The 55,289-nt window shown below is 69.7% G+C and carries 56 protein-coding genes and 1 pseudogene (2 of these 57 running past the window's edge); 15 read left to right on the plus strand and 42 right to left on the minus strand.

Annotated features, from left to right (window positions below):
- On the plus strand, window positions 1-807 hold the 3' portion of the coding sequence (locus ACQHIV_RS22405; protein WP_427884937.1) for an RDD family protein. Its footprint begins 132 nt before the window's first position; only the last 807 of its 939 coding nucleotides appear in the window; its start codon lies off the left edge, out of view; the stop codon is at window positions 805-807.
- 42 nt (window positions 808-849) lie between these two features.
- On the opposite strand, the gene ahcY is transcribed toward ACQHIV_RS22405, so the two are convergent.
- Window positions 850-2,283 carry an adenosylhomocysteinase gene (gene ahcY, locus ACQHIV_RS22410; protein WP_427884938.1) on the minus strand — a complete coding sequence of 478 codons (1,434 nt, stop codon included), beginning with the start codon at window positions 2,281-2,283 and terminating at the stop codon, window positions 850-852.
- A gap of 109 nt (window positions 2,284-2,392) precedes the next feature.
- On the opposite strand from ahcY, the gene ACQHIV_RS22415 reads away from it, so the two are divergent.
- Window positions 2,393-2,752, plus strand: coding sequence for a MerR family transcriptional regulator (locus ACQHIV_RS22415; protein ID WP_427884939.1), 360 nt, complete (start codon window positions 2,393-2,395; stop codon window positions 2,750-2,752).
- On the opposite strand, the gene ACQHIV_RS22420 is transcribed toward ACQHIV_RS22415, so the two are convergent.
- The 9 genes from ACQHIV_RS22420 to ACQHIV_RS22460 form a co-directional block, all read right to left on the minus strand.
- Window positions 2,749-3,708, minus strand: coding sequence for a cation diffusion facilitator family transporter (locus tag ACQHIV_RS22420; RefSeq protein ID WP_427884940.1), 960 nt, complete (start codon window positions 3,706-3,708; stop codon window positions 2,749-2,751). The genes ACQHIV_RS22415 and ACQHIV_RS22420 overlap by 4 nt on opposite strands.
- 22 nt (window positions 3,709-3,730) lie before the next feature.
- Entirely contained in the window at window positions 3,731-4,879 is a 1,149-nt protein-coding gene (manA, locus tag ACQHIV_RS22425; RefSeq protein ID WP_427884941.1) for a mannose-6-phosphate isomerase, class I, read from the minus strand.
- On the minus strand, window positions 4,873-5,949 hold the full coding sequence (locus ACQHIV_RS22430) for an SIS domain-containing protein (RefSeq protein ID WP_427884942.1): 1,077 nt from the start codon (window positions 5,947-5,949) through the stop codon (window positions 4,873-4,875). Before ACQHIV_RS22430 ends, manA begins: the two co-directional genes overlap by 7 nt.
- Window positions 5,949-6,149 carry a Trm112 family protein gene (locus ACQHIV_RS22435; RefSeq protein ID WP_427884943.1) on the minus strand — a complete coding sequence of 67 codons (201 nt, stop codon included), beginning with the start codon at window positions 6,147-6,149 and terminating at the stop codon, window positions 5,949-5,951. Before ACQHIV_RS22435 ends, ACQHIV_RS22430 begins: the two co-directional genes overlap by 1 nt.
- A complete protein-coding gene (locus tag ACQHIV_RS22440) occupies window positions 6,150-7,529 on the minus strand; it encodes a phosphomannomutase/phosphoglucomutase (RefSeq protein ID WP_427884944.1) in 1,380 nt (459 codons plus the stop codon). It lies immediately after the preceding gene.
- A gap of 26 nt (window positions 7,530-7,555) precedes the next feature.
- Complete coding sequence (locus tag ACQHIV_RS22445) at window positions 7,556-7,978, minus strand: hypothetical protein (RefSeq protein WP_427884945.1); 423 nt, start codon at window positions 7,976-7,978, stop codon at window positions 7,556-7,558.
- Window positions 7,979-7,981: 3 nt separating this feature from the next.
- Complete coding sequence (locus ACQHIV_RS22450) at window positions 7,982-8,719, minus strand: ThuA domain-containing protein (protein ID WP_427884946.1); 738 nt, start codon at window positions 8,717-8,719, stop codon at window positions 7,982-7,984.
- Entirely contained in the window at window positions 8,712-9,800 is a 1,089-nt protein-coding gene (locus ACQHIV_RS22455) for a Gfo/Idh/MocA family protein (protein WP_427884947.1), read from the minus strand. The genes ACQHIV_RS22450 and ACQHIV_RS22455 overlap by 8 nt, the downstream gene beginning before the upstream one ends.
- A 107-nt stretch (window positions 9,801-9,907) precedes the next feature.
- Window positions 9,908-10,354, minus strand: coding sequence for a metallopeptidase family protein (locus ACQHIV_RS22460; protein WP_380191878.1), 447 nt, complete (start codon window positions 10,352-10,354; stop codon window positions 9,908-9,910).
- Between the two features lie 31 nt (window positions 10,355-10,385).
- Between ACQHIV_RS22460 and ACQHIV_RS22465 the strand changes: the two genes are divergently transcribed.
- Window positions 10,386-10,772, plus strand: coding sequence for a DUF3499 domain-containing protein (locus ACQHIV_RS22465; protein ID WP_209698055.1), 387 nt, complete (start codon window positions 10,386-10,388; stop codon window positions 10,770-10,772).
- Window positions 10,773-10,785: 13 nt separating this feature from the next.
- Here ACQHIV_RS22465 and ACQHIV_RS22470 read toward each other — a convergent pair whose 3' ends face one another.
- The 4 genes from ACQHIV_RS22470 to ACQHIV_RS22485 all read right to left on the minus strand — a co-directional run bounded on the left by ACQHIV_RS22470 (window position 10,786) and on the right by ACQHIV_RS22485 (window position 17,205).
- Window positions 10,786-12,270, minus strand: a complete 1,485-nt coding sequence (locus tag ACQHIV_RS22470; protein ID WP_427884948.1) for a DUF5719 family protein — start codon at window positions 12,268-12,270, stop codon at window positions 10,786-10,788.
- Window positions 12,267-15,182 carry a glycosyltransferase gene (locus ACQHIV_RS22475; RefSeq protein WP_427884949.1) on the minus strand — a complete coding sequence of 972 codons (2,916 nt, stop codon included), beginning with the start codon at window positions 15,180-15,182 and terminating at the stop codon, window positions 12,267-12,269. The genes ACQHIV_RS22470 and ACQHIV_RS22475 overlap by 4 nt, the downstream gene beginning before the upstream one ends.
- A gap of 193 nt (window positions 15,183-15,375) precedes the next feature.
- Window positions 15,376-15,627, minus strand: coding sequence for a WhiB family transcriptional regulator (locus ACQHIV_RS22480; protein WP_020389877.1), 252 nt, complete (start codon window positions 15,625-15,627; stop codon window positions 15,376-15,378).
- A 333-nt stretch (window positions 15,628-15,960) separates the two neighbouring features.
- A complete protein-coding gene (locus ACQHIV_RS22485) occupies window positions 15,961-17,205 on the minus strand; it encodes a hypothetical protein (RefSeq protein ID WP_427884950.1) in 1,245 nt (414 codons plus the stop codon).
- A gap of 115 nt (window positions 17,206-17,320) precedes the next feature.
- Between ACQHIV_RS22485 and cofD the strand changes: the two genes are divergently transcribed.
- The 3 genes from cofD (at window position 17,321) to ACQHIV_RS22500 (ending at window position 20,090) form a co-directional block, all read left to right on the plus strand.
- A complete protein-coding gene (gene cofD / locus ACQHIV_RS22490) occupies window positions 17,321-18,322 on the plus strand; it encodes a 2-phospho-L-lactate transferase (RefSeq protein WP_427884951.1) in 1,002 nt (333 codons plus the stop codon).
- On the plus strand, window positions 18,319-19,287 hold the full coding sequence (locus tag ACQHIV_RS22495; protein WP_427884952.1) for a coenzyme F420-0:L-glutamate ligase: 969 nt from the start codon (window positions 18,319-18,321) through the stop codon (window positions 19,285-19,287). Before cofD ends, ACQHIV_RS22495 begins: the two co-directional genes overlap by 4 nt.
- A gap of 125 nt (window positions 19,288-19,412) precedes the next feature.
- Window positions 19,413-20,090 (plus strand): DUF3105 domain-containing protein, encoded by a 678-nt coding sequence (locus ACQHIV_RS22500; RefSeq protein ID WP_427884953.1) that lies wholly within the window; start codon window positions 19,413-19,415, stop codon window positions 20,088-20,090.
- 285 nt (window positions 20,091-20,375) lie between these two features.
- Here ACQHIV_RS22500 and ACQHIV_RS22505 read toward each other — a convergent pair whose 3' ends face one another.
- The 7 genes from ACQHIV_RS22505 to ACQHIV_RS22535 all read right to left on the minus strand — a co-directional run bounded on the left by ACQHIV_RS22505 (window position 20,376) and on the right by ACQHIV_RS22535 (window position 29,353).
- Window positions 20,376-20,984, minus strand: a complete 609-nt coding sequence (locus tag ACQHIV_RS22505) for a hypothetical protein (RefSeq protein WP_427884954.1) — start codon at window positions 20,982-20,984, stop codon at window positions 20,376-20,378.
- A 118-nt stretch (window positions 20,985-21,102) separates the two neighbouring features.
- Window positions 21,103-22,209 (minus strand): hypothetical protein, encoded by a 1,107-nt coding sequence (locus ACQHIV_RS22510; RefSeq protein ID WP_427884955.1) that lies wholly within the window; start codon window positions 22,207-22,209, stop codon window positions 21,103-21,105.
- A gap of 1,687 nt (window positions 22,210-23,896) precedes the next feature.
- A complete protein-coding gene (locus ACQHIV_RS22515) occupies window positions 23,897-24,991 on the minus strand; it encodes a mannose-1-phosphate guanylyltransferase (protein WP_427884956.1) in 1,095 nt (364 codons plus the stop codon).
- Window positions 24,992-25,000: 9 nt separating this feature from the next.
- Complete coding sequence (locus ACQHIV_RS22520; RefSeq protein WP_427884957.1) at window positions 25,001-26,041, minus strand: NAD(+)/NADH kinase; 1,041 nt, start codon at window positions 26,039-26,041, stop codon at window positions 25,001-25,003.
- A 41-nt stretch (window positions 26,042-26,082) separates the two neighbouring features.
- Window positions 26,083-27,132: a hemolysin family protein gene (locus tag ACQHIV_RS22525; RefSeq protein WP_427884958.1), complete on the minus strand. Its 1,050-nt coding sequence runs from the start codon at window positions 27,130-27,132 to the stop codon at window positions 26,083-26,085.
- Window positions 27,129-28,466, minus strand: a complete 1,338-nt coding sequence (locus ACQHIV_RS22530; protein ID WP_427884959.1) for a hemolysin family protein — start codon at window positions 28,464-28,466, stop codon at window positions 27,129-27,131. The genes ACQHIV_RS22525 and ACQHIV_RS22530 overlap by 4 nt, the downstream gene beginning before the upstream one ends.
- A 59-nt stretch (window positions 28,467-28,525) precedes the next feature.
- Complete coding sequence (locus ACQHIV_RS22535; protein ID WP_427884960.1) at window positions 28,526-29,353, minus strand: SDR family NAD(P)-dependent oxidoreductase; 828 nt, start codon at window positions 29,351-29,353, stop codon at window positions 28,526-28,528.
- 70 nt (window positions 29,354-29,423) lie between these two features.
- Between ACQHIV_RS22535 and ACQHIV_RS22540 the strand changes: the two genes are divergently transcribed.
- Window positions 29,424-30,338 (plus strand): LysR family transcriptional regulator, encoded by a 915-nt coding sequence (locus ACQHIV_RS22540; RefSeq protein WP_427884961.1) that lies wholly within the window; start codon window positions 29,424-29,426, stop codon window positions 30,336-30,338.
- Here ACQHIV_RS22540 and tatA read toward each other — a convergent pair.
- Window positions 30,294-30,752, minus strand: coding sequence for a twin-arginine translocase TatA/TatE family subunit (gene tatA / locus ACQHIV_RS22545; protein ID WP_427884962.1), 459 nt, complete (start codon window positions 30,750-30,752; stop codon window positions 30,294-30,296). The genes ACQHIV_RS22540 and tatA overlap by 45 nt on opposite strands.
- Window positions 30,753-30,819: 67 nt before the next feature.
- On the opposite strand from tatA, the gene ACQHIV_RS22550 reads away from it, so the two are divergent.
- Together ACQHIV_RS22550 and ACQHIV_RS22555 are read left to right on the plus strand one after the other, a co-directional pair.
- Window positions 30,820-31,500: a TIGR03089 family protein gene (locus tag ACQHIV_RS22550; RefSeq protein ID WP_427884963.1), complete on the plus strand. Its 681-nt coding sequence runs from the start codon at window positions 30,820-30,822 to the stop codon at window positions 31,498-31,500.
- A complete protein-coding gene (locus ACQHIV_RS22555) occupies window positions 31,500-32,279 on the plus strand; it encodes an SDR family NAD(P)-dependent oxidoreductase (RefSeq protein WP_427884964.1) in 780 nt (259 codons plus the stop codon). Before ACQHIV_RS22550 ends, ACQHIV_RS22555 begins: the two co-directional genes overlap by 1 nt.
- Here the strand turns inward: ACQHIV_RS22555 and galE are convergent.
- From galE to ACQHIV_RS22575, 4 genes are all read right to left on the minus strand, one after another.
- A complete protein-coding gene (gene galE / locus ACQHIV_RS22560; RefSeq protein WP_427884965.1) occupies window positions 32,276-33,226 on the minus strand; it encodes a UDP-glucose 4-epimerase GalE in 951 nt (316 codons plus the stop codon). The genes ACQHIV_RS22555 and galE overlap by 4 nt on opposite strands.
- Before the next feature lie 61 nt (window positions 33,227-33,287).
- Window positions 33,288-33,917, minus strand: coding sequence for a class I SAM-dependent methyltransferase (locus ACQHIV_RS22565; RefSeq protein ID WP_427884966.1), 630 nt, complete (start codon window positions 33,915-33,917; stop codon window positions 33,288-33,290).
- Entirely contained in the window at window positions 33,910-36,000 is a 2,091-nt protein-coding gene (locus ACQHIV_RS22570) for a spermidine synthase (protein ID WP_427884967.1), read from the minus strand. The genes ACQHIV_RS22565 and ACQHIV_RS22570 overlap by 8 nt, the downstream gene beginning before the upstream one ends.
- Before the next feature lie 55 nt (window positions 36,001-36,055).
- Window positions 36,056-36,889, minus strand: coding sequence for a S1 family peptidase (locus tag ACQHIV_RS22575; protein ID WP_427884968.1), 834 nt, complete (start codon window positions 36,887-36,889; stop codon window positions 36,056-36,058).
- A 249-nt stretch (window positions 36,890-37,138) separates the two neighbouring features.
- Here ACQHIV_RS22575 and ACQHIV_RS22580 point away from each other — a divergent pair, with 249 nt between their 5' ends.
- Together ACQHIV_RS22580 and ACQHIV_RS22585 are read left to right on the plus strand one after the other, a co-directional pair.
- Window positions 37,139-38,620 carry an LCP family protein gene (locus tag ACQHIV_RS22580; RefSeq protein ID WP_427884969.1) on the plus strand — a complete coding sequence of 494 codons (1,482 nt, stop codon included), beginning with the start codon at window positions 37,139-37,141 and terminating at the stop codon, window positions 38,618-38,620.
- 6 nt (window positions 38,621-38,626) lie between these two features.
- The gene (locus tag ACQHIV_RS22585) at window positions 38,627-39,631 is read left to right on the plus strand and encodes a glycosyltransferase family 2 protein (RefSeq protein WP_427884970.1); all 1,005 of its coding nucleotides are present in this window, start codon (window positions 38,627-38,629) and stop codon (window positions 39,629-39,631) included.
- Here the strand turns inward: ACQHIV_RS22585 and ACQHIV_RS22590 are convergent.
- The 6 genes from ACQHIV_RS22590 to ACQHIV_RS22615 are packed head-to-tail and all read right to left on the minus strand — an operon-like array spanning window position 39,628 to window position 43,713.
- Window positions 39,628-40,392: an ABC transporter ATP-binding protein gene (locus tag ACQHIV_RS22590; protein ID WP_427884971.1), complete on the minus strand. Its 765-nt coding sequence runs from the start codon at window positions 40,390-40,392 to the stop codon at window positions 39,628-39,630. The two genes, ACQHIV_RS22585 and ACQHIV_RS22590, sit on opposite strands and share 4 nt — an antisense overlap.
- Complete coding sequence (locus ACQHIV_RS22595; RefSeq protein WP_427884972.1) at window positions 40,385-41,281, minus strand: ABC transporter permease; 897 nt, start codon at window positions 41,279-41,281, stop codon at window positions 40,385-40,387. Before ACQHIV_RS22595 ends, ACQHIV_RS22590 begins: the two co-directional genes overlap by 8 nt.
- A 42-nt stretch (window positions 41,282-41,323) precedes the next feature.
- The gene (locus ACQHIV_RS22600; protein WP_427884973.1) at window positions 41,324-42,025 is read right to left on the minus strand and encodes a tyrosine-protein phosphatase; all 702 of its coding nucleotides are present in this window, start codon (window positions 42,023-42,025) and stop codon (window positions 41,324-41,326) included.
- A 2-nt stretch (window positions 42,026-42,027) separates the two neighbouring features.
- Window positions 42,028-42,687, minus strand: coding sequence for a hypothetical protein (locus ACQHIV_RS22605; RefSeq protein WP_427884974.1), 660 nt, complete (start codon window positions 42,685-42,687; stop codon window positions 42,028-42,030).
- Window positions 42,688-42,706: 19 nt separating this feature from the next.
- The gene (locus ACQHIV_RS22610) at window positions 42,707-43,030 is read right to left on the minus strand and encodes an AzlD domain-containing protein (RefSeq protein ID WP_427884975.1); all 324 of its coding nucleotides are present in this window, start codon (window positions 43,028-43,030) and stop codon (window positions 42,707-42,709) included.
- Window positions 43,027-43,713 (minus strand): AzlC family ABC transporter permease, encoded by a 687-nt coding sequence (locus ACQHIV_RS22615; RefSeq protein ID WP_427884976.1) that lies wholly within the window; start codon window positions 43,711-43,713, stop codon window positions 43,027-43,029. The genes ACQHIV_RS22610 and ACQHIV_RS22615 overlap by 4 nt, the downstream gene beginning before the upstream one ends.
- Before the next feature lie 54 nt (window positions 43,714-43,767).
- On the opposite strand from ACQHIV_RS22615, the gene ACQHIV_RS22620 reads away from it, so the two are divergent.
- Window positions 43,768-44,337: a helix-turn-helix domain-containing protein gene (locus ACQHIV_RS22620; protein WP_427884977.1), complete on the plus strand. Its 570-nt coding sequence runs from the start codon at window positions 43,768-43,770 to the stop codon at window positions 44,335-44,337.
- Between the two features lie 51 nt (window positions 44,338-44,388).
- Here ACQHIV_RS22620 and ACQHIV_RS22625 read toward each other — a convergent pair whose 3' ends face one another.
- The gene (locus tag ACQHIV_RS22625; RefSeq protein ID WP_427884978.1) at window positions 44,389-45,219 is read right to left on the minus strand and encodes an SAM-dependent methyltransferase; all 831 of its coding nucleotides are present in this window, start codon (window positions 45,217-45,219) and stop codon (window positions 44,389-44,391) included.
- A gap of 164 nt (window positions 45,220-45,383) precedes the next feature.
- Here ACQHIV_RS22625 and ACQHIV_RS22630 point away from each other — a divergent pair, with 164 nt between their 5' ends.
- Window positions 45,384-46,265 (plus strand): helix-turn-helix domain-containing protein, encoded by an 882-nt coding sequence (locus tag ACQHIV_RS22630; protein WP_427884979.1) that lies wholly within the window; start codon window positions 45,384-45,386, stop codon window positions 46,263-46,265.
- A 10-nt stretch (window positions 46,266-46,275) separates the two neighbouring features.
- Here ACQHIV_RS22630 and ACQHIV_RS22635 read toward each other — a convergent pair whose 3' ends face one another.
- Window positions 46,276-46,767, minus strand: coding sequence for a winged helix-turn-helix transcriptional regulator (locus ACQHIV_RS22635; RefSeq protein WP_427884980.1), 492 nt, complete (start codon window positions 46,765-46,767; stop codon window positions 46,276-46,278).
- A gap of 214 nt (window positions 46,768-46,981) precedes the next feature.
- Between ACQHIV_RS22635 and ACQHIV_RS22640 the strand changes: the two are divergent.
- Window positions 46,982-47,218: pseudogene (locus tag ACQHIV_RS22640) on the plus strand (GNAT family N-acetyltransferase); the annotation flags it as partial.
- A gap of 78 nt (window positions 47,219-47,296) precedes the next feature.
- On the opposite strand, the gene ACQHIV_RS22645 reads toward ACQHIV_RS22640, so the two are convergent.
- Genes ACQHIV_RS22645 through ACQHIV_RS22675 form a run of 7 tightly spaced genes read right to left on the minus strand, consistent with a single transcriptional unit; the run spans window position 47,297 to window position 53,158 of the window.
- Window positions 47,297-48,412, minus strand: a complete 1,116-nt coding sequence (locus ACQHIV_RS22645) for an epoxide hydrolase family protein (protein ID WP_427884981.1) — start codon at window positions 48,410-48,412, stop codon at window positions 47,297-47,299.
- Complete coding sequence (locus ACQHIV_RS22650; protein ID WP_427884982.1) at window positions 48,402-48,749, minus strand: extradiol dioxygenase; 348 nt, start codon at window positions 48,747-48,749, stop codon at window positions 48,402-48,404. Before ACQHIV_RS22650 ends, ACQHIV_RS22645 begins: the two co-directional genes overlap by 11 nt.
- A gap of 22 nt (window positions 48,750-48,771) precedes the next feature.
- Window positions 48,772-48,966: a ferredoxin gene (locus tag ACQHIV_RS22655; RefSeq protein WP_427884983.1), complete on the minus strand. Its 195-nt coding sequence runs from the start codon at window positions 48,964-48,966 to the stop codon at window positions 48,772-48,774.
- Between the two features lie 13 nt (window positions 48,967-48,979).
- Window positions 48,980-50,179, minus strand: coding sequence for a cytochrome P450 (locus ACQHIV_RS22660; RefSeq protein WP_427884984.1), 1,200 nt, complete (start codon window positions 50,177-50,179; stop codon window positions 48,980-48,982).
- Window positions 50,176-51,315, minus strand: coding sequence for an NAD(P)/FAD-dependent oxidoreductase (locus ACQHIV_RS22665; protein WP_427884985.1), 1,140 nt, complete (start codon window positions 51,313-51,315; stop codon window positions 50,176-50,178). Before ACQHIV_RS22665 ends, ACQHIV_RS22660 begins: the two co-directional genes overlap by 4 nt.
- Window positions 51,312-51,956: a TetR/AcrR family transcriptional regulator gene (locus tag ACQHIV_RS22670; RefSeq protein ID WP_427884986.1), complete on the minus strand. Its 645-nt coding sequence runs from the start codon at window positions 51,954-51,956 to the stop codon at window positions 51,312-51,314. Before ACQHIV_RS22670 ends, ACQHIV_RS22665 begins: the two co-directional genes overlap by 4 nt.
- Complete coding sequence (locus tag ACQHIV_RS22675) at window positions 51,956-53,158, minus strand: cytochrome P450 (protein WP_427884987.1); 1,203 nt, start codon at window positions 53,156-53,158, stop codon at window positions 51,956-51,958. The genes ACQHIV_RS22670 and ACQHIV_RS22675 overlap by 1 nt, the downstream gene beginning before the upstream one ends.
- Before the next feature lie 121 nt (window positions 53,159-53,279).
- Between ACQHIV_RS22675 and ACQHIV_RS22680 the strand changes: the two genes are divergently transcribed.
- Window positions 53,280-54,731, plus strand: coding sequence for an MFS transporter (locus tag ACQHIV_RS22680; protein WP_427884988.1), 1,452 nt, complete (start codon window positions 53,280-53,282; stop codon window positions 54,729-54,731).
- On the opposite strand, the gene ACQHIV_RS22685 is transcribed toward ACQHIV_RS22680, so the two are convergent.
- A protein-coding gene (locus ACQHIV_RS22685; protein ID WP_427884989.1) for a hypothetical protein crosses the window boundary here: on the minus strand, window positions 54,696-55,289 show its 3' portion. The gene runs 198 nt beyond the window's last position; 594 of the gene's 792 nt are visible here — the last part of the coding sequence; the start codon falls outside the window, past its right edge — the gene reads right to left on this strand; the stop codon is at window positions 54,696-54,698. The genes ACQHIV_RS22680 and ACQHIV_RS22685 overlap by 36 nt on opposite strands.

Genomic DNA, 55,289 nt, shown 5'->3' on the forward strand with positions numbered 1-55,289 from the left:
GCCGGGTTCCTGTTCGGTACGCGGACCAGTGAGGCCCTGGCGGTCGCGCTGATCTTCATCACCGTGCTGCTCGTGCTGATCGGCTACCGGGTCGTGATGGAGACACTGACCCGCGGCCGGACGATCGGGAAGATGGTGCTCGGGCTGAAGGTGGTCCGCGACGACGGCAGCTCGATCCGCTTCCGGCATGCGCTGGTACGGACGCTGATGTGGCTGTTCGTGGACTTCGCGCCGTGGTTCGCGGCGAGCCCCGGGATCGTCGCGAGCCTGATGAACAAGCAGGGCAAGCGGATCGGGGACATGGTCGCCGGTACGGTCGTCATCCGCGAACGGCACCAGCCGATGGCGTCACCGCCGCTGTTCGTACCGGGACCGCTGGTGCAATGGGCGCAGTCGCTGGAGTTGTCGCGGCTGTCCGACGACCTGGCGAACACGGCCCGCGACTACCTGGCGCGGTACACCGAGCTCCTCCCGGGCCCGCAGTACGCCCTCGGCGAGGCCCTGGCTGCCCGTGTCGCCGCGGCCACCGCGCCGCAGCCCCCACACCCGATCATCGCCCCCGCGTACCTGTCCGCGGTCCTGGCCGAACGCCGCCGCCGCGAACTCCACCGCCTCTCCACCCAACGCACCGGCCCCTTCACGACGTACGCCGTCCCGCCAGGGCCGTTCGCGCCCCCGAACCCGTACGGTCTGATGCCGCCGCCGGCTCCGCCTGGGCTGTTCGCGCCGCCCGCTCCCCCCGCACACTCCCGGCCCGCCGCGGTGAACGCGCAAGGCTGGGCCGCACCGGGCAGCAACGAAAGCTGAAACACCCCCGCACCAAACAAGGCACGGGGGTGTTTCAGGATCTCAGTAGCGGTAGGCCTCCGCCTTGTACGGGCCCTCGATCGGTACGCCGAGGTAGGCGGACTGCTCCTTCGTCAGCTCGGTCAGCTTCACGCCGAGCGCGTCGAGGTGCAGCCGGGCGACCATCTCGTCGAGGTGCTTCGGCAGCACGTACACCTCGGTCGGGTAGTCGGCCGTCTTCACGAACAGCTCGATCTGCGCCAGCACCTGGTTGGTGAACGAGTTCGACATCACGAACGACGGGTGCCCGGTCGCGTTGCCCAGGTTCAGCAGCCGCCCCTCGGACAGCACGATGATCGTGTGGCCGTCGGCGAACCGGAACTCGTCGACCTGCGGCTTGATGTTGACCCGCTCGATCCCCGGCACCTTGTACAGCCCGGCCATGTCGATCTCGTTGTCGAAGTGGCCGATGTTGCCGACGATCGCCTGGTGCTTCATCGCGGCCATGTGGTCGGCGGTGATCACGTCCTTGTTGCCGGTCGTGGTGACGAAGATGTCGGCGATCCCGACCACGTCGTCCACGGTCGACACCTGGTACCCGTCCATCGCGGCCTGCAGCGCGCAGATCGGGTCGATCTCGGTGACGATCACCCGGGCGCCCTGGCCGCGGAGCGACTCGGCGCAGCCCTTGCCGACGTCGCCGTACCCGCAGACGACCGCGACCTTGCCGCCGATCAGCACGTCGGTGGCGCGGTTGATGCCGTCGATCAGCGAGTGCCGGCAGCCGTACTTGTTGTCGAACTTCGACTTGGTGACCGAGTCGTTGACGTTGATCGCCGGGAACAGCAGCGCGCCGGCCTTGTGCATCTCGTACAGCCGGTGCACGCCGGTGGTGGTCTCCTCGGTGACACCCTTGATGCCCTGGCCGATGGTGGTCCACTTGTTCGGGGACTCGGCGAGCGTGCGGGTGAGCAGCTTCAGGACGACGCCGTACTCCTCGGAGTCAGCGGTCGCCGGGTCCGGTACGGCGCCCGCCTTCTCGAACTCGGTGCCCTTGTGCACGAGCATCGTGGCGTCGCCGCCGTCGTCGAGGATCATGTTCGGGCCTTCACCGCCCGGCCAGGTCAGTGCCTGCTCGGTGCACCACCAGTACTCCTCCAGCGTCTCGCCCTTCCAGGCGAAGACCGGGACACCGGCCGGGGCGTCGGCCGAACCGCTGCCGACGACGACCGCGGCGGCCGCGTGGTCCTGGGTGGAGAAGATGTTGCACGAGACCCAGCGCACCTCGGCGCCGAGCGCGGTCAGCGTCTCGATCAGTACGGCGGTCTGGATCGTCATGTGCAGCGAGCCCATGATCCGCGCGCCGGCCAGCGGCTTGCTGTCGCCGTACTGCTTGCGCATCGCCATCAGGCCGGGCATCTCGTGCTCGGCCAGCCGGATCTCCTTGCGCCCGAACTCGGCGAGCCCGAGGTCCGCCACCTTGTAGTCGAAGGTCATGCCGCTCCCCTGAAGCTGTGGTTGATACCTGCCCGAGCCTAGAGGGCCGAGGCACGCGGTTTGATCGCTCGCAGCGCGTTTTTGACACCGAAATGTCAGGATTGATGCTATGCGCATCACCGAGGCCGCTCGCCAGCTGGGTACCACTCCGCGCATGCTGCGCTACCGGGAGGCCCTCGGGCTGCTCCCGCGCTCGCGATCCGAGCACACCGCGCAGCGCCAGTACGACGACCGCGACCTGGCCGCCGTACAACTCGCGCTCGATCTCGAACGCCGGTACGACGTGACGCCGGCGGCGCTCGCGTTCGCGCTGAGAGCGCTCGCCGAACCGTCCGTGGCCGCGGACATCCGCAACCTCGGCTACCGCACCGGCCGGCTCAGCGCCGCACCCACCCAGGCCGAGATCGACCGCGAACGCGCGCTCCGGTGGCTCGGTCGCAGTGGTGTGCTGCCGCCGAAGCCCCGCTAGTGCGAAGGTGCTTCCGGTACGGCGGGGCGGGGGTCGGTGACGTGGTTCTCGACGTACACGTCGGGTTCCAGGTAGATGTGCACCGCCATCGGCTCGGCGGCCCGGACGGCGCGTTCGGCGGCGTCGATGGTCGCCGCGACGACGGCCGCGTCGGTGGTCGGCTCGACGCCGACCTTGGCGGCGACCAGCACCTCCTCCGGGCCGAGGTGCAGCGTCTTGATGTGGATCAGCCGCTGCACGCCGGCGGTGCTCTGGATCGCGTCGACGATCCGCTGCTGGGCCTCGCGGGTCGCGGACTCGCCGAGCAGCAGCGACTTCATCTCGACCGCGAGGAAGATCGCCACGCAGACCAGCAGCGCGCCGATCGCCATCGAGCCCAGGCCGTCGAACACACCGTTGCCGGTGGCAAGCGTCAGGATGACGCCGAGCAGCGCCAGCACCAGGCCGGTGAGCGCGGCGAAGTCCTCGAGCAGGATCACCGGCAGCTCCGGCGCCCGCGCGTTCCGGATGAACCGGACCCACGGCACCTTCCCGCGCAGCTTGTTCGACTCGCTCACCGCGGTCCGGAACGACAGCCCTTCCATCACGATGCCGAGCACCAGCACGACCACCGGGACCCACTGCCAGCTGTCGATCCCGTGCGGATCGTGGACCTTGTGGTACCCCTCGTACAGCGCGAACAGGCCGCCGACGCTGAACAGCACGATCGACACCACGAACGAGTAGACGTAGCGCTCCCGGCCGAAGCCGAACTGGTGCAGCTCGTCCGCGGCCCGCTTGGCCCGCTTGCTGCCGAGCAGTAGCAGGCCCTGGTTGCCGGAGTCGGCCAGTGAGTGGATCGCTTCGGCGAGCATCGAGGCCGACTGGGTCAGCGCCCAGGCGGCGAACTTCGTCACCGCGATGCCGAGGTTGGCCGCCAGAGCCGCGACAACGGCCTTGTTCCCGCCACCAGCCATGGTTGTTCAGGTCCTCCGTGAATCAGGATGCGGACACGACGAACGCCGTGCCGGAACCACGCAGGGTACAGGGTCCTTCGGGTCCGGAAAGGAACGCGGACTGACCCGCGGACAACGTCACAGCGGATTCTTTGCCGGCAGCATCGACGGTGCCGTCCACACAGCAGACGATCCGCGGCCCGGCCCCGTCGACCGTGCGCTCGTCGCCGGTGACCTCGACGCGGCGAACCGCGAAGTACGGGCAGCCGGTCTCGTACACACCGTCGGCCGTCGCGGTCAGCACCGGGTCGGCCAGCGGCTCGAAGTCCACCACCGAGACCAGCTCCGGTACGTCGATGTGCTTGGGCGTGAGGCCGCCGCGCAGCACGTTGTCGGAGTTCGCCATCACCTCGAACCCGAGGCCGTTCAGGTACGCGTGCACGTTGCCGGCCGGCAGGTACACCGCGTCGAACCGCCGCAGCCGCACGCGGTTCAGCAACAGGGCCGCGAGTACGCCGGGGTCGTCCGGGAAGTCCGCGCACAACCTGGCGAGCGTCTCCCGCTCCAGGGCAAAGTCGCCCGGTCGTGCGACAGCCGCACCGAGCGCCGTGACCAGCGGACGGATCGCGTCCCGGTCCCGGCTCATGAAATCGGTGAACGCCTCCCGCAGCTTGCCGTTCCGCAGCAGCTCCGTGAGGTCTTCGAACCCGTCCGGCTTGAGTGTGTCCAGCAGCGCGACGGTCCGCTCCAGCGGCCGGAAACCGACCAGTGCGTCGAAGGGTTCGAGCGCGATCAGGATCTCCGGCTTCGGCCAGGCGTCCTTGTAGTTCCGGTCGGAGGCGTCCCGCGGGATCCCCGCCGCCTCGTCCCGCTGGTACCCGTCGATCGCCTGTTCCCGCGAGGGATGCGCCTGGATCGACAGCGGCCGCGCGGCCGCGAGCAGCTTCGCCAGGAACGGGAACCGGCCGTCGAACCGCTCGGCCGTCTCCTGGCCCAGGACCGCCGCCGGGTCGAACGACACCGCGTCGTACAACGTGTCTCCGGACGGCAGCACGGACGGGGCCGACTCGTGCGCGCCCATCCACAGCTCCGCCTGCGGCTGGCCGGTCGGCGCGACGCCGAGCAGCTTCGGCAGCGCGGTCGGCGAACCCCACGCGTAGTCGCGGATCGTGTTCTGCAGCAGGACTACCACGCCGGGTCCTCCGAGGGGATTCCCGGCTCGGCCGGGTCGGCGTCGGTCGCCGTACCGTAGCGGCCCAGGCCGAGACCGAGGTACGCCGCGGCGTACCGGCCGTGCTGGGTGAGTGCGGCGTACCGGGCGATGTCCGTACCGGCTGCCTGCGTCACGGTGTGCACGCGGACGTCGTGCGCTTGTGCCTTCTCCTCCAACTTGCGGCGCTGCTCTGCGACGCCGCCGTCCTCCGTGCCGTCGTCCAGCACGACCAGGGCGGGCCGTAGCTCCTCCGCCGTGTCGAACGGGTCAGCGAAGAGGTCCCGCGGCGGCTGGTTCAGTACGGGGAGCAGGTGCCCCGCGTCAGCAGCCAGGGCCGGCCTGCCGCTCGCCAGGCGCAGTGCTTCGACCACACGACGCGCAGCCCGCGCAGCCAGGACAGAACCGCCCCAGACCAGCGGCAGGGCGTCAGCCAGCACCAGGGCCAGATCCTTGGCCGGGTTGGACGCCACGTCCTTGTTGGGCGAGCACTCGATCGCCACGTCGTCCAGCATCGACGCAACGGCCTTGTGGTCGACCTCCGGACCCAGCTCCAGCTGGTGCAGCGCCTGCAGTACGGCGACCGCCGACGCCAACTGGTCGTCCGACTGCGACGGCAGCCGGATCGCGTGCCGCAGCCCCGCGGACGCGATCGCCACCGGCGAGTCCTCGGGCGCGGCGACCATCAGCCCGCAACCACGGCGTACGGCTTCACCGGCCGCCGAGATCGCGTCCGGGTCCTCGGTCGCACCGCCCAGTACGACGACCAGGTCCAGCGGACCGGCCCAACCGGGCAGCCCTGGGCCGGGCCAAGCGAGGAACGGGACCGGGCAGACCGGCTCCAGTACGGCGCGGACCAGGCGGGCGTCCCGGCCGGCCGCGACCACCGCGCGCGGACGAAAGCCGTCCGACGTCAGATTGGACAGCACGTCCTCGGACGCTTCCAGCTCGGCGCGGACCCGGGCCCCGGCCATCGCCAGCCGGCGCAGCAGATGATCCGCCGCCTCGAGTGCGGCCGGATCGTCCAGCCGTGTGTCGTCGAAAACACTCATCAGCTGCTCGCGGACTCCGTGCGGGTGTCCCGCGCCTCGTCGATCAGCAGCACCGGGATGTCGTCACGCACCGGGTACGCCAGCGCGCAGGCCGCGTTGGTGCAGATCAGCTCGTTCGCCTCGTCGTCCACCCGGAACTCCGAGCGGCACTTCGGGCAGACCAGGATGCTCAGCAGGTCCGGGTCCAGATTGACTGCCATTCAGTTCTCCCTCGAACCTGTGATCAGGGCCAGTACTTCGTCGCGGACACGTTCCATCTCGGACCGGTCCGCGGCCTCGACGTTCAGCCGCAGCAACGGCTCCGTGTTCGACGCACGGACGTTGAACCACCACTGTCCCGCCGACACCGTCAACCCGTCCAGGTGGTCGACGGTCACGCCGTCGACGCCAGAATACGTATCCTCGATCGCCGCGACCGTCTCCGCCGCGTCCGCGACCTTGTTGTTGATCTCGCCGGAGGCGACGTACCGCTCGTACTCCGCGAACAGCTCGCTGGCGGGCAGGTCCTGCTCACCGAGTGCGGCGAGGACGTGCAGGGCCGCCAGCATGCCGGTGTCGGCGCGCCAGAAGTCGCGGAAGTAGTAGTGCGCGGAGTGTTCGCCGCCGAACACCGCGTCGGTCTCGGCCATCTTCTGCTTGATGTTCGAATGCCCGACCCGGGTACGGACCGGGACGCCGCCATGCTCGGCGATCAGCTCCGGGACCGCCTTCGAGGTGATCAGGTTGTGCAGGATGGTCGCGCCGGGCTGCTTGGCGAGCTCCCGGACCGCGACCGCGGCGGTGATCGCACTCGGCGAGATCGGGTCGCCCTGCTCGTCCACCACGAAGCAGCGGTCCGCGTCGCCGTCGAACGCGAGGCCGAGGTCGGCGCCGGTCTCCCGGACCTTGGCCTGCAGGTCGACCAGGTTCTTCGGGTCCAGCGGGTTCGCCTCGTGGTTCGGGAAGTTGCCGTCGAGCTCGAAGTACATCGGGACGATCGTGACCGGGCCGTCGGCGAAGACCGCCGGGACGGTGTGGCCGCCCATGCCGTTGCCGGCGTCGACGACCACGGTCAGCGGGCGGATGCCGCTCAGATCGACCAGGTCGTGCAGGTGGTCGGCGTACGCGGTCAGCAGGTCCTTGTGCGTGACGTGCCCCGGGGTCGCGCCGGGCGCCGGGTGCTCGGTGAGGGCCTTCGCGACCAGGTCGGCGATGTCCCGCAGCCCCGAGTCGCTGCCCACCGGGGCGGCGCCTGCGCGGCACAGCTTGATGCCGTTGTACCGCGCCGGGTTGTGGCTCGCGGTGAACATCGCGCCGGGCAGGTCGAGCCGCCCGGACGCGAAGTACAGCTGGTCGGTGGACGCGAGACCGATGTCGATCACGTCCGCCCCGGTCGACGTCACCCCGTCCGCGAACGCCGCCGCCAACGCCGGGCTCGACGGCCGCATGTCGTACCCGATCACCACGGCCCCGGGCCCCGCGAGCACATCCAGCACCTCGACGAACGCCACCCCCGCAGCCCGAGCCACCGACTCGTCGAGCTGCTCGGGCACAACCCCCCGCACGTCATAAGCCTTGAAGATCCCCGCAACATCAACCATGCCCGGACCCTATCCGGTCCCCCATCTCACCCGCCCCCCAGCCGCACAGTCAGTGCCCGAACCGGGTTGTAGATGGCGACCACCTTCCGCCCACCCTCCACGCCGTACCGCCGCGCCATCCGTTCGGCCTCCGCCTGGTCCGGCAGCTGAGTGATCAGGTCGAGGTAGCACAGCCGCGAGTCCGGGTTGATCCAGGCGCCGAACTGGATCTCGTCCGTGAACAGCGCGCGGTGGTCGGCGACGAAGCCGCGGATCGCGGCCGCGAGGCCGTCCAGCGGGACGATCCTGGTGAGTCCGGGGTACCGCGGGAAGTACCAGCTGTCCCGGGGTGGGGTGATCGTCCGCCGGGTGATGTCGGCGGTGACGCCGCCGCTGGAGAGGGTGACTGCAGCCAGCCCGGAGGGGGTGACGGCGGCCGGCCTGGTGGGGGCCGGCCGCTCGTCGGGCATCGGTTACTCGAACCAGCCGGGGGTGGCGCGGTGGTGGACGGTGGGGAGTTGGCGGGGGCTGGTGGGGGCGGCCCACTGGGTGGCGTTGGCGAGGATCTGCTGGACCTCGGGCTGGTGGTACGTCGGGTACTCCTGGTCGCCGGGGCGGAAGTAGAAGACCCGGCCCTGGCCGCGGCGGTAGCAGCAGCCGGAGCGGAACACCTCGCCGCCGGAGAACGAGCTGACGAAGACCAGCTCGTCCGGCTGCGGGATGTCGAACAGCTCGCCGTACATCTCCTCGCGCTCGATCACCAGCGGGTGCGGCACACCCTTCGCGATCGGGTGCCCGGCGGCGACCGTCCAGATCAGCTCACGGTCGTTCTCCGCCCGCCAGTCCAGCGAGCACGTCGTACCCATCAGCTTGATGAAGATCTTCGAGAAGTGCGCCGAGTGCAGCGCGATCAGGCCCATCCCGGACAGCACGTGCCGCTGGACCCGGTCCACGATCGCGTCGTCGACGTCGCCGTGCGCCGCGTGACCCCACCAGGTGAGTACGTCGGTGTCGGCGAGCACCTCCTCGGTCAGACCGTGCTCCGGATCCTGCAGCGTGGCCGTGCGTACGACGACCTCGGCACCCAGCCGTTCGCGCAGCGCCGCCGCGATCGTCCCGTGCATGGTGTCCGGGTAGATCTTCCGGACGGTCTCGTCGCGGCCCTCGTGGACGTTCTCGCCCCACACCGTGACGCGGATCGGATCAGTCATGAAGCACAACCTCTCGTCCCGCCTTCGCCGAGGCGTAGCAGGCGTCGATGATCTCGGTCCGGAGCAGCGCCTCGGACCCGTTCTGGCCTTCCCACTCACCGCTGCGCACGATCCGGACGAACTCCCGCACCACCGCACGGTGCCCGAGCCCGGCCCCGGTCGCCGGCTTCACCTCGGCCGGGATGCCCGCGACGTCGGTGAAGATCCGCAGCGTGTCCTCGGTGGTGTAGTTCTTCACCTCGATCTTCGCGCCGCCCTCGGTACCGAACAGCTCGATCCCGAAGTTGTCGCCGGGCGCCCGGTACGTCGCCCAGCTGGTCTCCAGCTGCAGCGCGCCGCCGCCCTTCAGCCGCAGGTACGCCGTGGCCAGGTCCTCGACCTCGAACTTGGACCCGAGCGTGTCGACGGTCGGGCGGTCCGGCGTACTCGCGCTGCCCTTCCCACGCGGCCCGAGCTCCGCGAACGTGTCCGCGGACACCGTGGTGATCTCGGGCTCGCCGAGCAGGTGCAGCGCCATGTCGAGGATGTGGACGCCGAGGTCGATCAGCGGCCCGCCGCCGGACAGCTCCCGGTTCGTGAACCAGCCGCCCATGCCGGGGATGCCGTTGCGGCGCATCCAGTGCGCCTTCGCGTAGTAGATCCGGCCCAGCTGACCCTCGTCGATCTGGTGCTTGAGCGCCGCCACGTCACCGCGCTCGCGGTGGTTGAACACCACCTTCAGCACCCGGCCGGCCTGCTTCGAGGCCTCGACCATCGCGGTGCCTTCGGCCACCGTCCGTGCCAGCGGCTTCTCGGACAGCACGTGCAGGCCCTTGCCGAGCGCGGCCAGCGCGATCGGGGCGTGCAACTGCGTCGGCGTACCGATGCTGACCGCCTCCAGGCCCGGCGTGTCCAGCAGGTCTTCCCACTTCTCGTACAGATGCGGTACGCCGTGTTTCTCGCCGAGGCTGGTCAGCGTGTCCTTCTCCAGGCCCGCCAGCGCAATCACCTCGACGTCCGGCAACTCGGAGAACGCCTCCAGCGCGGTCCGCCCGGCGAAACCCAGTCCGACGACCCCGACCCGCAGTTTTTGATCGTTCACACCCACGATCCTCTCCCGATGACAACGAAGGACACAACTGCTTCCCACACTACGGAACAGGTTTCAACACCGGTCAACCCGCTTGTTCTAACGGACAGGTAACGGGCTCAGTCGCCGTCGGGGTCGAAGTCCGGGTCGATCTGCTCGGGGGACAGCGCCAGTACGTCGGCCAGCTCCAGCACCAGGGCCGAGCGGACCAGCCAGGACAGGCTGCTGCCGGACCGCTCGGCGCGGAGTTCGATCGGGCGCCGGAACACCACGATCCGGTACGGCTCGTGCGACGTACCGCCGGTGGCGTGGGTGAGCGGGATCTCGGTGGCGTCGAGCTCCAGGTTCGGGACGTCCTCGATCGCGAACTCGACCCGGGCGATCACCTGCGGCAGCCGCTTCTCCAGCCGGGTCACCTCGATCGCGACCACCTCGTCGAACTGCGCGGCGGCGGACCGCTGCAGCGGCAGGCCACGCGGCGCGAACTTGCTCGGCCGGCTGATCGGGCCGAGCATTCCGCGGCCGTGGCGGTCGATGTGCCTGCGATGACGGCGAGCCTCGGTCACGCGCTCAGCCTAGTGGGCGTAATGTCTGGTCGTGAGCATCGCCAGGATCTGTTCGCGCGCCGGATGTCAGAAGCCGGCCGTGTCGACGCTCACCTATGTGTACGCCGACTCGACCTGTGTCCTCGGTCCGCTGGCGACGTACGCCGAGCCGCACTGCTACGACCTCTGCGCCGACCACGCCGACCGCCTCACCGCGCCGAACGGGTGGGAGGTCATCCGGCTCGCTCCGGACCCGGCCGCCGCCGGCCCGTCGTCGGACGACCTCGAGGCTCTGGCGAACGCGGTCCGCGAGGCCGCCCGTCCGCTCCCGCCACGCGGCGAACCCCGCGCCGGCACCCCAGGCGCCCCGGTAGAAGTCGCCCGCCGCGGCCACCTCCGCATGCTCCAGGACCCCGGCGCCAACACCACCGAAGGCTGACCGCCCCGGGCGGCTAACGCAGCGCGGCGCTCACATCGGGCTGTGCGCCGAGTTGGGCGCGGAACACCAGCGACGTCGACAGCGGCCAGGCGGCCACCTGCGGTACGTCGTCCTTCGCAGGCTTCGCGGCCGGCATCAACGTCACGCCCGCGACCACGGTCCCCCGGGTCTGCTGCACCATCAGGTACGTCGGCCGCGGCTGCGCCGGGATCGGGATCGGCATGGTCGCCCCGTTCAGCACGTCGAGCGCCCGCGTGACCAGCACCCGGCCGGCCGCGTCCCGCAGCTCGAACTTCACGCTCCCGGTCTTCCCCGGCGCGGTCACCTGCAGCACGACCGGCTGCTTGTGCGCCGGCAGCACCAGGTACGCCGGACCGGTCAGCGCCTCCGCCGACCCGATCGAGGAGAACTCGGTCTGACTCGCGTCGGTGGCCCGCATCGCCGCGGTCACCGGCTGGTCGGAGGTGATCGTGATCGCGCTCGCGTCGCCGTTCAGCACCTTGTCGAGCGAGATCGACCGGACCGAACCGGCCGGCACCGAGACGGTCTCCAGACCGGCCGGCTTGAACGGGCCGTTCGGGCCGTTGATCGTCAGGCCGGCGGTCGCCTGCAGGTCGCTCGGGTTCGCGATCGAGAGGATCCGGCCGCCACCACCGGGCGCGACCGCGGGCACGAACACCATGGTCGCGGGCGCGGCCGACGTGTTCAGCCAGTCGACGCCGACCGGCGTGTTCCCCGCCGACGCGTTCGACCGGACCGCGGCGGCGACCCGGCCGCCGGTCGACTCGACGTGCAGGGCGACGTCCCGGAGGTTCGCCGCGACCTGCCGGAGGTAGAGCTGCGCCGTACCGTGCGCGGGCACCACGATGCCGCGGGCCGCGGGCAGGTCGGCGGCGCCGGCCCGGGAGTACACGCTGACGTTCACCTCGGCGTTGATGCTGTCCAGGTTCGTCAGCACCAGCACGTCGCGGCGATCGCTCGCCCCGGACGCGCCGACGAACCAGAAGTCCGAGCCGGGCAGCTGGCACGGCACGCTCGCCATACCGCGGTTGACCTCGCCGTCCGGCGCGGTCGTCGTACTCGTACCGACCGTCCCGGCGGCCAGTGGTCCGGTGCCCTTGATCGACAGCGTCAGCGGGCTGACCGTGACCGGGCTCGAGCCGATGGTGCCGCGCTTGAGCAGCGAGCCGACCGGGTTGGAGGTGGCCGGCAGCGGCGCGATCGACAGCGGCTCGGCCGCCCCCGGCGCGGTCGCCGTACCCTCGGGCAGCGTCGGGGAGACCGCGTTCACGACGCTGGTCATCTTGCCGCCGGCCGGCAGCGCCGGGCAGGCGAGCGCCGTACGGTTCACGACGGACCGCGCGGGCTCCGCCGCGGCCGCCTCCACGCGGGTGTCGGCCTTCCCCGGATGCGTGACGACTCCGAGCCCGGCCAGGACGGCCATGGCGGCGACGACGGCCGCGATCCGGAGGCGCGGGTCGGACAGCAACCGGCTCACCGGGGGTCCCTCCTCGCGTGCGTGCCTTGCGGTACGGCGACGGTCCGGCGGACCGTCGGCAAGCAGAAGATCAGCGCGATGATCCAGCCGATCAGCCCGAGGATGCGCCACAGCGAATGCGTCTGGTCGACGATCGGCGTCTTGCCCTCGATCTTCGAGCGGTCCACCAGCCAGGACGCGTCGCCGTCGTTCGCGCTGGCCCGGGTCAGACCGGGCAGCGAGTCGAGCGTCGACTGCAGGGTCGGGTCCACCGGACCGGGCAGGTACACGTAATCGACCGCGAGGCCGGCCAGCTGACGGCCTTCCTCACCGCTACCGCCGCCGCCGAGGGTCGCGAGTACGTCGGTGATCGGCTTGGTCTGCGCCGGGGTCGGCGCCGCCTCGAGCGCGCCCATCCGCGGGCCGCCGTTCTTGACCAGCGAGTACCGCATCTGGCCGCCGGGCGCCTTGCGCACCACCAGGATCGACTGGTTGTCCGGCGGCGCCTGCGAATCCGCCAGGTACGCCGGGAGGTCCTGGGCCGGGCCGCGCCACAGTGGGCCGTCCGCGCCGCGCACCATCCAGAAGCCCGCGGTGACGATCGTCGTCACCAGCGCGAGCCCGAGCACGCCCCGGACGATCAGCTCCCGCGACTTCCCGACCGAGTCCCAGGCGACCGTGACCGAGACGATCCAGCCGGCCGTCATCAGGAACATCAACGGCCCGCTGCCGCCGCCGAGCCGGCTCGCGACCAGCGTCCCGGCCAGACCGGCCAGCGCGGCGAACCAGCCGAGCAGCTCGTACCGCTGCCGGGACTCCCGCAGCAGAGCGACCAGCGCGACCACGATCAGCGGTACGGCGAACCACCAGGGCGTCGGCCCACCGATCGGCGTACCGGTCAGCAGGTGCGGCAGGCTGTCGCCCGGGCCGATCGCTGCGGTCGGCGGACCGCCAGCTTCCTGACCGAGCTTCGACGGGTGTCGCACCAGGTCGATCGTCCACGGCAGCACGAGCAGCAGCCCGAGCACGACCGAGAACACCAGTTGCCGTCCCTGCCGCCGCCAGCCGAGGCCGAACACCGCGCCGAGGACCAGCACGACCGCGATCAGCAGACCGAGCGCCGGTGTGAACGCGAACAGCACCGCCAGACAGGCGCCGGCGAACCACGCGGCCCGCCAACTGCCCTGCACGACCACACGCCGCCGCCGGGCCACGGTGTGCACAGCGGCACCGAGCAGCGGCAGCACGATCGCCGCCACACACGTCCCGAGCCGCCCCTGCGAGATCGCCCCGTTGGTGAAAACAGCCAGCCCGTACGCCGACGCGCCCCACGCGCGGGCCACGCGGTCGACGACGAAGGACCGCAGCAGCGCCCAGGCCGCGAGACCGGCGAGCGGAACCGCGCCGAGCAGCAGGATGTTCGTCGCGCCGCCCGGACCGAACAGGACCGTGGAGAACGCCCACATCTGCCCCAGCCAGGCCGGCGGCGTGATGCCGGGCGGAGCGGACGCGGCCGCGTGCCACAGCGCCGCGAGGTTGTCCTGCGCCGGGAGCAGCAGGTGCGAACGCAGCGAACCGCCACCGATCAGGCCGCGCGCCGCGACGATCGCACCGAGCGCGAGCACCACCCACGTGACCAGGAACGGCCGCCGGATCAGTTGCCGGCGCCAGCGCGGCTGGTCGACCGCGACCCGCGCGGTCGATTTCGCCCGGCGGGCGGTGGTGACGACCTGTTCCTCGGGCTCGTCCGCCCAGGCTTCGCGGATCCGCTCGGAGATCGTGCTGGTGGTCTCCTCCAGGTTGTGCCGCAGGGCGTGCACGGACCGAGAGAAGAGACCCTTGATGTCGTCGTACGGGACCTGGTTGAGATTGCGGCGGTTCTTGCGGGCGCTGGTCCAGCCGCCGGCGAGCAGCGTGCCGAGCAGCGCGGTCCATTCGTCGACCGCGCCGGACGGGGTCTTGCCGACGACGAACCAGATCGACCGCAGCACGGTGCCGAACAGGAACCGCAGGATCAGCAGCGGAAGCAGCTTGCCAGGGGCGTTCGCGAGAACGGTGTAGTACGCATGCGCGCGGTCGAGCTGGTACGCGTGCCGCCTGGTGCCGGCCAGCGCCCGCTCACCGGTGGCCGCGGCCTGGGCGTGGTAGACGACCGCGTCGGGCGCGACGCCGACCTGGAACCCGGCGCGGCTCGCGCGCCAGCCGAAGTCGATGTCGTCGCGGAACATCGGCAGCCGCGGGTCGAACCCGTGCAGCGCCTCCCAGACGTCGCGGCGGACCAGCATGCCGGCCGAGCTGACCGCGAGCACGTTCCGCGGCTGGTCGTGCTGGCCCTGGTCGAGCTCGCCGTTCTCGATGCCGGTGTCGCGGCGGCCGCCGAGCGACGTGGTGACGCCGACCTCGAGCAGCTCGCGGTCCCGCGGCCAGAGCCGCAGTTTCGGCCCCCAGACGCCGGTCTCCGGCGATATAGTGGCCTGGAGCAACAATTTCTCCAGGGCCTTCGGGGCCGGCGCGCAGTCGTCGTGCAGCAGCCACAGCCACTCCACCACCGGCACCTGGCCGTCGTCGCCGTACGGACCGACCGCGCTCGGGATCGGCGCGAAACCGTGCGTTTCCAGGCCGCGGGCGACCGCGACCCCGAAACCGGTCCGCGCGGACACGCTGACCACGGGCTCGACGCCGGGCATCGCGGCCAGCAGTTCGGCGGTCTCGTCGGTGGAGCCGGTGTCGACCGCGATCAGCCGGTCCGGGCGCGGGTTCAGCGCCCACAGCGACTCGGACAGGCGCGGCAGCCAGGCCGCGCCCTCATGCCCGACCACCACCGCGGTGACGACATGCCTGACCCGCGGGCGGCGCATGTGGCCACCAGTGTGATCGGTCGGGAAGTCGACGGAGTCGAAGAATTCCCAACCGGCCGGAGCTTCTTGTTCCATGCGGAGCTGTGACACCTCGATGGTTGCGGACGGTCACCGTGACCGCAGGTCCCGGCGAGGACTCACCATACAACCGCTCTCGGAGTGTCGGAAAAGCCGCAGCTTCCACCTGTGGAAAAGCCGCGGGCCCCGGACGACGATCGTCCGGGGCCTCGCGGAAGTCTCTGCTGTTGCTGTTGTCCTCAGCCGCCGCTCAGACGGCCTTCTTCTTCAGCTTGCGGCGCTCCCGCTCCGACAGACCGCCCCAGATCCCGAAGCGCTCGTCGTTCTGCAGCGCGTACTCGAGGCATTCGCCCCGGACGTCGCAGCCGAGGCACACCTTCTTGGCCTCGCGGGTGGAACCGCCCTTCTCCGGGAAGAAAGCCTCTGGGTCGGTCTGGGCGCACAGCGCCCGTTCCTGCCAGTTCGGCTCCTCCTCGATCGCCTCACCGTCGACAATCGCCATCAGGCCCTCTGTCACGGTACGACCTCCTCGACCCTGTTCGTTCCCCTGTACATGTGGGTTTGCGGTCCACATGCCTGACCTCGTCCGTCCTGCGCTCTGCAACGGTCCCCGATACCGAGTGTCCTAACGAACGACACGGTTGAAATTACATTCCTGCAATGCACGAAAGTCAAGCCGTGCTCTGCTATTGGGATCATCCGCAACACGGCCGCAAAACAACGAGAGGCCTGTAGATACAGGCCTCTCGCGCCGGGTACCCCGGTTCAAACCTCGTGATACCGCAATTTTCCGGGCAGCACCGGTAAGGGCTTGCTGCGCTGATCGGCCGACCGATCAGGAAGGCTGTGACCACCAGCCCTGCTGACCCTGACCAGGCTGGTTCGGGTCGTTCTTGTCACCCTCGACGCGCTGGTCGACGCGGGTCTCGTCGGCCGATTCGGCCGGCTGCGCAGGCTCTGCGGCCGCTGGCTGCTCGGCCGGCTTGTCGTCGGCCTGCCAGGACTGCTCCTGCTGCCAGGCCTGCTGGGCTTCGGGCTGTGCGTCCGTACCCTCGGCCGCCTGACCCCACTCCTGGGCGGGCTGAGCCTGCTGGCCGTAGTCCTGGCCGCTCCACTGCTGGCCGTGCTGCTGACCGGCGTCGGCGCCCCACTGCTGCTGCTCCTGCGGCCACTGCTGGCCCTGCTCCTGGCCGCTCCACTGCTGCTGGCCTTCGGAGTTCCACGCCTGCGTGGGCTCGGCAGCTGCCTGGCCCTCGGCCGGCCACGCCTGCTCCGGCTGGCCGGAGTGCTGTGCGGCGTGCTGACCGGCCTGCGCGTCAGCGTGCTGACCGTGCTGCGCCTCGGCCTCGCCGGCGGACCAGGCCTGCTGCTGCTCGCCCTGGTTCCAGCCCTGCTCCTGCGGCCACTGCTGCTGGTCGCCCTGACCGGCCGCGTAACCACCAGCGGCACCGGCCGCCGCGTAACCGCCGTACTGCTGCTGGCCCTGGTCGTACTGCTGACCGCCGTACTGACCCTGCTGGTCCTGGCCGTAGCCCTGCTGCTGCGCGTAGCCCTGCTGGCCGTACTGCGCCTGCTGGCCGCCGAACTGCGGCTGGCCGTGCTGGCCCTGCTGCTGGAACTGACCCGCCTTGGGGGCCTTCACCGGCGCCGGCAGCGCCTGGAACGTCTTCAGCGCGTACAGCCCGACACCGCCGTACAGCGCGAGACCGCCGAGCGACGCGATGAAGCCGACGATCTTCTCGCCGGCCGTGCCGCCGCCGTTGAACTGCGCGAACGTCGCGATCAGGCCGATCAGCAGGAACAGACCGGTGATGACCAGCGCCGCCAGCGTGACGATCCGGGCGTTCGGCGTGCGCTCACCCTCGTTGACCAGCCAGACCGCCGCGACCAGCGCCGGGATCAGCGCGATCGTGGTGACCGACGGCGGGACGATGATGCTGTGCACGCCCGCGGACGCGGCCACGAAGCCGATACCGCCGACGAACAGCTGGAAGAGCGCTGCCACTGCGAGCAGGCCGGTGAATGCGAGCAGGATGTACGCGACCGGCTCTCTGAGCTTCTTGGTTGCGTCGGTGACCACGAGGGGCTCCTCGGATGTTGGGGGGCCGTACAACTGAGCTGTGCGGATCTGATGACTCACCGCAGCATAGTCGTGCGGTGGGCCGACGCATTGACGACTCGGGCAGACTCTTCCCATGCAAGTTCGCACCCACATGCCCAAGCGATACACCGTGCTGGCCGGTGGCATCGGCGGTTCCGCCTTCCTGCGCGGTCTGCTCACGGCCCGTCCCGACGCCGAGATCACCGTCGTCGGGAACACCGCGGACGACATCACCCTGTTCGGTCTGCGGGTCTGTCCCGACCTCGACACCGTCATGTACACCCTCGGCGGCGGCATCTCGGAGGAGCGCAAGTGGGGTCGTGAGGACGAGACCTGGGTGATCAAGGAGGAGCTCGCGGCGTACGGCGTGGAGCCCACCTGGTTCGGCCTCGGCGACCGCGACATCGCGACCCACCTGGTGCGGACGCAGATGCTGGACGCCGGATACAGCCTGACCGCGGTCACCGAGGCGCTCTGCGCGCGCTGGAAGCTGCCGGTCCGGCTGCTGCCGATGAGCGACGACCGGATCGAGACCCACGTCGTCGTCGACGACCCGGAACAGCCCGGCCGCCGCAAGGCCATCCACTTCCAGGAGTACTGGGTCCGCTACCAGGCCGGCATCCCGGCGCACCAGATCGTTGCCGTCGGCCAGGACAAGGCGAAGCCCGCGCCCGGCGTACTCGACGCGATCGCGGACTGCGACGTACTGATCGTGCCGCCGTCCAACCCGGTGGTCTCGGTCGGCACGATCCTCGGCGTACCGGGGATCCGGGAGGCCGTGCGGGCGACCGCCGCGCCGGTCATCGGGCTGTCCCCGATCATCGGCACCGGCCCGGTCCGCGGGATGGCCGACAAGGTGCTGGCCACGGTCGGCGTCGCGTCCACCGCGTCCGCGGTGGCCCGGTACTACGGCTCCCGCGCGTCGGGCGGCGTACTCGACGGCTGGCTGATCGACAGCTCGGACGCGATCCAGGCGGATTCGATCGCCGGAGCCGGAATTCACGTCCAGGCCGTGCCGTTGTGGATGACGGACGAGACCACCACCGCCGCGATGGCTGACGCGGCACTCACCCTCGCGGAGGCCGTACGGCGATGAGGAAGCACCTGGAGATCTTCCCGGTGACCGGGCTGCCGGAGGTGGCGGCCGGGGCGGACCTGGCGGCCCTGATCGCGGACGGCACCGACCTGCGCGACGGCGACGTGGTCTCGGTGACGTCCAAGATCGTCAGCAAGGCGGAGGGCCGGCTCACGTACGGCACCCGGCGCGAGGCCGTGGACGCCGAGCTCGTCCGGGTCGTCGCACAACGCGGCGACACCCGGATCGTGCAGACCCGGCACGGCCTGGTGATGGCGGCGGCCGGCACCGACACGTCCAACACCGCTCCCGGCACGGTCCTGCTGCTGCCGGTCGACCCGGACGCGTCGGCGCGGGTGCTTCGGTCCGCCTTGAAGGAGCGGTACGACGTCAACGTCGGCATCGTCGTCACCGACACCCTCGGGCGCCCGTGGCGGAACGGGCAGACCGACGTCGCGATCGGCGCCGCCGGGGTGCGCGTGGTCGAGGACCTCCGCGGTACGACGGACAGCCACGGCAACGTCCTCGCGGTCACCGAGCCCGCCCTCGCGGACGAGATCGCCGGCGCCAGCGAACTCGTGAAGGGCAAGGCCGACGGCGTACCGGTCGCCGTACTGCGGGGACTCGAGGACGCCGTACTGCCAGTGGGCGAGGACGGGCCCGGGGCGCGGGCGCTGGTGCGGGACGCGGAACACGACATGTTCAGCCTCGGGACCCGGGAGGCGGCGCGGGCCGCCGTACTCGACCGTCGACGTCCTGCTGGGCCGCGAGATCTTGATCCTTCGCTGTTGTCGGACCTGTCTGTCGACGGTGTCCGGCTCGAGGCGGGTGACAACGCTGTCACGGTGGCCGGCGAGGACCCGGTCACGGTCGGCGTGGTCGCGGAGCGGGTCGCCGTACTGCTGCACGCCGAGGGCTACGGGGTCGCGGTGCAGGCCGGGCCGGGTGCCGCGGCGACGGTCACGTTCGGCTCACGGTCGAAGTAGTTTTCTAGGCAACTTCTTAGGGTCACCTCGTACACTGCCATCGCACGGCGGCGCGGTGGCCGCCCTTAGCCGGGAAGACCAACACTGTGGGTAAAGCGTCGTCGCAGAAACAGTCGCGCCGCCAGATGATCGAGAAGATGCAGCGCGAGCAGGCCGCCTCGGACCGCCGCCGCACCATCATCATCGTGATCTGCTCGATCGTGGTCGGACTCGCCATCATCGCCTACCCGGCGATCAAGCTCGTCCAGGACTCCCGGACCAAGAACCAGGCCCTCACCGACTTCGGCGTCGCCGCCGGCTCCGCCTCCTGCGACCCCATCACCAACGACACCGCCGGCGGCACCCAGGACCACCGCCCCGACGGCGAGAAGATCCTGTACTCCGTCTCCCCGCCGTCGTCCGGCCCGCACTACGCGGTCTGGGCGCCGTTCGACAAGAAGTTCTACTCGACGAGCGACCGCCCGCCGGTGGAGAACCTGGTCCACAACCTCGAACACGGGTACACCATCCTCTGGTACCGCGACACCCTGCCGAAGGACCAGATCGACAAGATCGAGAAGATCGCCAAGTCGAAGCTGCCGGACACCTCCCTGAACAAGTTCATCGCGGCCCCGTACAAGCAGTCCGAAGGCAAGGGCTGGCCCGACGGCAAAAACCTCGCCTTCGCCCACTGGAGCGGCCCCGGCACCGACCAAAAGTCCTTCGGCCACAGGCAATTCTGCGGCTCGGTAAGCGGCGAGGCCCTCAAACAGTTCATGGAAAAGTACCCCGCCACCGACGCCCAAGAACCCAACGGCGGCTGACCCCTGACGCGGGGGATGTGATAGTCCCCCGCGTACTACGCAACTGCTCCGGTCGCTCCGCCCCCTCCCACACCCACTACGCGCGCTCCCACCCACCCACCGGCCCTTTGCCCACTACCTCGGGCAAACTGCGAGCTACCGCTCGCGGTGACTACTTGGCGGACCTGGTCCGTGAAGCCGGTTGTGGTGAGTGGCGAGCGGGCGTGTGAGTGGATGTGACGAGCGGCCGATCGTGCTACTCGCGGTCCTGGACGCATTCAGCGCCCCTGACCTCGAGCGCGAGCTTCATCCCGTCGTGGCGTCCGGTTTCCCCGGCTGCCCGTCGGCGTTCTGCGCCGTACCCCACGAACGCGCCTTCTCCACCTCGATCCGATCCCGCTCGTCCAGCGCCGCCAGGGCCGAAGCATCGATCGCGATCGGCTCTTGCCCCAACCGGAACTCGAGACCTCCATAGCTCACACCGGCGATGGGAAGCTCGATCCCGCTCTGCCCCTGCCAGAACTCGCCGCCCCGCTCGAACACCTGCACCATCGGCTCGTACGGATCATCCAACTCGGGGAACCGCTCCCGCGGACGGTCGCCCAGGGAAACCCAGCGGAACATGTCGGTCACCACGTCACGGACCATCACTTGCAACTTGTGCCCGACCGCTGTCTCCAGGTCCGCCAACCAGACCGGATCTGTTTCCACCGACGGATCGACCAGCAGCGCGAGATCAGCGAACGGCCACCGCTCGGTCACACCCAACGCGTTCGCCCACACAGCCTTCCGCCGGAAGAACTCACTCGCCAACTGCCGACGCGACGTCTCGTGAAGCTTCTCGGCTTCGTCGTCATCCCACCGGGCAGCCTTCAACCGAGCCAGAAGCCGCTCACACGCCGCCCTGTCTGTCACAACCCCAGTCCTTTCTTGGCCAAGCGAACCACCTCGTCGAGGTTCGACAAGTCGTCTGCCACCCGCACATCACCTCTCGGTATCAACAGTTTCTCCCAGTGCGCCAGCAGGTCCTTCTTTATCGACTGCAGACTCCGTGGCGCGACGGTGTGCGCCGCCGGATACTCCTGCGCGACCTTGTGCCCGCACTCGTCCCACGCGTCCGGATCGGCGAGCAGGTAAGCAACCCGGCCTCCATCAGTTTCGCCTCCACATACTCGTGCGCGAGCAGGGACCACAGCTCCGCCCTTTCGTCGGCGGCCAGTTCCGCGCCTGACGCGACTCGTTCCCACAGCGGAGCGACCTGCCGGAGCGGCGTGAAGTGACCGTGCCTGACTACACCGGGGTCTACGGCCACGTCATGTGTACGGACGAACAAGTTGTCCTTGGCCACCTCGACCACCTCACGGGGAAACCCGCTGTTCTCCGCGACCGCGTCCACGTCGTCGGTCTCCCGGATCCGGCGGTACATCTCCATGTCGCGTGGATCGGCATCCGCTACGAACTCGTGCTTCGGCGCGTCACCGTCTTCGGCGGAACGATCCGGCTCAGACTCGATCTCTGGCGGCTCAGTGGGGCGGTCGGCTGTGTCTCCGCTGACGTCCTTGACCGCCGCTACCTCAGCCTCGACAACTCGTCGGCCGTCATCGCCTTGTTCTGTTCGCTCGTCAGGTAGTGGGCGCGATTTGTCGGCGTCCGGGTCGGTCGGAGCGTCTTGTCCGGCGTCCGTGGTCTGGTCGGTCTCGGGGTCGCCGATGCGATCACGACGGCTCGACGGCGCGTTGGCGTCATCCACCAACTCCAGCTTCGCGGGCGGTTCGTCGACGGGATCGACGAACCGGCTCGCCGGGTCCGGGCCGGAGTCAGCCGGCGGCGGTTGGTACTCCGGTTCCTCGTCCGATGCGCTGGCGTCTTCGCGGCCCCAGCCGGCGCGCGAGAAGACCGGATCGTCGAGCATCTTCTGGCGGAGTTCGGCCGGAATGTGTGGAAGCTCCTCGGACGTCGGGTCTGCGGCAGCGTCGACGGCATCGGGATCGGCGCGGCGCGTCTCGTCGTGTCCGGCCGTCTCGGGCTTCGCGTCCCGGTGACCTGATGTGTTCAGCCGGCCTGGTTCCGGGTCGCTGGGTGAGGTGTACGGCAGCCTGGCGATGGTGTCGTCGGCTGCGAGTTGGCGGCGTACTTCCATGGGATATCGGTCCGCCCAGTCCGGCAACGGCTCGTCCGACGAGGACTCGGCTACCTGAGGGTCAGGTCGATCCACTCTGCGATCCGCAGCAGAACTCGGGCGCTGGTCCGACGACGGGTTGGGATCCGAGCGAGAGTCGGCGGGAGTGGTGGCATCGTTGCGAGGGTCCGCCTGCCCGTCGCGATCCAACCGGGAGTCCGCGGAGCGCACCCGATCCGGATGGGAGTCCGCGAATCGGCCGGACTCCGCGCTGGAGTCCAACGGCTGGGCCGGATCGGCGTCCGAGTATCGGGCCGTGTCTGGGCGGTTCGGTTCGCGATTGGGTTCGCGGCCTCGCAGTTCGCCCACGATCCGTCCTCCCCGAAGCGACCGGCACCAGGCAGCACGGTACTGCACACCGTGATGGATCAGGCACAGTTCGTCGCGGACAGGGGGGAGATGATCCGGGTCGCGCATTTTGCTCAAGGTCGTGGGCACCCAGGGCCGAACGGCGTGCCCTCGTACCCCAGACACCGGTCGTACGGCCTCACAGGTGGTCCGGGCACGTGACTGTGAACACCCTGTGGTGACTGGAGACAGGCTATGGCTTGTTCCCAGTCCCCACAGCTTGTGCCCAGTCCCCAGGAGGTGTCGCCAGTTCGCGGAACGACCAACCTCCCGCGCAGACGTTGCAGTTCGCGATCGACGCGGACCGCCCACCACCTCCGACTGCCGCCGGGCGGACGCTCCTACCCGACACCCGCGCCGCCCACCACACCGGGATTACGAGCCACGCCCGCTCAGCAGTCACCGGCGAGCGCCGGCTCACAAACCGCCTGCGGCAGCGGGCAACATGCCGGCGTTAAGCCGGTGGGATGGGTGGAAGCGCGCGTAGCAGGTGGGAGGGAGCGCAGCAGCTGCGGAGCACGCGGAGGGCGAACCATCTCCCCCTCACTCACCGCTTACCCGTCGCCCCGCCCACACCCACCACACCCGCCCGCCGGGCGAACCACATCCCCCACCCACCACGACCAGCCTCACCGCGACACACCCGCCAAGCAGTCACCCGCGAGCGGCAGCTCGCAAACGCCCGCGGCAGCGGGCAAAAGCGGGCGGGTGGGAGGGCGCGTAGCGGGTGGGAGCGCGCGTAGCGGGTGCGGGAGGGAGCGCAGCGACCGGAGCGCCGGCGGAGCACGCGTGGGCGGACCACCGTCCGCTCACTCACCACACCCGCCGGGTAGGAGCACCACCTCCACCACCCACCACACCGGGATGACGAACCACGTCCGCTGAGTAGTCACCCGCGAGCGGCAGCTCGCAAAATGCCCGCGGCAGCGGGCAAAGGCCGGCGCTAAGCCGGTGGGAGCGCGCGTAGCGGGTGCCGGAGGGAGCGGAGCGACCGGAGCGCCGGCGGAGCACGCGTGGGCGGACCACCGTCCGCTCACTCACCACACCCGCCGGGTAGGAGCACCACCTCCACCACCCACCACACCGGGATGACGAACCACGTCCGCTGAGTAGTCACCCGCGAGCGGCAGCTCGCAAAATGCCCGCGGCAGCGGGCAAAGGCCGGCGCTAAGCCGGTGGGAGCGCGCGTAGCGGGTGCCGGAGGGAGCGGAGCGACCGGAGCAGCTGCGGAGCACGCGTGGGGCGAGCCGCATTCCTTGTCAGCTCTTCAACCCCACGAACCACATCCCCTGTCAGCTCTTCAGATGTAGTTGGCGTGGTCGGATTGGACTTGGGCGACCAGGTCTTTGACGCGTTCGCCGTCGGACAGTGGGCAGACCATGGTGACGTCCTGGGTGTGGACGATGATGTGGCTGCGGAGGCCGACGGTCGCGACCAGGTGGTCGGGGTCGTCGGTGACGATGATGTTGTCGTGGGAGTCGAGGAGGCAGCTGAGGGTGGTGCTGTCGGTGCGGTTGCCGTTGGGGTCGGCGTCGTACGTGTCGGCCAGCGCCGCCCACGAGCCGACGTCGAGCCAGTGCACGGGCATCGGTACGACGACCACGTCCGCGTCGACCTTGCCTTGGGAAGCGGGCTCCATGACCGCGTAGTCGACGCTGATCTTGCGCAGGTTCGGGTAGATCTCGGCGAGGGTGGACTCGCGCGACGGGGTGTCCCAGACGGCCGCGACCTCGCGGAGGCGGGCAGCTGATTCCGGGAGCAGGGTGTCGAGCACGTTGAGCACCGTCGACGCCCGCCAGACGAACATGCCCGAGTTCCACCAGAACCGCCCGGTGGCGAGGTACTGCTCGGCGGTCTCGCGGTCCGGCTTCTCGCGGAAGCGGTCGACGACGTACGCCGCGGTGCCGTCGATCGGCTCGCCGCGTTCGATGTAGCCGAGGCCGGTGTGCGGGTGGGTGGGCTCGATGCCGAAGGTGACGAGCGACTTGGCCCGCGCCTCGACCACCTCGAAGCCCTGCTCGATCGCGGTCCGGAACTCGTCCTCGGGGCTGATCAGGTGGTCGGACCCGACGAACGCGACGATCGCGTCGGGGTCGTTCCGGGCGACGACGGCGGAGGCGAGGCCGATGGCGTTCGCGGTGTCGCGGCGGGCGGGTTCGCCGATGATGTTGTACGGGCCGAGCTCGGGGAGTTCCTGGCGTACGACGTCCGTGATCGCGCCGACCGTACACACGTAGATGTTCTCCGGCGCGACCAACCCGAGCAGGCGGTTGTACGCCACCCGCAGCAGCGACTGCCCGGCCGCCAGCGGCAGCACCTGCTTCGGCCTGTCGTCTCTGGACATCGGCCAGAGCCGCGTTCCGGAACCACCCGCCAGGATCACCACGTTTCGCATGCAGAGACCCTACCGGTCGTCACCAGGCGGCAGTCGCAAGTGCTTCAGGTCCGGCGGTACGGGCATATCCGACGGCTGCCAGAACAGCTCGGACTCGCCGTCGATCCCGGTCGCGGGCGCGTCGGTGAGGCGGAAGCGGTCGCGCAACCGCCCGTAGAAGTCGGTCGGGCGCAGCCGCACCAGCCGCAGCCGCTGCGGTGATCCGTACACCCCGATCCAGTCCCCCGGGTCGAGTACGCCGCGCAACTGCCCGTCGATGCTGACCGCCGCCTGCCCGGAGTGCGGCAGCACCCGCAGCGCGATCGGCTCGTCCGGTGCGGCGACGACCGTACGGTTGAACGTCATGTGCGGCGCGACCGGGGTGAACACGATCGCCTCGGTGGTCGGCGACAGGATCGGCCCGCCGGCCGCGAAGCTGTACGCCGTGGACCCGGTCGGGGTCGCCACGATCACCGCGTCCGCGGAGTACGACGCGAGCAGCCGGCCGGACAGGTACACGCCGAGCGCGACCTGGTGATCCCGCGCGAGCTTCTCCACCACGACGTCGTTCAGCGCGGTGACGTCGAGCGCCATCCCCCAGCCGTCGCCCTCGGCGACCTCGTGCCGGACCGGGGGCGGCGGCAGCGCCGGGCCGTGGCCGTACCGGAGCAGCGACTCGATGCCGTGCGGGATCTCCAGCGGCCGCGACGCCCGCATGGTCAGCGTCATCCGTTCCTCGTACGTCGCTCCGCCGTGGTGCACCGCTTCGAGCGCGGCCTCGACGTCCTTGCAGGCGACCTCGGTCAGGAACCCGACCTTGCCGAGGTCGACGCCGAGTACGGCGGCGTTGTTCTTCGCCGCGATCCGCGCGCCGCGCAGGAACGTGCCGTCGCCGCCGAGCGTGACGACCAGGTCCGGGTCACCGGCGTGATGCAGTTCCGCGGTCCCCGAGCGGCGTTCCTCGTGGTCCTTCCAGACGTCGATGTCGGTACAGCCGATGCCGTGCGCGGTCGCCCAGCGCCGTACCGTCTCCGCGGTCTGCACCGCGACCGGCCGACCCTGGTGAACCACCAACCCAAGCCGCGAAATCGCCACACCACACGGTAACCCGGCTATTCGGCCGCACGGATGATCGGATCGGTCTCGTCGTCGAACTCGCCGATCACCTCTTCGAGCAGGTCCTCCAGCGCGACCACGCCGATCGCCTGCTCGCCGCCGCAGACCACCGCGAGCTGCGAACGCTCGTCGCGCATGGTCCGGATCGCCTTCGCCACCGGGGTGTTGTCGCCGAGCTCGAGCGCCGCCATCATCAGGTCCGACGCCCGGCTCCCGGTGTCGCCGGCGGTGGTCGCGCGGGCCGCGTCGCGGACGTGCACGATGCCGCAGATGGACGTACCGGAAACGACAGCCAGGCGGGAGTGGCCTTCGCGGCGGCTGGTCAGTTCGATCTCGCGGGCGGACGCGGTCGCCGGGACCGTGGACAGCTCCGCGATCGGCGTCATCACCTGGCCGACCGTCGTGTTCTGCAGCGCGAGCATCGCGGTCAGCAGTTCGTGCTCGGGTTCTTCGAGTGTGCCGTGTTCGCGGGAGGACTCGATCAGCAGCCGCAGCTCGTCCGGCCCGTGGGCGTTGGCGATCTCGTTCTGCGGGGTCACGCCGACCAGCCGGACGCACAGGTTCGCGATCCAGTTCAGCACGCTGAGCAGCGGCCGGAAGACGTACGTGAACCCGCGGAACGGCAGCGCGAGGATCAGCGCGGACCGCTCCGGGTCGCTGATCGCCCACGACTTCGGCGCCATCTCGCCGAGCAGGACGTGCAGCAGGCCGATGCCGCCGACCGCGATGATCAGCGCGACCACATGCCCGACGCCCTCCGGAACGTGGGCCAGCTCGAACAGCGGATGCAGCAGGTGCGCGACCGCCGGCTCGCTCAGCGAACCGAGCCCCAGCGTGCACAACGTGATCCCGAGCTGCGCCCCCGCGAGCATCAACGACAACTCGCTGACGCCGGCGATCGCGGCCCGGGCGGACCGGCTGCCCGACGCCGCCGCTTCCTCGAGCCGGTGCCGCTTCGACGCCACCAACGCGAACTCGGCCGCGACGAAGAACCCGTTCAGCGCCAGCAGTACGGCGGAAATGACGAGCGCCCACGTCGTACTCATGCCGCACGCTCCATCAGCACGATGCCCGGCACCCGGCGCTCGATCGTCTGCACGGTGAGCCGTACGGACTCGATCGGCAGCGGCTTCCCGTCGTGGTCGATCCGTGGTGGCAGCTCGACCACCAGCGAGTCACCGATGTCCGGGATCCGGCCGAGCCGCGCCATCACCAGCCCGGACACGGTCTCGTAGTCGTCGCTCTCCGGCAGCGGTACGCCGGTGGCCTCCGCGACCTCGTCGAGCCGCCAGCGCGCCGGCACCACCCACGAGCCGTCGCCGCCCTGCACGAGCCCGGTCTCGGGCAGGTCGTCCTCGTCGCGGATCTCGCCGACCAGTTCCTCCGCGATGTCCTCCAGCGACACGATGCCCGCGAACCCGCCGTACTCGTCGACGACGATCGCCAACTGCCGGCGCGCGGTCCGCAGCCGCTCCAGTACGGCGGGCAGCGGCAAGGTCGTCGGTACGGCGACCGGCTGGGTGGCCAGCGATCCGACCGCGATCGTGGCGCGATCGGCCGGTTCGAGTTCGACCACGTCGCCGATCGCGACCACGCCGATCACCTCGTCGACCGACTCGCCGACGACCGGGAACCGGCTGTGCCCGGTGTCCTGCAGCTCGACCACCCGGGTCAGCGGCTCGTCGCGGTGCACGGTGACGACGTCGACGCGCGGCACCATCGCCTCGCCGGCGGTCCGGCCGCGGAAGTCCAGGCCGCGGTCCAGCAGCCGCATCGTGTCCTCGTCCAGCAGGCCCTGCTCGTACGACGTCTCGATGATCCGGTCCAGCTCCTGCGGGGTCGCGCCCTGCGGCAGTTCCTCGACCGGCTCGATCCCGACCCGGCGGAGGATCCGGTTCGACGCCGAGTCGAACAGGTGGATCACCGGCCCGGCCACCGCCAGGTACAGCAGTGTCGACCGGGACAGCCGGAGCGCGATCGCCTCCGCGCGGGCGATCGCCAGGTTCTTCGGGGCCAGCTCGCCCAGCACCATCTGGATGATCGTTGCCAGCAGCAACGCCAGGATCACCGAGACGGACAGGCTCACGGCCTCCGGTACGCCGGCCGCGCCGAGCAGGTGCTCGAGCCCTTCACCGAGGTACGGTTCCGCGAAGTACCCGGCGAGCAGCGCGGTGATCGTGATGCCGACCTGCGCACCGGACAGCACGAACGACAGCCGCGCGGTGACCTTCAGTGCCCGGGCGGCCGCCGCGTCACCGTCCTCGGCCAGCGTCTTCAGACGGTTCCGGTCGACGGCGACGTAGGCGAACTCCTGGGACACGAAGTAGCCGGTGGCAACGGTCAGCACCAGGATCAGGCCCAGGCCGGCCAGGATCAGCATGACAGAACAATATGAGAACTCGAGCGGCCGCAGTACCGCGGGGTCGCTGAGCGAGGCCGTTACCGTGGGTTGGACGGTTTCCAGGGGACGACCGCGCCGTCGCGGACCAGTTCGCCGTACACGCCGGGTGTGACGTGGCCGGCGAGGATCAGGTCGGCCAGTGGGCGGACTGCTTCGGCTGGGGACTTGGCCTGGGTGAAGTCTTCGAACCAGGGGCGGGACGCGCGGGTGTCGACCAGGCCCGGGCAGACGGACGCGACCAGGATGCCGGCGGCCAGGTCGGCGTCGCGGCGCTCGGCGGCGACCGCGCGCACCGCGGCGACCTGGGCGACCTTGGACGGGAGGTTGATCCATTCCGGCCAGCCGTGCGCGGCCGCCGTACCGTCGTGGACCGTCGTACGCCATTCCTCGACGACCTTCTCGATGTCGTCGAGCGAGGCGCCGTCGAAGCGTCCCCACAGGTGCTCGGGGAGCTGCTCCAGGGTGCCGAGCGAGCTGGCGACCACGATCAGCCGTCCACCCGGGCGCAGGATCGGGCCGAAGGACCGCAGCATGTACTGCGCGCCGAGGTTCGCCACGTCCACGAACTCGTCCACCTGTTCGACCGGCGCCTTCCCCGGCTCCAACGGCCCGACCGCGTTGGACACCACGATGTCGACAGCCCCGAGCTCATCCGCCAGCTGCTGCACGGCGTCCCCGTCGGTGACGTCGAGCACCCGCCCCTCGACCCGGGCCTTCCCTCCTACTTGTGCAGCCGCGGCCGCGACTCGTTCCGGGTTCCTTCCGGTGAGGAGGACGAGGTCCTCGGGGTTCATGCGGTTGGCGAGTTCCTGTACAAGTGCGTAGCCGATGCCTTGGTTGGCGCCGGTGACCAGTGCGATTCTCATGACGCCAACGTAGGTCCGCGGGAGGTATGACTCCAGCGAAAGTTCGGCACAGGTGGTATGCGTAGATGTCATGGACTTCACCGATGTCTCGCCGGTCGCGTTGCGGGTGTTCCGGGAGGTGGCGGAGCGGGGTACGTTCACCGCCGCCGCGGTCGCGCTCGGGTACACGCAGTCGGCCGTCTCGCGGCAGATCGCCACCCTTGAACGCGCCGCGGGCAGTCGGCTCCTGGAGCGACGGCGCGAAGGCGTCGTACTGACGGCCGCCGGGCAGGTGGTGCTGCGGAGCGGGGCGGTCGTACTGGACCAGCTGGACGCGGCGGCGCGGGAGCTGGCCGGGTTGCCGGTCGCGGGCGGGACGGTGCGGCTCGGGTGGTTCCCGAGCGCCGGGGCCGTTTTGTTGCCGAGGGCAATCAGTGCGGTACGGCGTACGCATCCGGCGGTGAGCGTGACGACGCGGGAGGGGTCCACGCCGGCGCTGGTGCGGGCGTTGCGGGCCGGGACGATCGACCTCGCGGTGATCGCGTCGGCGCCGCCGTTCCGGCCGCCGGACGCGGAGACGCCGGCGCTCAGGCTGGAGACGCTGGCCGAGCGCAGCCTGATGCTGGCGGTGCCGGCCGGGCATCCGCTGGCGGCGTACGACGGGGTCGCGGTCGGCGAGCTGCGCGGTCAGCGGTGGATCGCCGGGCCGGCGTCGAGCGGGGAGTTGCTGATGGGGGTCTGGCCGGGGCTGGACGAGCGGCCGGTGGTGGCGCATACGGTGCGCGACTGGTTCGCGAAGCTGCAACTGGTGGCGGCCGGGGCGGGCGTCACCACGATCTCCGCGTCGATGGCACCCGCGGTGCCTGCCGGTGTCCGGGTGCTGACGGTCCGCGGCGGTCCTCAGGAACTCCGCAGGACAATCCTTGCCCGCCTCCCCGGCCGGATGCCGGAACCGGTCGCCCTACTGGCGGGTGCTCTCCGGGCCGCCACCGCCGAGCTCCCCTGACCCCTCCGGCTCCACCGGAGCCTCCTGCTCAACGGGGGAGGGAGTGGTGGGCGCGGGGGCAGCTACTTGCGCTGAAGGAGCCTGGGGCTCCGCAGGAGCAGGCGCCTGAGCAGGAGCTGGTGCGGGTGCCTGGGGCTGCGCGGGAGCGGGCGCCTGGGTGGCTGACTGGGTTTGCGCGGGAGCAGGTGGCTGGGTGGCTGGCTGGGTTTGTGTGGATGCCTGGGGGTGAGTTGAGTTCTGGGTTACCTGGGCGGGGGTTTCGTCGTCGCCTTGGCGGGCCTTTTCGAACTCCTTCATCGCCTTCGCGGCGTTCCGCGTCAGCTCCGGGAGTTTCTTCGCACCGAACAGCAGTACGACGATGACCAGGATGACGATCCATTCGCCGCCTTCCGGCAGCGCGAGCACTGGCACCATGACGAACCCTTCTCTCCACTCATTCACTTCCAACGTACGCCGATCCGCGAACCGTAGGGTGGGCCATATGTCACAAGTCCTGCCCGAGCTGTTCGCCGCCGCGGTCCGCCGGGACGGTGCCCGGCCGTTCCTCACCTACTACGACGACGTGTCCGGCGAGCGGATCGAGCTCAGCGCGGTGACCACCGCGAACTGGGTCGCGAAGACCGCGAACCTGCTCGCCGACGAGTACGACGTCGAGTCCGGCGACACCGTCGCGATCGGCCTCCCGCCGCACTGGCTCGGCGTGGTCTGGGCGCTGTCCACCTGGTCGGCCGGCGCCGCCCTCACCAGCGGCACCGGAACCATCGCGATCACCGGCCCCGACCTCACGATCCGCGGCGAGCGCGAGACCGTCGCCTCCGCCCTCCTCCCCCTCGGCGGCCGCTTCCGCGAACCGCTGCCGGACGGCGTGCGCGACTACGGCGCCGAGGTCTACAACCACCCCGACGTCTTCTCCCCGTACGACGCCCCGACGCCCACGTCCCCGGCGTACGACGACCTCACCCACGAGCAGCTGATCCGTACGGCGGACCCGGTCGCGGACCGGATCCTCGTCACCCGGACGCTCACGGACCGGAACGGTCTGGGCCTGCTGGTCGGGGTGATCGCCGGAGGTGGTTCGATCGTGCTCTGCCGCAACCTGGACGCCGCGAAGCTCGAGCGCCGGGTCGCGGACGAGAAGGTCGACCGAATCCTGGAGGGGTAGTGCGACGGTTCGAGGGCAAGGTAGCGCTGGTCACGGCGGCGGCGCAGGGGATCGGGTCGGCGGTCGCGCGCCGGCTGGCCGAGGAGGGGGCGTCGGTGGTGGTCACCGACCTCCAGGAGGACAAGATTGCCGAGGTCGCGAACAGCATCGGCGAGCAGGCGCTGGCGGTGCGCGTCGACGTCACGAACCGTGACGACGTCGACGCGGCGGTCGCGGCCGCGGTGGCGAAGTTCGGCCGGCTGGACGTCGTGGTGAACAACGCCGGCGGCTGCATCGTCCGCTCGGTCCCGGAGGACGCGACCGCGGAGGAGTTCCACGCGCAGCTGGACCTGACGCTGGTCGGCGCCTCGCGCTGCATCCAGGCCGCGCTCCCGCAGCTGGTGAAGCACCGCGGCAACGTGGTCACGATCAGCTCGGTGAACGGCCTCGCCGCGTTCGGCAACATCGAGTACGCCGCCGCGAAGGCGGGCCAGATCGCGCTGACCGTCAACTACGCCGCGCGGTACGGCGAACTCGGCGTCCGCTTCAATGTCGTTGCCCCCGGCACCATCCGGACGCCGAACTGGGACAGCCAGCCCGACACCCTGGAGCGGTTCAGCAAGATGTACCCGCTGGGCCGGGTCGGCGAGCCGGAGGACATCGCCGCCGCCGTCGCGTTCCTGGCCTCCGACGACGCCTCCTGGATCACCGGCCACACCCTCCCGGTGGAGGGCGGGGTCCTGACCGGCCCGGGCGGGATGAACCTGGGCCCGTCAGGCTTCTTCAAGAAAGAGTACTAGCGGGGCCAGGCTTCCCACGCGGTCGCGAACATCTGGTCGACCGTGTAGGTGTTCTGCCAGCCGAGGTCGCGCGCCGCGAGGTCGCCGTTCGCCACCACGCGGGACGGGTCGCCGGGCCGGCGCGGGCCTTCGGACGGGGTGAAGTCGATCCCGGTCACGCGCCGGGCGGCGTCCATGATCTGGCGGACCGACGTACCGGTGCCGCTGCCCAGGTTGTAGACGCGTTCGAGGGTCTTGCCGGCCTCGAGCGCGCGGGCGGCCGCGACGTGGGCGCGCGCCAGGTCGGCGACGTGCACGTAGTCCTTGACCGACGTACCGTCCGGGGTCGGGTGGTCGGTGCCGTAGATCTGCGGGGTCTTGCCCTGGGTGAGCAGGTTGCAGACGATCGGGAACAGGTTGTACGGGCTGGCGTCGTAGACCGTCGGGTCGCCGGAGCCGACCACGTTGAAGTACCGCAGCGAGGTGTGGTGCAGGTCGGTGGCGGCGGCCTGGTCGCGGAGCAGCCACTCGCCGATCAGCTTCGACTCGCCGTACGGCGACTGCGGGTCCGGCGCGGTGTCCTCGGTGACGACCTCGTCCTTCGGCGTCCCGTACACCCCGGCGCTGGACGAGAACACGATGTTGCGCACGGACTTGTCCGCCATCGCCTCGAGCAGCGACACCATCGCGGTCACGTTCTGTGTATACGTATGCAACGGCCGTTCCACCGACACCCCGGCGTACTTGAACCCGGCCAGGTGTACGACGCCCTCGACGCCGTCCAGCGCCTCCCGGACCGCCGTACCGTCGAGCAGGTTCGCCCGGACGAACCGCACGCCGTCCGGGACGAACTCGGCCTTCCCGCTCGACAGGTCGTCGATCACGACCACGTCGATCCCGTCGTCGCGGAACGCCCGCACCACATGCGCTCCGATGTACCCAGCACCACCAGTCACGAGCCACGTCATGTCTCAGATCCTGCCACCCGCACCCCGGCAGGCCTCGCGAAACGGGCCGAACCCGTACCAACTAGCAGACAACTGCCAGCCAGAAGTAAGCCAGCTCGGTCCATTCCACCGGCCGCCCGACGTCAGCGGCGAACTGCTCCCGGGTCGGGAAGTTCTTCAGTACGTCGAACGTCCGCCCGTCGGACAGCTGCCGCGTCTGGTACGTGTCCCCGTGTGCGGTCGTCCGGGTGATCGGATGGTTGCTGCCCTCCACATACCGGTTGTCCGCGAGGATCACCACCCCACCCGGCTCGACCCGGTCCAGCAGCCCCTGCGCGAACCGCCGTACGTCGGCCCGCGGCACGTGCGACCAGAAGAACCCGGCGAAGATCGCGTCGAACCGCCCCTCCACCGCCCCGAGGTCGTACGCGTCCGCGATCCGGAACCGTACGTCGGCGTCGCCGTACGACCGGGCCCGCGCCCGGTCCAGCGGCTCCTCGTTGACGTCCGTCGCGACCACGGACCGCGCCGTGGTCGCGAGAGCGGTCGTCCAGTAACCGGTGCCGGCGGCAACTTCCAGCACCGAGCGACCCTCGACCAGCGGCGGCAGGAGGGCCCGCAGCCGGGCGATGTCCTCCTGCCGTTCCGGCTTGTCGTAGACCGCGTCGTACTCGCCGGCGCGCTCGCGGTAGTAGTCCCCGAGATCAGGCACGTGCCCGGAGTTTCGGTGCCAGTTTCGGTGTCAGCAGGAACGCGCCGACGTACAGCAGCGCGGCGATGATCAGCAGGCCGTGGAACCCGATCACCAGCGCGGCGTACTCGAGGCAGCCGCCGAGCATCGCGCCGAGCAGGTTCGCGCCGAACGACGCCGTACCGTCCTCGGTGTCGGTGAACCGCTTCGCGAAGATCACGTTCGCCGCGAAGATCGGCAGGAACGCGATCAGGACCGCGACCAACGCACGCAGCCCGACCGGCATCCCGAGCAGCCAGCTGTCCGGGAACACCCAGGACAGCGCGAGCCCGCCGAACAGCACCGCGAACATCACCTTCACCGGTGGTGTCTTGAACCGCCTCGTCACTTCGACCGCGGCCAGCACCGCCACCAGCACGCCGGCGAACACGATCGCGTTCACGACCCACGTCGTACCGAACAGCAACGCGAACCCGGTGATGCTCTTGGTCTCCAGCAACATGAAGCCGGCGCCGAGCAGGAACAGGTCCGCGTACGGACGCATCCGCTTGAACGACGACCCACCACCGGCGATGCCGACACCGACCAGACCGGCGATCAGGATCAGCCCGAGCGTGACGAGGTACAGCGACGGGATCCGGTCGGTGAACAGGTACAGGAACGGACGATTGTCGGTCGCCGGCGGCGGCGTCGCCGACGTCGCGCCGGCCCACTCGGACCCGCACGTCTGGTCCTGCTCGGTGAGGCCGACGGTGACGACCGCCTGCCGCAGACCGTCGCCGATCTTGTCCACGCACGGCTTGTGCCCGAATGCGGTCTGTGCGGTCAACGCGAGCCGGTCGATCAGCCAGGTCTCGCGGTAGTAGTTGTACATCGCGAACGCACCGCCCGGGTTCAGGTGGTCGCGTGCCGACTCGAACGCCTGCTTGGTGAACAGGTAGCTCTCCAGCCGCAGCGAGCTCGCCCCGTTGACCAGGGTCAGCGAGTCCGGCAGCGCCAGCAGGATCAGGTCGTACTTCTTGTCGGTCCGGGACAGGAACGCGCGCCCGTCGTCGATGTGCGACGACACCCGCGGGTCCTGATACGGGTGGTCCGGGTTCAGCGCCTTGCCGAGGTCGCGGATCCGCGGATCGATCTCGACCGCGTCCACGTGCGCCGCGCCCTTCTTCAGCGCGATCGCGACGTCCGACCCGGAGCCGGCGCCGATGATCAGCACGTTGTTCGGCTTCTTGCCGGCGGTCGCGCGCTCGTACGGCAGGCCGTACTGCGGCTCCCACTGCAGCCGGGCGTCCGCGGGGATCGCCTGCTGGTGCGGTACGCCGTTCACCGTGATCGTGAGCAGCGGGACGCCTTCCCAGGTGTACTGCTTGGTCTTCACCTTGTAGTACGGCGACCAGCTGAGGTCAGGCCGTGTCGACTCGTGGAACAGCACACCGAGCATCACCAGCAACGGCGCCAGCACCAGCCCGGCACTGACCGCCGTGGCGACGAGCCGGGTGCCGGTCGCGGTCCGCGGGATCATCAGCCCCGCGAACACGATCGTGACGATCAGGCCCCACCAGATCGGCGGCGCGCCCAGGAACGACAGCGCGGTGAACGAGACGATCCCGACCAGACTGCCGACCAGGTCGAAGCGGTACGCCGTCAGTCGCGGCAGCTCGGCGAAACAGCGGCCGACCAGCTCGGCCGGACCGGCCAGCACCACCGCGGCCGCGACGAAGATGATCGGCAGGATCACCCAGACCGGCGGGCCGGTGGTGTTCAGGCTGGTGAAGTAGATGACGCTGGACGAACTGCCCCGGTCGACCGTGACGGGTTTCCAGGCGATCACCAGGACCAGCAGGCCGAGCATGATCGGCGAGTAGTACGGGAGCCGCTTCGCGCGGCCGGAGCGCAGTACGCCGATCCCGATGCCGAGGAACGAGCCGAGCAGGACGAAGTTCGAGAAGTAACTCAGGTGGACGACGTTCGAGCCGGTCCAGCGGATCAGCGCGAGCTCGGTGAAGAGCATCAGCGCACTGGACGCGACCAGCCGCGTCCGTACTCCGAACGGGCTCGGCCAACTGGGCGTGGACACATGGTCGGTTGCGGAGTCGACAGCCATGCGGGGCGACGTTACCGGATATCGAAGTGGCGTGCGTCACCCCGCGGGCAAAGTTTTACCGACGCCTGGCCGGCTTCGGCAGTTCACAGCCGGACTTGTTCAGGTCGATCGCGCGGTCGGCGGTCAGGCAGGTGTACAGCCACCAGGTCTGCTCGCCGTACGCCGCACCCTGGTCGACGGTGACGTTGCCGTTCGCGTCGACCTCGCACGGGTTGTTCACCGTGCAGCGCTCGCCGTCCTCGTTGCCGGTGTTGTTGATGCCGATCATCTCGCCGGTGCTGGTGCTGACCACGGGCGATCCCGACGTACCGCCGATGGTCTCGCAGCCGGGCTGCTGGTACTTGATCGAGTTCTGCCAGGTCCAGTCGCCCTCGCGGAGCTGCGGGATGGTCGCCTGGACCGAGCAGGTGTAGATCCGCTTCCAGTAACCGGACACGACCGCCATCCCGGCGCCGTCGGCCGGGGCTTGCTTGGCGAGGGTCAGCGGGGTGACGTTCAGCCGGCTCTTGATCGAGGCGTACGTCTCGTTCACCTGGTAGACGATCAGGTCGGTCTTGGTCATCGTGCCGAACAGGATCTTGTCGGCGCGGACCGTCCCGGCCCGGCTGGAGTCCGGGTTCAGCAGCGTGATCGACCGGGTCGAGGCCTTGTTCACCAGGACCTGGCCGGGCTGCAGGAACCCGCCTTCGTAGCAGTGCCCGTTGGTGAGCACGAGGGCCTTGTCGGTGTCGACGGACTCGGCGTACCGGACGAGCGACGCGGAGCAGTTGCTCAGCGCGGCGATGCCGGTGAAGTCGGCACCAGGGGCTGCGGCTTGGGCCGCCGTGGTGCCGAGCAGGGTTGTCGTGGCCACCGCGGTGGCGGCAAGGAGCGTACGGAACAGTTTCATGGGGGCGGTTTCCTCACTGGTTGTACGTAGAGGACTTCGTAACGCATTCGCCCGCCGCGAACCATCACAGCTGTGTGAAGCAGGGTCAGGTCAGGGGTTTTCCTGCGCTCCGTGTCCGGACTGCTACCCTTCGTCTCCGGATCCGCCCGGGTGCGAACCATCGGCACCACCGGCACGTCGTACCAAGTGATGACAGGCAACCAGGTACGGTCGGGAGCAGACCGCCCGGAGCGACAACGGAAGGACGTCATGCCGCAGGAGAAGCCAGACCTGCGCAGTCTCCGCGAGCCGGTCCGGTTCAAGCGGGCACTGACACTGCTGTTGATGACGCTGATCCTGCCGGGATCGGCCCAGATCGTCGCAGGCTCGAAGAAGGCCGGCCGCTGGGCCTGGCGGGTGGTCGCCGGGCTGATCGCGATCATCGTGTTCCTGGTCGTACTGGCGCTGATCTGGCGCTCGGGCACGATCAACCTGCTGGCCCGGCCGGGCACCCTCCGGCTGGTGCAGGTCCTGCTGATCCTGCTCGCCCTGGGCTGGGCCGCGCTGTTCGTGGACGCCTACCGGATCAGCCAGCCGCTGATGCTGGAGCGCAACCACCGCCTGATCACCAGCATCCTCGACGGGGCACTGATCTTCGTCGTGGTCGGTGCGCTGATCTATGCGAGTGTGATCGTGAACACCCAGCGCGACTTCGTCGCCAGCGTGTTCGGCAGCAGCAAGACCTCGAAGGCCGACAAGGGCCGCTACAACGTGCTGCTGATGGGCGGCGACTCCGGCGCGGACCGGGTCGGTACCCGGCCGGACAGCATGACCGTGGCGAGCGTCGACGCGAACACCGGCCGGACCGTCCTGATCGGCCTGCCGCGGAACCTCGCGAAGGTCCCGTTCCCGGCCGGTACGCCGCTGGCCAAGCAGTTCCCGAACGGTTTCCACTGGAAGAACTGCGGCATCGAGTGCCTGCTGAACGGCGTCTACACCTACGCCGCGAACCACAAGGACCTGTTCCCCGGCAACCCGAACCCCGGCGAGACCGCGACCGCGCAGGCGATCGAGGCGGTCACCGGGCTGAAGATCAACTACTTCGTACTCATCGATCTGACGGGCTTCCGCGACCTGATCAACGCGGTCGGCGGGATCACCCTGGACATCGGCAAGCGGGTGCCGATCGGCGGCGAGACGTCCCCGATCAAGGGCTACATCGAGCCCGGCAAGAACGTCCACCTGGACGGCTACCACGCGCTCTGGTTCGCCCGCTCCCGGGCCGAGTCCTCGGACTACGACCGGATGGCCCGGCAGAAGTGCGTGATGGCCGCGATGCTGAACCAGTTGTCGCCGCAGACGGTGCTGACCAAGTTCCAGGGCATCGCGTCGGCCAGTAAGGAAGTCGTCAAGACCAGCATCCCAGCCGGCGAACTCGGAACGTTCATGGACCTCGCGCTGGACGCGAAGAAGCTCCCGGTGTCAAGCTTCTCCGCGGTCCCGCCGCTGATCAAGTCCAGCGACCCGGACTTCGCGCTGATCCGGACCAAGGTCGGAGAGGCGATCGCGAAGTCCGAATCGCTGGACAACGACGGCGCGGGAGGAGACGGTAAGACCTCGACCACTCCGCGTAGTACCGCCACCACGACTCCGAGCCACACCCACACCAAGAAGCCGACCAAGAAGCCGACTAGCTCACCGACTACACCCGCCGCCGGCGTCGACGACGTCGCATCGATCTGTAAGGCCTGACCTGATATGCCGCTGTCCCACTGGCCACCCGTGTCCGTCGTGATGCCTGTGCTGAACGAGGAACGCCACCTCGAGGAGGCGGTCGGCCGCGTCCTCGACCAGGACTACCCGGGTGAGCTCGAAGTCGTCCTCGCGATCGGCCCGAGCAAGGACCGGACCGAGGAGATCGCGGACAAGCTGGCCGAGAAGGACCACCGGATCACCATCGTGCCGAACCCGACCGGCAAGACGCCGGCCGCGCTGAACGTCGGGATCGCGCACGCCAAGCACGACATCCTGGTCCGGGTCGACGGCCACGGCGCGCTCACCGACGGGTACATCACCCGCGCGGTCGAGGTGCTGGACGAGAGCGGCGCGGACAACGTCGGCGGCGTGATGGCCGCCGAGGGCCGGACGCCGACCGAGATGGCGGTCGCCTGCGCGTACCGCTCCCGGCTCGGCCTGGGCGCCTCGACGTTCCACCAGGGCGGCAAGGCCGGCCCGGCCGACACGGTGTACCTCGGGGTGTTCCGGCGGGCCGCGCTGGAGCGGGTCGGCGGCTTCGACGAGACCATGCACCGCGCCCAGGACTGGGAGCTGAACTACCGGATCCGCAAGACCGGCGGGCTGATCTGGTTCAGCCCCGACCTGTCGGTGACGTACCGGCCGCGGTCCTCGCTGTCCGCGGTCGCGAAGCAGTTCTTCCACACCGGCCAGTGGCGCCGCGAGGTGATCCGCCGGCACCCGGAGACCGCCAGCAAGCGGTACCTGGCGCCGCCGGTCGCGGTGATCGGCCTGGCCGTCGGCACGATCCTCGGCATCATCGGCCTGGCCACCGGCGTCAGCTGGCTCGACATCGGCTTCCTGGCCCCGCTGGGCTACGCGCTGCTGCTGATCTTCGGCTCGGCGATGGAGGGCCGCTACCTGCCCTGGAAGGCGCTGTTCTGGATGCCGCTGGTCTGCGCGACCATGCACGTCTCCTGGGGCCTCGGCTTCCTGGTCGGCCTCCGGGAACGCCCGAAGGCCGCCTAACCGGCCCTGGTGGACCTGATGTAGGCGGCGACGACCTCGTCGACCGGACCGTCCAGTTTCAGTACGCCGGCATCCAGCCACAGCGCCCGGTTGCAGGTCTCCTGCACCACGTCCAGGCTGTGGCTGACCAGGAACACCGTTCCGGCGTGGTCGCGGAGCTCCTTGATCTTGCGCTCCGACCGGACCCGGAACTCGGCGTCACCGGTGGCCAGCGCCTCGTCGACGAGCAGGATGTCGTGCGTCTTCGCGGACGCGATCGCGAACTTCAGCCGGGCCTGCATACCGGTCGAGTACGTCGACATCGGCAGGTCGATGAAGTCGCCGATCCCGGAGAAGTCGACGATCTCGGCGTACCGGGCCTGCGTCTCGGCCGGGGACATGCCCATCGCGAGACAGCCGAGCACCACGTTCCGCTCGCCGGTGAGGTCGTTCATCATCGCCGCGTTGACGCCGAGCAGCGACGGCTGCCCGCCGGTGTAGACGACGCCGGACGCGGGCGGCAGCAGGCCGGCGATCGCGCGCAGCATCGTCGACTTGCCGGAGCCGTTGCGGCCGATCACGCCGATCGCGTCGCCCTTGTACGCGGTGAAGCTGACGTTCTTGACCGCGTGCACCTCGCGGATCGTCGGCCGGTCCTGGCGGTTGATGATCCGCCGCAGCGCGGTCGCCGCCGTACCCTTGCCGCCCTGGCCGGCGATCACCTTGTAGATGATGTCCACCCGGTCGGCGATGACAGTGGGTTCAGCCCCTGAATCAACCACGGCCATAACGGTCCTCCGCCCGCCAGAAGTACCAGAGCCCGCCGGCCAGCATCACGAACGACCAGACGGTCGCTATCGACCACGCGTGCGGCAGCTCGTTCTTCAGGTGCTCGTGGAGCAACGCGCGCCGGACGACGTCGATGTACGCCGAGATCGGGTTGAACGCCAGCACCTGGACGACCCAGCCCGGCGCGTGCAACTGGGACAGCTTGTACGGCAGCGAGAAGAAGATCCCGGACGCGTACAGCCAGGTCCGCGTGATGAACGGCAGCAGCTGGCTGATGTCGGTCACGAACGTCCCGATCCGCGCGAACACCAGCGTGATGCCGATGTTGAACATCACCTGCAACAGCATCGCCGGGACGATCATCAGCCATCGCCAGCTGGGGCCCTCGGTGAACCCCACGACCAGGAACAGCAGGCCCATCGAGATGAGCATCTGGTTCAGCTCGTTCAGCACGTAGGCGAGCGGCAGAGTGGCGCGCGGGAAGTGCAGGGTACGGATCAGTGACAGGTTCAGTGCCAGCGAGCGGGACCCTTCGGTCATGCAGCGCTGGGTGAACGTGAACACGAAGACACCGCTGAGCAGGAACGCGACGTAGTTCTGGATCCCGTTCTTCGTCCCCAGCAGTATGCCGAAGGCGAGGTAGTACACCGCGGCGTTCAGCAGCGGGGTGAGGATCTGCCAGATCGAGCCGAGGCGGGCTCCGGCGTACATCGCGTAGGTGCGTGCGGTGGCGTAACTGACGACGAACTTACGACGGCTCCACAGCTCGCGCAGGTACGAGCCGAGTGGCGGGCGGAGAGAGCTCTTGGTGAGTCCGTAGCGTTCGGCGAGCGCTGCCGGGTCGGTCACCCCGGGCTGCCCTGTCGGCACTGCGGTTGACATTGCGCCAATGTACTGCGGTCCGTGACGGGGTCGTGACGCAGGTCAGCCCACTAAGCGGGATTTCAGCTTGCTGAGGTCGTTTTCAGTAAGACCACCGAGCCGCAGGTATGCCTCCGGCCCGCCGTACCGGGTCTCCAGATGCCGCAGAATCGCGACGATCGACTCGGCCCGGGTGTCGCGGAACTCGATCATTTCCGGGTGTTTCGAGGCATCCGGCTCGGCCGCCAACTGCTCCTCGAGCCACCCCGCGAGCCGCGACCGCGTGAGGTAGTAGTCGGCGACGATCTCGTCCTCCGGTACGCCGGCAACGCTCAACGCCAGCGCGACCACCATGCCGGTGCGGTCCTTGCCGCCGTGACAGTGCACGACCACCGCGCCGTCCGGCTCGTCCGCGATCGCCCGCACCGCGGCCGCGAACAGCTCCGGCCGCTGGTCGAGCATCCAGGTACACGCCTCGACGATGGTCGCCTGCCCGTGCTCCGGATCCGCCGGATCCTGCAACGACTGCCGCACCGCGAGCGGCGTACCAGTGAACGGCGTCGGGAACGCTGCGACTTCACCATCACCCCGCAGGTCCAGGATCCGCCGTACGCCGGACCTCCGCACCGCGTCGACCCCGTCCGCGGTCAAGTACTGCAAGCTGTCCGACCGGATGAGCACGCCGACCTTCAGCAGGCGCCCATCAGCAGTCGGCAGACCGCCTACGTCGCGGACGTTCCGGCATCCCGGCCAGTCCAGGTCCATGATCAGCGGTCCTGGGGGCGGTCCGGGTTCTGACCTGGGTTGTACGGCGGCGGCGCTGGGAAGGTGTGGGACTGCTGCGGGTAGTTGGGCGGCGGGTAGTTGCCGGGGGCACCTGGTTGGGTCGGGAAGGTGTTGGTGGACCGACGGCTGCGGCTCTTGCGGACCAGGCCGATGGCCAGGAACGTGGCGCCGAGCCCGATGAAGATCAGCAGCGAGAAGACCGTGCCGAAGATCGACAGCACGAAGGCGGCGATCGACGACTTCGGGCCGGCGGCGTACGTCGCGCTGGTCTCGCTGTCGGTGCACGAGATGCTGTAGTCACCCGCCGGTACGGTCGACGTCGAGCGCGCCACGACGTACCAGGTGTTGCCGTTGATCGTGATCGTCTCGGACCCGCCCGGCCGCTTCGTCGGTACGTCGTTGCCGTTCGCGTCCTTCACCGTGCAGGGCGGGGCCAGCACCGGGACGGACGAGTAGATCGTCAGCCCCTCCTTCTTCAGGTGCACCGTGCCGCCCTCGATCGGCTGCGGCGAGTGCGGCGCGGTGACGACGATCCGGTACACGAAGAACGCGGTCAATGCCGCGCCGATCACGAAGCACAGGATCGCGAGCGTGGGCAGGATCGACTTCTTCGGCGCCGCGGCCATCCCGGGTTGGGTCATGGTTGCACGGTATCGGTTCTCAGGGCACACCGAGCAAGCGAAGACCGGCCGCCGTCGCAGCCGCGGCCACCACGACCAGTACGAACGGCGCCTTACGCCAGGCGAGCACCCCGCCGACCAGCACCCCGGCCGGCCGGGCGATCCCCGCCGTACCGTGTCCCTGGGTCAGCGCCGCGGTCGCGACCAGCGCGGTCAGCAGCACGATCGCCGCGGCGGCAAGCAGTTGCTGTGCCTTCTCCGGGATCTCGATCCGGCTCCGCAACGCCGGCCCCGCGAACCGCAGCGAAAAGGTGCCCACGGCAAGTACTCCGATACCCACCAGCAGCAACGGGGTGTTCGTCATCGGGCCACCTCCAGCGCGGGCTTGTCCGCGCGATAGAACAGCACACCGACGAGCGCGAGCAGTACGGGCAGACCAGCCGGCAGGAACGGCGTCGCCGCGAGGGCTACCACCACGCCGACGAGGGCAGCGGTCCGCGTCCGGCGATCACGCAACGCCGGCAGCACCAGCGCCAGCAGTACCGCCGGAAACGCCGCGTCCAGCCCGAACACGTCGGTGTCCTTGATCACGGAACCGGCCAGCCCGCCGATCACGACGCCGACGTTCCAGCAGACGAAGATCCCGAGCCCACCGGCCCAGTACGCCGCCCGCCGCTGCGCCGGGTCGTCCTGCCCCATCGCGAACGCGACGTTCTCGTCGGTCATCACGTGACTGCCCGGCCACCGCCGCCAGCCGCCGCCGATCACGTCGCTGACGGCCAGACCGAACGCGACGTGCCGGCTGTTCACCAGCAGGCCGGCGATCATCGCGGCGATCGGGCTGCCGCCGGCCACCACGATCCCGACGAACAGGAACTGCGACGCCCCTGCGAACACCACCACCGACAGCAGGATCGGCACCCACAACGGCAGCCCGCCGCCGACGCTGATCGCGCCGTACGAGAGCCCCACGACACCGTCGGCCAGGCAGACCAGCGCGATGTCGCGGGCGAGTCCCCGATCGAGTGTTCGCCAAATCGAACGCATGGGCATTATGATGAACACCGCGCCGCCCGTTCGTCAAGCCGAACAAACAGACCGATGGAGCGAACACCGATGGACAGCAAGGCACCACTGGACGTGATCGCCGCCTCCCTGCGCCGGCACCGGGCCCGGGCCGGCCTGTCGCTGACCGAGGTCGCCAAGCGGGCCGGCGTCGCCAAGTCCACGCTGTCCCAGCTGGAGTCCGGCACCGGCAACCCGAGCGTGGAGACGCTGTGGGCGCTCGCGGTCGCGCTGGACACCCCGTTCGCCGCGTTGCTCGACCCCCCGCGCCCCAAGGTGCAGATCATCCGCGCCGGCGAGGGCCCGGCGATCTACTCCGACCACGCCGACTACAGCGCCACGCTGGTCGCCTCCAGCCCGCCGAACGCCCGCCGCGACCTCTACCGGATCGTCGCCTCCCCCGGCCCCGGCCGCCGGTCCGACCCGCACATGCCCGGCGTCGTCGAACACGTCATCCTCGGCTCCGGCCGAGCCCTCGTCGGCCCCACCGACGACCCGGTCGAACTACTCCCGGGCGACTACATCGCCTACCCCGGCGACCTGCCCCACCTCTTCCAGGCCCTCGAGCCCGACACCGCCGCCACCCTGGTCTCGGAACACGTCTGACACAAAAAAGTTGCCCGGAGCAATCGATGCTCCGGGCAACTTCGGCAGAACTCAGAGTTTGCGGCCGACCGCGCCGACGATGCACTCCTCGACCTGGTTCAGCGGCTTCATCCGCGGGCCGTCCGGCCACCAGTTGTCGCAGAGCACCAGCCCCGGCTCGACCAGCTCCTGGCCCGGGAAGAAGGTCATCAGCTCCGCGCGGGTGCGGAACCGGCCGCTGCCCATCGGGCTGTGGATGAACTTGTCCTCCATCTTCTGGGCGACCTCGGTGTGCTCGGGAGTCTCCGGGTCGTAGAAGTGCGAGATCACCGTGTACGACCCGGGCACGATCGCGTCGACGTACTTCTGCATGATCTGCGCGCCCTCGTCGCCGATGTAGTGGTGCAGCGTGCCGGCCTGCATCACGGCGATCGGCTGGGAGAAGTCGAGGAACTTGCGGACCTCGGGGTCGCTGAGCACCTCGTCCGGGTCGAAGATGTCCGCGCTGACGAACAGGGTGTTCTCGTTCTCCTCGAGCAGCGCCCGGCCGTGCGCGAGCACCACCGGGTCGTTGTCGATGTAGAGCACCTTGGCCTCGGGCTGGATCCGCTGCACGACCTGGTGCGTGTTCTCGGCGGTCGGCAGACCGGATCCGCAGTCCAGGTACTGCGTGATGCCCGCCTGGCCGGCCAGGAACCGGCACGAGCGGATCAGGAAGTTCCGGTTCGACCAGGCCAGGTCCTGGGCCTGCGGCGCGGCGGCCTGGACCCCACGCAGCACCTCGCGGTCGACCTCGAAGTTGTCCTTGCCGCCCAGGAACGCGTCGTACACCCGGGCGATGCTGGCCCGGCTGGTGTCGACGCCGACCGGGATCGAACTTGGCGCTTTGGTGGCATCGACCATCGGAGAACCTCGCAGAGAGTGATCGGGGAGTCTGTGCGACAGACTCTACCGAGAGTACGGCGCGCTGAACACATCGTGTCGGCGCGTGCGTATGGACATAGTCACGACCCGTTATGAAATGATCAACTGCTGCACACCGAACCACTGCTGCTGGGAGGCGAGAGGTGACCGAGCCGGGGGCGTACGGCGGACCGACCGCCCTGCGCATCATGCTCGGCGCGTACCTGCGCCGGCTGCGCGAGGCCGCGGGTGTGACGCGGACCGACGCCGGCTGGGCGATCCGCGGGTCGGAGTCCAAGATCAGCCGCCTGGAGCTCGGCCGGGTCGGATTCAAGGTCCGCGACGTCGACGACCTGCTGACGCTGTACAAACTCGACGACCCGGAGGAGCGCGAGCGGCTGCTGACGCTCGCCCGGGAGGCGAACAACCCCGGCTGGTGGCAGCGGTACGACGACCTGACACCGCAGTGGTTCCACTCGTACCTCGGTCTGGAGATGGCCGCCGACCTGATCCGTACGTTCGAGCTGCAGTTCGTGCCCGGGCTGCTGCAGACCCCGGACTACGCGCGGGCCGTGATCCAGATGGCCCGGCAGGACCTGCCGTTGCCGAAGGCGGAGGTCGATCGCCTGGTGTCGTTGCGGATGAGCCGCCAGGACGTGTTGACGCGGCAACGACCCGCGCGGTTGTGGGCGGTCCTGGACGAAGGGGTGCTGCGGCGCCCGATCGGCGGCAAGGACGTGCTGCGGGCGCAGCTGGAGTACTTGCTGGAGGCGGCGCGGCGGCACAACGTGACGCTGCAGATCATCCCGTTCGAGCAGGGCGGGTACACCTCGACCGGTGGCGCGTTCACGCTGCTGCGGTACAACGACGCCGACCTGCCGGACATCGTCTACATCGAGCACCTGAGCAGCGCGGTCTACCTGGACAAGCGCGAGGAGCTCGACACGTACGCCGTCACGATGGACGCCGTGTCGATCACCGCGGCCCAGCCCCGCGAGACCGAACGCCTGCTGCGCCGCGCGATCGAGCAGGTCGAGGACCTCTAGAGGGCGACCTCTAGCGCGGTTGTGCGCCGGGGCCGGCGCGGAAGGCTACCTCGCGTGGCGTCGGCTCGTGGCCGCCTTCGCAGCGCAGTACGACGTTGACGCGTTCGCCGCAGTCGCCGCGGTGCCGGGGCTCGATCGGCGGGCCGGCGTCCAGCGGGAGGTACTGGTCGGCCCACTGCACCATCGCGACCAGCACCGGGTACAGGTCCATGCCGGCCTGGGTCAGCCGGTACTCCGAGCGTTCGCGCTGCCCAGGCAGGCGGTACGGGTGGCGCCGGATCAGGCCGCGCTCGATAAGTGCGGCGAGGCGTTCGGTCAGCATCTGCCGCGGGATGCCGGCCCGGGCCCGGATGTCCTCGAACCGGCGGACGCCGACGAAGAGTTCGCGCAGGACGTGAAAAGTCCACTTGTCGCCGAGGATGTCCATCGTCCGGGAGATCGTGCAGTTCTCCGTGGACCAGTTCATCGCCTCCGGCATCTGTTCGTTCACCGCCGTGTCCATGTGATCGATGATAAGTCCGCTTGACAGACTCAGCCAAGCCAGCAACGCTGAATCCGTGAACCAGACTCAGACGAGACCGCCGCTCGTCCGTCGCGCCGGCGAACCCGACGCGGACGAGCTGGCCAGGATGCTGACCGGGCTGACCGAGCTCAGCCGCTACTTCCGCTTCCAGACCGCGATCGGCTCGCCACCGCGATCCGCGTTGCTGCTGCGGATGCTCTGCCCGGCCGGCGCCGCGTTCGTCGCGACCCGCGGTACGGCGATCGTCGGGCACGCGATGTGGGCGTGGGCTCCGGGCGAGGCGACCGCGGAGCTCGCGGCGGTGATCGCGGAGGACGACCAGCGCCGCGGGCTCGGCGTACGGATGCTGTCGATCGCCGCCGCGGACGCGATCTCTTCCGGGGCGACAAATTTCCTCTTCGTGGTCAGCGCCGCCAACGAGCGGTCGGTGCGGATGGTACGGCGGCGTTGGCCGGACGCGACGGTCGAACGGGACGGGTCGTTGCTGAGCTTCGTCGCGCCGGCCCGGCTACCGGACCAGCCGGAAGAACGCGCGGATGTCGTCGACCAACAGGTCGGGCGCCTCGAGCGCGGCGAAGTGCCCGCCGCGGGTGAACTCCGACCAGTGGACGATGTTGTGCCGGCGTTCTAGCCCGCGGCGAATCGCGGGATCGGTCGGAAACACGGCGATTCCGGTCGGTACGCCCGGCCGGAGGTCGTCGACGGCGCCACGATTCTCGTAGTACAGGTTGGCCGACGTCGCGCTCGTGTTGGTGAACCAGTAGATCGACACATCGGTCAGGAGATGATCGAGGTCGACCGCGTCCTCGGGCAGCGCGAGGGCCGGATCGGTCCACTCCCAGAACTTCTCCAGGATCCACGCGAGCTGACCGACCGGCGAGTCGCTCAGCCCGAACGACACCGTTTGCGGGCGGGTTCCCTGCAGGTCGGCGTATCCGGTCCCGACCGCGCGCAGGCGCTCCGCGGCCGCAAGGCGTTCGCGTTCGGCGTCGGTCACCACGTCGCCCGGCCGGACGTCCGGGAAGGCCAGTCCCCCGTTGATGTGGACGCCGACCACGTGCTCCGGGTCGAGTTGCCCGACGAGCGGCGACACCACCGATCCGGTGTCACCCCCTTGCGCGCCGTACCGCTCGTACCCGAGCCGGTGCATCAGCTCTACCCACGCGCGGGCGATCCGTCCGTGGTCCCAGCCGTCCGTCAACGGCACCGAGAACCCGTGCCCCGGCACCGACGGCGCGACCGCGTGGAACGCTTCCCGCGGATCCCCGCCGTACGCCGACGGGTCGGTCAGCGGCCCGAGTACGTCGAGGAACTCCGCGACCGATCCGGGCCAGCCGTGCGTCAGCAGCAACGGCAACGCGTCCGGCTCGGGCGATCGTACGTGCAGGAAGTGCATGGTCTGCCCGTCGAGCTCGGTCACGTACTGCGGGAACGCGTTCAGCCGCGCCTCCCACACCCGCCAGTCGTACGCCGCCCACCGCTCGGCCACGTGCCGCACGTACTCGACCGGCACCCCGCGTTCCCATCCGCCAGGTAGTTGCCGAGGCCAACGAATCCGGCCGAGCCGCTCGCGCAGGTCGAGAACGTCCGCCTGAGGGATCGCGATCCGGAACTCAGAGATCATGCGCCCGCTCGTGCAACGGCTCGTACAACCCGACCTCGCCCCCACCCGGCAACCGGAACGCGGTCAGCACACCCCACCGCTGCCGCTCCACCGGACGCACGAACTCGACGCCGCGGGCCGTCAGCTCACCCATCGTCTGCTCGAGGTCGTCGCACATCAGCAACAGCTCGTGCGACCCGGCATCGGCCGGATGGACCGCGACCTCGGCCGGCGGCAGCTTGAAGATCAGCCACCCGTGCCCCGGGTCGACGGACGGGTACTCCAGCACGTCCCGGAAGAACGCGCGATCCGCGTCCGCGTCAGTGCTGTAGACGATCACATGCGCACCGTTGATCATCTACAGCACTGTAGTCGCGTACTCAGTCCTCGACGACGATGGCGAGCGCCGGGCAGACCGCGGCGGCCTGGTGGATGTCGGCGGCGAGGTCCGCCGGCGGGTTCTCGTTCAGCAGGACGACGATGCCGTCCTCGTCGCGCTGGTCGAACACGTCGGCGGCGGCCGTCACGCACTGGCCGGAGGCGACGCACTTGTCCTGGTCGATGATGACCTTCATCAGCGGGTTCCTTTCACCACGTCACGGGAAGCGAGTAGACGCCGTACACGGCGCCGTCGTGCTTGAACGGGATCTCCTCCAGCCCGACCGCCCGGCGCAGCGTCGGGATCCGCCGGTACAGCGTGCTGTACACGACCTGCAGCTCCAGCCGCGCCAACGGTTGCCCGAGGCACTGATGTACGCCGAACCCGAACGCCACGTGCCGCCGCGCGTCCCGGCCCAGGTCCAGCGCGTCCGGATCCTCGAACACCGACGGGTCCCGGTTGCCGATGTCGTTCGGCAGAATCACGCCGTCGCCGGCCTTCAGCACCTGACCGTGCAGCTCGATGTCCTCGAGCACCGCCCGCCGGCGCCCGTTGTGCGTGATGTTCAGGTAGCGCAGCAGTTCCTCGACCGCGCCCGCCACCACCTTCGGGTCGTCGGTCTCCCGCAGTACGGCGAGCTGGTCCGGGTGCTCCAGCAGCGCGAGGGTGCCGAGGGCAATCATGTTCGCGGTCGTCTCGTGCCCGGCGAGCAGCAGCAGGACGCCCATCCCGGCCGCGTCCTGCCGGGTCAGCTCGCCGGTCTTCACCCGCTCGGTCAGCCCGGACAGCAGGTCGTCGGCCGGGTTCTCCAGCTTCTCGCCGACCAGGCCGTCGAGGTACTTCGCGAGGTTGCCGTGCGCGGCCGCCCGTTCCTCCTGGGTCGCGGACATCCGGATCAGGTTCTTGCTGTTCTGCTGGAAGAAGTCGTGATCGGCGTACGGGACGCCGAGCAGCTGGCAGATCACCAGCGACGGCACCGGCAGCGCGAACGCCTCGACCAGGTCGACCGGGTTCGGCCCGGCGAGCAGGTCGTCGATCAGGCCGTCGACGATCTTCTGTACGCCGGGGCGCATCGCCTCGATCCGCTTGATCATGAACGGCGCGGTCACCATCCGGCGCAGCCGCGCGTGCTCCGGGTCGTCCATCAGGATGAAGCCGATACCCACCCCGTCGTCGTTGCGTGGGGGCTGACCGGTCGGGCTCGGGTAGCCGGGTCGCCGTACGTCGGAGGACAGTCGCGGATCGGCGAGCAGCGTGCGCTGGTCGTCGTACCGCGTCACCAGCCAGGCGTCCTTGCCGAAGATGTTCACCTTGGTGAGCGGTGCTTCCTGTTGCAGCTCACGCAGTCGCGGCGGCGGATCGAACGGACAACCTGTTGCCCGGGTCATCGGATAGACAGGTGTGGTCATATGCGTCCTTCCCTAGCAAGGTTTCGGTCGCGGTGCGCACGGGTCTGTTTCGGTGCGTTCCAGCCGAGGACGCCGACGATCCGGCCGGCGTCGCGGTAGTGCGCGACGAACCGCTCGCCGATGGTGCCCTCGGCAACCGTCAGGTCGGCGGACGGGCGTCCGTGGACCTGGATCCTGGTGCTGAACTGGTCGGTCCAGAAGTACGGGATCGGGCGGTACGGCTGGTGGTCGCCGATGATGTTGGCGGCGACGCAGAGAGCCTGCTCGGTGGCGTTCGTCCGGTTCTCCAGGCGGACGAGCCCGTCGTCGTGGCGCCAGCGCGCGACGTCGCCCGCGGCGTACACCCCGTCGGCGGCACGGCAGTACTCGTCACACACCACACCGTTGTCGAGCCTCAGCCCACTACCTTCCAGCCACCCGGTGGCCGGCGTCGCCCCCAACGCAACCACCACCACGTCAGCCGGCAACACCTCCCCACCCACCAGCCGTACGCCGCTCACCCGCCCGTCGAGGTCTTCCAGCCCGTCCACCGCACACCCCAACCGAAGCCCAACCCCTTCGGCCGCGTGCATCTCCCCCAACAACTTCCCGGCCACCGGCCCGAGCTGCGCCTCCATCAGCACCGCTTGCGGCCCAGCGAGCGTCACAGAAAGCCCCAGCTTGCAAACAGTCGCAGCAACCTCCGCCCCCAACACCCCATCCCCAACGACAACTACACGCGCTTGTCCAACGAGGGATGTGCGGAGTGCGGCTGCGTCGTCGAGGGTGCGTAGTACGTGGACGCCTTCGAGAGGTGGGCCTGGGAGGTGACGGGGTTGCAAGCCGGTGGCTATCACCACGTGGTCTGCTGTGAGGGATCGGCCGGTGGTGGTGTGGACTGTGTGATCGGACAAGGAGACTGCGGGGTCGCCGAGGACAAACTCCGCGTCGAGGGCGGTGAGCATCGTGTCGGGACGCAACCGGGTGCGGCTCTCGTCCCAGTCGCCCAGCAGGAACTGTTTGGACAGCGGTGGCCGGTCGTACGGCGGGTGGTACTCGGCGCCCAGCACCGTGATCCGGTCCCGGAAACCCTTGCGCCGCAGGGCTTCCACGGTGGTCAACCCAGCGGCGGAAGCGCCCACCACCAGCACACTCACGAAGTCACCGGTGCCGTCAGCAGCCCGACGATGCCGTCGATCAGCCCGTCGGCCATCTCCTCCCAGGTCGCCCGCGCCGTCGGCCGCCCCTCGGCGCGCGCCAGCTCGAACTCCGCGGTCATCTGGATGATCAGGTGCCGCGCCATGTCCCCACGCTCGATCCGCACCGCCGGCGGCAGCTCCGCGAGATGCTCACCCAGCCCGCCGACCACCCGCGTCAGCGACGGCGAGTTCCGCGACTCCAGCAACTGGATCTCGCGCAGCCCGGGATCGTTCATCAGCTGCGCGCTGAACCGCGCCAGCCAGCTCTGCGTCCCGAGGCTCGCCATGTGGTCGGTCGCCGACCGCACCAGGATCGTCACCCAGTCCCGTACGTCGGGCTCCGCGCCGAGCTCCGCGAGCAGTTCCCGCCGCCGCGCCTCGACCGGTTGGGCGTGTTTCCGCACGATCGCCCGGACGAGGTCGGTCTTGGTCCCGAAGTGGTACCCGACCGCGGTGTTGTTGCCCTGCCCGGCCGCCTCGCTGATCTGCCGGTTCGACACCTCGTGGACGCCGCGCTCGGCGAACATCCGCTCGGCCGTCACCAGGATCAGCTCCCGGGTCGCGTTCACCCGCGCCGCCCGGACCTCTTTCGCCATCATCACCAGGTCACCTTTACCTCCCGCAGCCCGCCGACGAGCAGCCCCTCGACCAGGGGCAGCTCCGCGGACGGCACAGCCAGCTCCAGCGTCGGCAACCGACGCAACAACACTTCGAGTACGACCTGCAACTCGGTCCGCGCCAGCGACTGCCCGATGCAGGAGTGCGGCCCGGCGCCGAACGCGAGGTGCACGTTCGGGCTCCGGGTCAGGTCCATGTCCGCGGCGTCCGCGAAGATCCGCTCGTCCCGGTTCGCCGAGGCCATGCTGCACACCGCGGTGGTCCCCGCGGGCAGGACGCCGTCGGACAGCTCGAGCTCCTCGCTGACGTAGCGGATCATCCCGAACCCGGCGTTCGCGTCGTACCGCAACGCCTCCTCGACCGCCGTCCGGACGAGGGCCGGGTCGGCGAGCAACTTCTCCCAGCGGGTGCGGTCGGCGAGCAGCATCGCCAGCATCTTGCCGATCATGTTCGTGGTGGTCTCGTGCCCGGCGATCAGTAGGCCCATCCCGGTGGAGACGAGCGCTTCGTCGGTCAGCTTCTCGCCGGCCGCGTCCGTGCCGGTGATCAGGTCGCTGAGCAGGTCGGTGCCCGGATCGGCGCGCTTCGCCTCGACGTGCCCACGCATGTACGCCGCGAACTCGGTGTGCGCGGCCTCCATGTCGGCGGCCGAGTACCGGTTGAGGTTGAGGAACGTGTCGGACCAGTACGAGAACCGCTCCCGGTCGGACGCCGGTACGCCGAGCAGCTCGCAGATCACCCACACCGGCAACGGGAACCCGAGCGCGGCCTTGAGATCCGCGGGCCGGCCGCCCGCGACCATGCCGTCGACGAGCTGGTCGGCCATCGCCTCGATCGACGGCCGGAGCGCCGCCATCCGCTTGGCGGTGAACCACTTGGTGATCATCCGCCGCCAGCGCTGGTGCCCGTCCCCGGACTGCGGTACGCCGGGCCGCCGCCGGTCGAAGACGCCCGTACCTTCCGCGGACACCCGCGCGGATCCCTCCGCCGTCCGGCTGAACCGGGCGTCGGACAGCACCTGGCGGACGTCGTCGTACCGGGTGAGCAGGGCCGCCTGATCGCCGCTCGGCAGCTGGACGTGCGCGACCGGGCACTGCTGCCGGAGCCGCTCCCACTCGGGCGGCGGTTCGATCGCGTCGACGGGCGGGATCGGGTACTGGACGAGCTGCTCACTGTCGGTCACAGGCCATCACCTCCGTGTGGTTGTGCTCCCAGCTTGCCTCGCCGACTTGTTTAAGTCAACTGCCTGACTTAGCCTATTGGTTGCAGAAACCAACTATCTAGTTCAGCCTCAGGAGGCTGTCGTGTCCGCTTCATCCGTGCGCACCGGGGCCGTCGTGCCGGTGCTCGCCTCGGCCGGTATCACGGTCGCGCTGATGCAGACCCTGGTGATCCCGCTCGTTCCCGAGCTGCCGCGGCTGCTGAACGCCTCGGCCGCCGGGACCGCGTGGGCGATCACCGCCACGCTGCTCGCGGCCGCGGTCGCGACGCCGATCATGGGCCGGCTCGGCGACATGTACGGCAAGCGCCGGATGCTGCTGATCAGCGTCGGCATGCTCGTCCTCGGCTCGGTCGTCGCCGCGCTGAGCAGCTCGCTGGTCCCGATGATCGCCGGCCGCGCGCTGCAGGGCCTGGCGTCCGGCGTGATCCCGCTCGGCATCAGCATCATGCGCGACGAGCTGCCGTCGGAGAAGGTCGGTACGGCGGTCGCGCAGATGAGCGCCTCGCTCGGCGTCGGCGGCGCGCTCGGCCTGCCCGCGGCCGCGTTGCTGGCCGAGAACTTCAACTGGCACACGCTGTTCTGGGTGTCGGCCGGCCTCGGCGTGATCGTCTTCGGACTGGTCGTGCGCTTCGTCCCGGAGTCGGCGGTCCGCTCCGGCGGCCGGTTCGACCTGCCCGGCGGGATCGGGCTCTCGGTCGGCCTGATTTCGTTGCTGCTGGCAATCTCGCAGGGTTCCAGCTGGGGCTGGACCGGCGGCCGGACGCTCGGCCTGTTCGCGCTCGCCGTCGTCGCACTGCTCGCCTGGGGCTGGTGGGAACGCCGCACGACCGAGCCGCTGGTCGACCTGCGGACCACCGCGCGGCCGCAGGTGCTGCTGACCAACCTGGCCTCGATGGTGTTCGGGTTCGCGATGTTCGCGATGTCGCTGGTCCTGCCGCAGCTGCTGCAGATGCCGAAGGCCACCGGTTTCGGGCTCGGTCAGTCGATGCTCACGTCCGGCCTGGTGATGGGCCCGTCCGGCCTGATCATGCTGGTCGCGGCGCCGTTCTCGGCGAAGATCTCCAACACCCGCGGCCCGAAGGTGACGCTGATGCTCGGCGCGCTCGTGGTCGCCGCCGGGTACGGCGTGGGCAGCGTGCTCATGGGTTCGGTCTGGGAGCTCGTCCTGGTGTCGCTGCTGATCGGCGCCGGCATCGGCCTGGCGTACGGCGCGATGCCCGCGCTGATCATGTCCGCCGTACCGGTCTCGGAGACCGCGGCCGCGAACAGCTTCAACACGCTGATGCGGTCGATCGGTACGTCGGTGTCCAGTGCGGTGGCCGGCGTGATCCTGGCCAACCTGACGATCAGCCTGGGCGGCTACACCCTGCCTTCGCAGAGTGGCTTCCGGGTCGTCCTGCTGATCGGTGCCGGCGCCGCGCTCACCGCACTGGTCGTCGCGTCCTTCATCCCGGCCCGCCGCGCCGCCGCTCCGGCCCCGGCGCCGGCCGTCGCGAAGTCAGTCGAGGACCGGGTCGGGCTCGCGGACAGCTGACGCGTGGACGGCGGCGTGGTCGACGTCGCTGTGCGTCAGCGCCAGGTAGGCGACCAGCACAGCGAACAGCAGCAGTCCGACCAGGGTCACGGGGCCGAGGCCCCAGCCGACGCCGCCGTACCGGCTGTCCTTGCCGAGCCAGTCGGCGATGGACGCGCCAAGCGGCCGGGTCAGCACGTACGACGCCCAGAACGCGATCGTCACGTTCAGCCCCAGCTTCCACAGGCCGAGCGGTACGACGATCAGCACCCCGAACAGCACGATCGACCAGGTGAAGCCGAGCCCGAAGTCGATCGCGGTGGCGTCACCGACCGCCGTACCGAGACCGAAGGTCAGCAGCACGACGCCCCAGTAGAAGCGCTCCCGCCGGGCGGTGGTGATCGAGTGCACCGAGATGGTGCCCTCGCTCCGCCGCCACCAGGTCAGCAGGCCGCAGAGCAGCCCGAGGTAGACGATCGAGTCGAACCAGTACGGCGTACCGAGCGCGACGTGCGGCCCGTCCGCGATCATCGTGCCGAACAGCGCGACACCGAGCACGGTGACCCAGTAGCGCGCGGG

The organism is Kribbella polygonati, assembly GCF_050320105.1.
In the GTDB taxonomy this organism is placed as follows: Bacteria; Actinomycetota; Actinomycetes; order Propionibacteriales; family Kribbellaceae; genus Kribbella.

Bases quoted from the DNA above. Each gene is read 5' to 3' on its own strand.
- ACQHIV_RS22670 (WP_427884986.1), bottom strand. From the start codon at position 51,956: ATGATGGCGAAAGAGGTCCGGGCGGCGCGGGTGAACGCGACCCGGGAG.
- ACQHIV_RS22430 (WP_427884942.1), bottom strand. From the start codon at position 5,949: ATGAGTGTTTTCGACGACACACGGCTGGACGATCCGGCCGCACTCGAG.
- cofD (WP_427884951.1), top strand. From the start codon at position 17,321: ATGCAAGTTCGCACCCACATGCCCAAGCGATACACCGTGCTGGCCGGT.
- tatA (WP_427884962.1), bottom strand. From the start codon at position 30,752: ATGGTGCCAGTGCTCGCGCTGCCGGAAGGCGGCGAATGGATCGTCATC.
- ACQHIV_RS22435 (WP_427884943.1), bottom strand. From the start codon at position 6,149: ATGGCAGTCAATCTGGACCCGGACCTGCTGAGCATCCTGGTCTGCCCG.
- ACQHIV_RS22650 (WP_427884982.1), bottom strand. From the start codon at position 48,749: ATGATCAACGGTGCGCATGTGATCGTCTACAGCACTGACGCGGACGCG.
- ACQHIV_RS22500 (WP_427884953.1), top strand. From the start codon at position 19,413: ATGATCGAGAAGATGCAGCGCGAGCAGGCCGCCTCGGACCGCCGCCGC.
- galE (WP_427884965.1), bottom strand. From the start codon at position 33,226: ATGACGTGGCTCGTGACTGGTGGTGCTGGGTACATCGGAGCGCATGTG.
- ACQHIV_RS22585 (WP_427884970.1), top strand. From the start codon at position 38,627: ATGCCGCTGTCCCACTGGCCACCCGTGTCCGTCGTGATGCCTGTGCTG.
- ACQHIV_RS22660 (WP_427884984.1), bottom strand. From the start codon at position 50,179: ATGACCACACCTGTCTATCCGATGACCCGGGCAACAGGTTGTCCGTTC.
- ACQHIV_RS22600 (WP_427884973.1), bottom strand. From the start codon at position 42,025: ATGGACCTGGACTGGCCGGGATGCCGGAACGTCCGCGACGTAGGCGGT.
- ahcY (WP_427884938.1), bottom strand. From the start codon at position 2,283: ATGACCTTCGACTACAAGGTGGCGGACCTCGGGCTCGCCGAGTTCGGG.
- ACQHIV_RS22575 (WP_427884968.1), bottom strand. From the start codon at position 36,889: ATGAAACTGTTCCGTACGCTCCTTGCCGCCACCGCGGTGGCCACGACA.
- ACQHIV_RS22480 (WP_020389877.1), bottom strand. From the start codon at position 15,627: ATGGCGATTGTCGACGGTGAGGCGATCGAGGAGGAGCCGAACTGGCAG.
- ACQHIV_RS22540 (WP_427884961.1), top strand. From the start codon at position 29,424: ATGGACTTCACCGATGTCTCGCCGGTCGCGTTGCGGGTGTTCCGGGAG.
- ACQHIV_RS22535 (WP_427884960.1), bottom strand. From the start codon at position 29,353: ATGAGAATCGCACTGGTCACCGGCGCCAACCAAGGCATCGGCTACGCA.
- ACQHIV_RS22415 (WP_427884939.1), top strand. From the start codon at position 2,393: ATGCGCATCACCGAGGCCGCTCGCCAGCTGGGTACCACTCCGCGCATG.
- ACQHIV_RS22655 (WP_427884983.1), bottom strand. From the start codon at position 48,966: ATGAAGGTCATCATCGACCAGGACAAGTGCGTCGCCTCCGGCCAGTGC.
- ACQHIV_RS22510 (WP_427884955.1), bottom strand. From the start codon at position 22,209: ATGGAAGTACGCCGCCAACTCGCAGCCGACGACACCATCGCCAGGCTG.
- ACQHIV_RS22440 (WP_427884944.1), bottom strand. From the start codon at position 7,529: ATGGTTGATGTTGCGGGGATCTTCAAGGCTTATGACGTGCGGGGGGTT.
- ACQHIV_RS22605 (WP_427884974.1), bottom strand. From the start codon at position 42,687: ATGACCCAACCCGGGATGGCCGCGGCGCCGAAGAAGTCGATCCTGCCC.
- ACQHIV_RS22620 (WP_427884977.1), top strand. From the start codon at position 43,768: ATGGAGCGAACACCGATGGACAGCAAGGCACCACTGGACGTGATCGCC.
- ACQHIV_RS22530 (WP_427884959.1), bottom strand. From the start codon at position 28,466: ATGCTGATCCTGGCCGGCCTGGGCCTGATCCTGGTGCTGACCGTTGCC.
- ACQHIV_RS22635 (WP_427884980.1), bottom strand. From the start codon at position 46,767: ATGGACACGGCGGTGAACGAACAGATGCCGGAGGCGATGAACTGGTCC.
- ACQHIV_RS22570 (WP_427884967.1), bottom strand. From the start codon at position 36,000: ATGGCTGTCGACTCCGCAACCGACCATGTGTCCACGCCCAGTTGGCCG.
- ACQHIV_RS22525 (WP_427884958.1), bottom strand. From the start codon at position 27,132: ATGAGTACGACGTGGGCGCTCGTCATTTCCGCCGTACTGCTGGCGCTG.
- ACQHIV_RS22495 (WP_427884952.1), top strand. From the start codon at position 18,319: ATGAGGAAGCACCTGGAGATCTTCCCGGTGACCGGGCTGCCGGAGGTG.
- ACQHIV_RS22420 (WP_427884940.1), bottom strand. From the start codon at position 3,708: ATGGCTGGTGGCGGGAACAAGGCCGTTGTCGCGGCTCTGGCGGCCAAC.
- ACQHIV_RS22580 (WP_427884969.1), top strand. From the start codon at position 37,139: ATGCCGCAGGAGAAGCCAGACCTGCGCAGTCTCCGCGAGCCGGTCCGG.
- ACQHIV_RS22445 (WP_427884945.1), bottom strand. From the start codon at position 7,978: ATGCCCGACGAGCGGCCGGCCCCCACCAGGCCGGCCGCCGTCACCCCC.
- ACQHIV_RS22550 (WP_427884963.1), top strand. From the start codon at position 30,820: ATGTCACAAGTCCTGCCCGAGCTGTTCGCCGCCGCGGTCCGCCGGGAC.
- ACQHIV_RS22515 (WP_427884956.1), bottom strand. From the start codon at position 24,991: ATGCGAAACGTGGTGATCCTGGCGGGTGGTTCCGGAACGCGGCTCTGG.
- ACQHIV_RS22610 (WP_427884975.1), bottom strand. From the start codon at position 43,030: ATGACGAACACCCCGTTGCTGCTGGTGGGTATCGGAGTACTTGCCGTG.
- ACQHIV_RS22645 (WP_427884981.1), bottom strand. From the start codon at position 48,412: ATGATCTCTGAGTTCCGGATCGCGATCCCTCAGGCGGACGTTCTCGAC.
- ACQHIV_RS22625 (WP_427884978.1), bottom strand. From the start codon at position 45,219: ATGGTCGATGCCACCAAAGCGCCAAGTTCGATCCCGGTCGGCGTCGAC.
- ACQHIV_RS22615 (WP_427884976.1), bottom strand. From the start codon at position 43,713: ATGCGTTCGATTTGGCGAACACTCGATCGGGGACTCGCCCGCGACATC.
- ACQHIV_RS22595 (WP_427884972.1), bottom strand. From the start codon at position 41,281: ATGTCAACCGCAGTGCCGACAGGGCAGCCCGGGGTGACCGACCCGGCA.
- ACQHIV_RS22450 (WP_427884946.1), bottom strand. From the start codon at position 8,719: ATGACTGATCCGATCCGCGTCACGGTGTGGGGCGAGAACGTCCACGAG.
- ACQHIV_RS22475 (WP_427884949.1), bottom strand. From the start codon at position 15,182: ATGGAACAAGAAGCTCCGGCCGGTTGGGAATTCTTCGACTCCGTCGAC.